Genomic DNA, 54,282 nt, shown 5'->3' on the forward strand with positions numbered 1-54,282 from the left:
CAGTCACAGGCAAAATGTTGTTAGCACACCCGGTTTTGCCACCAAATCCACGCCCAGCGATATCAGATACTTACCAGCTCACGTTCTCTGCGTGTTCCGCTGGCACTGTTCAACTTGGGCATGAAATTTCCATGCGCGACATGGGCGAAGTTAGCGAAGTTCCGCGCCCCCATTACATCTTGCGACAATTCCCGCTGGCCCTTGCCAATATTTTGCGACAACTGCCCGCTAGAGGGAGAGGCAAGAATTTTGTCCGGGGGTAAATGCGTGCGCCGATCCACTTCGTTCGTTCTGTTTTCGTTGATGCTGGGGGCCGCGCCCGGCGCATTGATGGCGCAAGTTGCGCCACAGGCTGCCCCGCAAATGGACGATGGCGAGGAAATAATCGTCACCGGCCAGCCGCAGCGCGGCGCGGTGCTGGGCAACATCGAGCCGGAACAGCAGCTAAGCGGCGCGGATGTGCGCGCGCTCGGCGTCACCTCCATCTCCGAACTGCTCACCGAATTGTCGCCCCAGACCAACGGATCGCCCGTCGTCCTACTCAATGGCAAGCGGATTTCCAGCTTCTCGGAAATTTCCGACCTCCCGTCCGAAGCCGTCGCGCGGGTCGATATATTGCCCGAACAGGTCGCGCTCTCCTATGGCTATGCGCCCACGCAAAAGGTCGTCAACATCGTCCTGCGCCAGCGTTTCCGCGCCGAAAGCATCGACCTGCGCGGCGGCACCACCACCGACGGCGGCCGCGACAATGGCCAGGCGGAGGGCGGTTTCCTGCGCATCCAGGGCGACAATCGCTTCACCCTGAACGTCAAATATAGCCGCGCCGCGCAATTGCTGGAGAGCGAGCGCGACATCGTCAACACCGGCACCTCCCGCGTCACCGCCACCACGCGCGGCGCGGAAATCGACCCGGCGCTCTCCGCGCTGGCAGGCGCGACTGTGACCCAGACCGGCATCCCCACCAGCGCCGCGACGGCCCTGCCGACCCTCGCCAGCTTCGTCCCCGGCGCAACGACAAGCGAAGCCATCGACCTCACCCCCTATCGCACGCTCAGCCCCGCAACCGAAAATTTCAGCGCCAACGCCACCCTCGCCCGCGCCCTGGGCGGCGTGTCGGCGACGATCAACGGGCGGCTGGAACTGTCCGACAGCGATTCGCTGCAAGGCCTCTCCCAAGCAGCACTGACACTGCCAGCGGCCAGCCCCTTCTCCCCCTTCGCCAATGACGTTGCCCTGTCCCGCTATCTGGTCCAGCCCGGCGCGCTGGGGCAGCAGGTGCGCGGTACGACGGCGCATATCGGCGTGACGCTGAACGGGCGGCTGGGGGGCAGCTGGCAATGGTCCTTCACCGGCAATGGCGACCTGTCGATCACCCGCACCCGCACCGACCGGGGCGTGGCGACCGGCGCGATCCAGGCGGCTCTCGATGCCGGTGACGCCAGCGTCAATCCCTATGCCAGCTTCGCTCCCGACCTGCTCGCCACCCGCCTGACCGATCGTGCGCGCGCCAAGTCGCAGGCGGTGCAGGGCGACCTGCTGGTCAGCGGCGCACTGTTCGACCTGCCCGCCGGGCAGGCGATGACCTCCGTGCGCATCGGCGCGTCGGCCAACGGCTTTGAAAGCCGCTCCACCCGCGCCGGGATCGAAAGCCGGTCCGACTATAGCCGGGAGATTGCCAGTGGTCAGGTAAGCCTCGACCTGCCGCTCACCAGCCGGTCGCGCGACGTGCTGGGCGCGGTCGGCGACATCGGCGTGAACCTGAACCTCGCCGCGCAGCAGCTTTCCGACTTCGGCACCCTCTCGACGCTCGGCTATGGTCTGCGCTGGCAGCCGATCAAGGTGGTCCAGCTTTTGATGTCCGCCAATCAGGATCGCGCGGCGCCGACCGGCACGCAGATCACCGATCCGCTGATCGCCACCCCCAATGTCACCATATTCGACTATGCGACCGGGCAGAGCGTGTTCGTCACTCAGCTGTCCGGCGGCAATGCGACCCTGCGCGAAAGCGTGCGCGACCAGTTCCGCCTCGGCGCGACGATCAAGCCGTTCGACAAGCCCAATCTGACGCTGACCGCCACCTATCTGAACAGCCGTACCAGCAACCCGATCGCGGCCTTCCCGTCACCCACCCCGGCGATCGAGGCGGCTTTCCCCCAGCGCTTCCTGCGCGATGCGGACGGCAATCTGCTCCAGATCGACACGCGCCCGACCAATTTCCTCCGCTCGCAAAGCGAACAGCTGCGCTGGGGCTTCGACCTGTCGATCCCGCTTAAATCGCACATCCAGAAAGTCATGGAGGCCTGGCGCGCGGCGGGCGGCAAGCCGGAGGATCGGCCGCCCGAATTGCAGGCTCTGTTCGGCAACCGCCAGCCCCGGCCCGAAGGCGCCCGCGCGCCCGGCGAAGGCGGTGACCGGCCGCGTGGCGAGGGTGGCATGGGCGCTGGCGGCGATCGACCGCGTGGCCCCGGCGGCGGCGGCTTTGGCGGCCCGCGTGGACCGGGCGGCGGTGGCGGGCGGCTGAGCTTCAGCCTCTATCACACCTGGCACCTGACCGAGAGCATCACGATCGCGCCGGGCGTGCCACAGCTCAACCTGCTGGATGGCGACGCGACCGGATCGTCAGGCGGCCAGCCGCGTCATGAGCTGGAGGGGCGGATCGGTTACATGAATAACGGCATCGGCGCGCGGCTGGGCGTCGACTGGGAAAGCGGCACCCATGTCGATGGCGCGCTTGGCGGGGCGTCCCGGCTCGACTTCGGCAGTCTGGCAACGGTCAATCTGCGCATCTTCGCCAATCTGGGGCAGATGCCGCAACTGGTGAAATCCGTTCCGTTCCTGCGCGGCGCGCGGCTGTCGATCGGCATCGACAATATCTTCAACCAGCGCCGTGATGTGACTGACGCAACCGGCATGACGCCGCTGCGTTACCAGCAGGATTATCTCGATCCGCTGGGTCGCGCAGTAACGATCAGCTTCCGCAAGCTCTTCTTCCCCAATTTTGCCGCCAATAATCGCCCGCGTAGTTAAATTGCTGTTAGCCACGCCTAAAGCATGGTCTCCCCCGGTCGTTATGATGTGCATAAACGGTTCGGGGAGACGGCAGATGAAGCCTATCAGAATTGTGGTGGTCGACGATTCGCTCACCATCCGTGCGATGATCGAAACCCTGCTCGAACGCGACCGCCGGGTCGAAGTGGTGGGCATCGCCCGCGACGGGGTGGAAGCGATCGAGATGATCCGGGCGGAAAAGCCCGACGTGGTGACGCTCGACATCGCCATGCCTGGTAAGGACGGCATGACGATATTGGACGAGATTATGGACATGGAACCATGCCCGGTGATCATGTTATCCAGCCTGATGCGTGACGGCGCGCCGATCGTCGCCGAAGCGATGGACCGGGGGGCAGCTGCCTGCTTCAACAAGGCGATGATAGTGCGCGAAGCGACCCGCTTTGTGAAGCTGATCAAGAGCGTGGCACGCGGCCTCATCGAGGCGGAAGCGGAACCGGTGGCGATCGCCGCCTGATCATAGTGCGACTAACGAATTAGGGGGCAGGGGCAATCGCTTCTGCCCCCTTTTTCATGTGTGCCGATCAATCAGGGGTCGATGCATTGGAACTGGCCAGCGCCATGGCCTGTGCTGTGCCTGTGGCAGGCTTCACCGTGGCGTCATTGCCCGACAACATATAGGCGCTCAGCGTCGCGATGCCCAGAACCAGCGCCACGCCGATGACGGCCAACCCGTTGCGACGCCCGCGTCCCTTCACATCACGATCATTTCTATCCTGCATCGGCTGTCTCCATCAAGGGTATGTGCCGATCATAATCACCGCGCAGACGAGCAGTTCCGGGACGATTTCGTGATATTTTATTGCTGGGAACGGTAATCCCGGCGACCCGTCATGACGCCAGCGCCCTCGGTGCATTACGCAGCGCAGCGATGTCCACGGTTCCGGCAAATTCCACGCCCATACGGTCGTCTTTGGACCAGCGGGCGGTGGCGTTGATGAACTGGCCTTCGCCCAGCTCGATCGCGAACAATGTGCCGAGCGGCACGTTCCACAATCCCTCGATCAGCGCACCGGTGGCGGATATGTTGCGGACCCGGCCAGTATAGACATGGCCATCATGATGCACGCCAATGGTGCGCAGCATCGTCTTGCGTTCCGGGCGGCTGGACTGGAAGCCGTCAGCCGATGCGGCGGAACCAGTGGCACGCTGGCCGGCCAGCACGTCGGCGGCGGGCATCGGGCGGCCATAGATATAGCCCTGGATATGACTGCATCCCAATTGCCGGATCAGCGCCAGTTCGTCCTGCGTCTCCGCGCCTTCGGCCGTCGTATCCATGCCCAGCGCCTCGGCCAGGCTGACGATCGCCTTGATGATCGCGCTGTTGCGGCTGCCCTTGGTCGCGGCGCCGCGTACGAAGCTCTGGTCGATCTTGATCTTGTCGAACGGCGCTTTTTTCAGATAGCCGAGCGAGGAATAACCAGTGCCGAAATCATCGAGCGCCAGCCGCACGCCCAGCGCTTTGAGCCGTGCGAACATCGCGTCGGTGCCGTCATCATCGTTCAGGAACACGCTCTCGGTGATTTCCAGTTCCAGCCGTTCGGGCGCAAGCTGCGCATTGGCCAGCGCGTTCATCACCGTGGACGGGAAACCCGGATTGGCAAATTGGGTCGGTGACACATTGACCGCGACGCGGATATCCTCCTGCCACTGGACGGCATCGCGGCAGGCGGTGCGCAGTACCCATTCGCCAATCTGTGCGATCAGCCCGGTATCCTCGGCGATCGGGATGAACAGGGCAGGGGAGATCGCTCCACGCACCGGATGGTTCCAGCGCAGCAGCGCTTCATAGCCGGTAATCCGCTCCGTCTTGGACGACACCACCGGCTGATAGACCAGGTGCAAACCATCGGCGGCTAGCGCATGGCGCAAATCCTCCTCGAGCGCGCGGCGATCTTCCGCATCGGCGTGCATGTCCGACGAATAGAAACGATGGACGCCCCGGCCATTGCCCTTGGCCGCGTAGAGCGCCAGATCGGCGTTGCGGATCAGCGCGTCGGCGGTCACGCCATCCTGCGGGCAGGAGGAGATGCCGATCGACACGCCGATGACGACGGCCGTTCCCTCAATCGAATAGGGTTGGGACACGGTGGCGATAATGTTCTGCGCCAGCTGCGCCAGCATTGTCTGGTCCTGACGCCCCGGCAGCAAAATCTTGAATTCGTCGCCGCCCTGCCGCCCGACTAGACCCCGGTCGCCGACCACCCGCTGCAATCGCTGGCTGACCTGCCGCAACAGCGCATCACCTGCGGGATGGCCCAGCGTGTCGTTGACGCTTTTGAACCGGTCAAGGTCCAGCATCATCAGCGCGCAATCGCCCGCCTTGCCATGCCGGTCGGCGACGGCCTGCTCCAGAGAGCGGAGCATCTGGATACGGTTGGCCAAGCCCGTGAGCGAATCGAACTGCGCCAGCCGTGTGACCTCTGCCTGGCTGCGGCGCATTTCGGTCAGGTCCGTGCCTGATCCGCGAAAGCCGTGAAACTGGCCATATTCGTTGAACACCGGCTGGCCGGAAATCGACCACCAGCGCTCCTCCTTCGCCATGGCGGCGCGGACGGATATGTCGGAAAAGCCGGTGCGCGCCGACAGGTGAAAGCCCAGCGTGCGTTCGCCATCACCCTGCTGCTTGTCGCCGGGCCGGATGATTTCGGTGATCGGGCGGCCGATCAGCCCGTCCTTGGGCGCATCGAGCGTATGGGCCAGCGTATCGGAAATATAGGTCAGGCATCCCTGCCGGTCGGTTTCCCAGAACCAGCCGCGCCCGGTTCGCTCATGTTCCTGCAACAGCCGGTCGGACCGTTGCGCGCGCAAATCCTGCCGGTGGCGCTCGATCGCGCGTTCCCGGTCCGCCGTTGCCTGCCGCAGCGTCGCGACCGCCATGACGATAATGCAGCTGACCAGCAGACCAACCTGCGCCAGACCTGCCTTTTCCGTGACAGACACCAGCAGCGCGCCCAGAAAATAGCTGATCCCCAGCAAGCGCCTGTCGCCAAAGATGCACACCGCCAGCAGCGCGACCGCCAGTTCCGGCACTGCGGCCAGGAACATCGAGTCGGACGCAGCCTTTGGCTCATGCCCCAGCCACAGGCTGAAAGTCAGGCCGGACAGGAACAGCATTGGCAGCATCAGCCAGTTCTGGATATGCGGCATCCGCTCTTGAAACAGCGACCAGCGCGGCACCACCATCAATGCGCCATCCACCAGCAGCATCGCGGTCATGATCGCCGCCTGCTCACTGTCACCGGGGCGATAGAAAGGGATGCCCAACAGGGCGATGACACACAGTTTGGCCAGCAAAATCAGCGGCCACAGTCGCGCGATCTGAACAAAAGCGCCCGAAATCCAGGACGCGGCAACCTCGGTCCCGCTTTCCGCCAGTCCCAGCGCCACGATGAGCGACATGGAACGGGAGGGGCTATCGGTAAGGGACGCGCGCGATGGAGACATGCGCTTTGTTTAACGTCCGTTCGTTTACGGAGGATTACTCAACACGACCAAACTGTTGTGTAATTAACGGAACAATAAGTACCGAAAATTACCGACCGCGATCTAAACTCGCATCGGCATCAATACATAGAGCGCCGGGCTGCGGTCATTTTCGCGAATCAACGTCGGTGCAGCGGCATCGGCCAGATGCAGTTCTACCGTTTCACTGTCGATCTGGCCCAATATGTCGAGCAGATAGCGAGCGTTGAAACCGATGTCGAAACCCTCGCCCTGAAAAACGCCCGACACTTCTTCGGCCGCCGTGCCATTTTCGGGGCTGGTCACCGACAGGGTGATCTTGTCGCGGTCCAGGCTCATTTTGACCGCGCGGGTCTTTTCGGTCGCGATGGTTGCGACGCGATCCACCCCTTCCTCGAAACTCCGTGGGTCGATCTTGAGCAGCTTGTCGTTCGCGGTCGGGATGACGCGGCTATAATCGGGGAACGTGCCGTCGATCAGCTTGCTGGTCAGGATCGCGCTGCCCAGGCCAAAGCGGATCTTGCTGGCGGACAGCGAAATCTGCACCGACCCCTCAACCTCGTCGAGCAATTTGCGCAATTCGCTGATACATTTGCGCGGGATGATGATGCCGGGCATCCCGTCCGCGCCATCGGGGCGGGGCACAGTGACGCGGGCGAGGCGATGGCCGTCGGTCGCGGCGGCTTTCAGCACCGGCTGGCCGTCATCCGACACATGGAAATAAATGCCGTTCAGATAATAGCGCGTCTCTTCGGTCGAGATCGCAAAGCGCGTCTTGTCGATGATCTGCTTCAATGTCTCGGCGGGCAGTTCGAAACTGGTCGGCAGGTCGCCCTCGGCGATGACCGGGAAATCGTCACGGGGCAGGGTGGACAGGTTGAAGCGCGCCCGCCCGGCCTGGATCAGCATCTTGCCATCGGCCGCAGCCAGCGACACCTGGCTGCCTTCGGGCAGCTTGCGCGCGATGTCGAACAGGGTGTGGGCCGAAATGGTGGTCGCGCCAGCCTGCTCCACCTGCGCGGAAATGCTTTCGACGACCTGAAGGTCCAGATCGGTCGCCATCAGCTTGATCGCGCCATCGGCCGACGCCTCGATCAGCACATTGGACAGGATCGGAATCGTATTGCGCCGCTCGACCACCGACTGGACGTGGCTCAGGCTCTTCAACAGCGTCGCGCGTTCGATGGTGGCCTTCATGTCCCTGTTCTGTCCGTTTCTTTTCTGCAAGTGGCCCGGATGCACTCGAATCCGGGTGACTATGATGGATGGTTCTTCATAACCGCTGTTGCGGCATGGGCAAGCACTCGCTCACGCTTTCCCACAGCAGGACGCTTGCAAAACGGGACAGGGTGCGCTCTGCCATGGCGCATGAGCCGCATCGCTGCCCTATTGATGATCCTGTTGCTGGCCGGAACCCCTGCCATTGCGCGGGATTCGCTGGGCATGTTCGACCGCTGGGGGGCGTTCCGCGATCCCGGAGATGGCCAGAATGGGCCGCGCTGCTATGCTATCGCTCGGCCAGCCAAACGGGATGGCCGGGCCAGCCCTGGCTTCGCTTCGGTCGGCACCTGGCCGCGGCAGAAGGTGCGGGGCCAGGTCCATTTCCGCTTGAGCCGCAGCCGCGCAGACAAGGCATTAGTGACGCTCAGCGTCGGCGAACGCCGCTTCACCCTGGTTGCGGGGCGGAGCGACGCCTGGGCCGCCGACCCTCGCGGTGACGCGGCGATCATCGCCGCCATGCGATCAGCCAGCAGCATGAGCGTCCAGACCAGCGACGCGCAGGGCCGCGCCTTTGCCGACAGCTACGCCCTGCGCGGCGCAGCGACGGCGATCGACGCAGCGGCGCTGAGGTGCGCGCGATTGCGGTGAAGCGGCAGCGCTTTAATAATCCGCGAAAATCGACTATGGGCGCGGTCATGCAATCAGCCGCCAACCCCATCATGCCGATTCCCGGCCTTATCGATCCTGTGCCCGTGCCGCGCGCCGTGACCCCGCGCACCGATGGCCGCACCGACCTGCTCGGCCTGTCGCGCCCGCAGATCAAGTCCGTGCTGGAGGAAGCCGGGCTGGACATGAAAGCGGCCAAGCTGCGCTCCAAGCAACTATTCCACTGGCTCTATCATCGCGGCGAAACCGATTTCGAGGCGATGACTGACCTGGCCAAGCCGATGCGCGGCTGGATGGCGGAGCGCTTCGTTGTCGGTCGCCCGCAGGTGGTCGAGGCGCAGGTGTCCACCGATGGTACCCGCAAATGGCTGCTCCGGTCGGACGACGGGCAGGATTATGAAATGGTGTTCATTCCCGATGCGGATCGCGGCACGCTCTGCGTGTCGAGTCAGGTCGGTTGCACGCTCAATTGCCGCTTCTGCCACACTGGCACGATGCGCCTGGTCCGCAATCTAACGCCCGGCGAAATCGTGGGTCAGGTGATGCTGGCGCGCGATGCGCTGGGCGAATGGCCCAAAGGCAATATGGGCAGCGCTGCCGCCATCCCGGACGATGAGGATGAGGACGCGCCGCAATATTCGCCCGACGGGCGGATGCTGACCAACATCGTGATGATGGGCATGGGCGAACCGCTCTATAATTTCGAGCATGTCCGCGATGCGCTGAAAGTCGTGATGGATGGCGATGGCCTGGCCCTCTCGCGCCGCCGCATCACACTGTCGACCAGCGGGGTCATCCCGATGATGGCCCGCGCCAGCGAGGAAATCGGCGTGAACCTGGCCGTTTCGCTCCATGCCGTGACCAAGGAAGTGCGCGACGAGCTGGTGCCGATCAACAAGAAATATGGGATAGAGGAGTTGCTCCAGGCCTGCGCCGACTATCCCAAGGCCAGCAATGCGCGCCGCATCACCTTTGAATATGTGATGATCAAGGACAAGAATGACAGCGACGATGATGCGCGCGAACTGGTCCGCCTGATCCGCAAATATAAGCTGCCGGCCAAGGTCAATCTGATCCCGTTCAACCCCTGGCCCGGCACCGACTATGAATGTTCGACGCCTGAGCGGATTCGATCGTTCAGTTCGATCGTATTCGAAGGTGGCATTTCCGCCCCCGTCCGCACCCCGCGCGGGCGCGACATCATGGCGGCCTGCGGGCAATTGAAATCGGCGAGTGAAAAGAAAAGCCGCGCCGAACTCGACCGGCTGGCGGAGGAAAAGCAGGCGGCGCTGGGCTGATCCTCTCCTGATGGAGACAGGATGCCATAAGCCCCGCCCGTCACGGCGGGGCTTTTTATGTGGGGGAATGATGATGACCGATGACGAGATTGAGCGGCTGGCCACCGGCTTTTGCGCCTGCACCCTGCCCAAGGCGCAATGGACCCATGGCGCGCACTTTGCGACCGCGCTGTGGCTGATTCTCCAACGTCCCGAAATCATAGCCGAACGCGACATGCCCGCCATGATCCGCCGCTATAATGAGAGTGTTGGCGGGGTGAACAGCGACACGGGCGGCTATCATGAAACCATCACCCAGGCGTCGTTGTATATGACCCGCGCGCTGCTGGCTGGTCTGCCGCCGGACGTGACGCCTGCATCGGCCTTCGCCACGCTGATGGCATCGCCATTGGGGGACAAGGACTGGCTGTTCACTTACTGGTCGCAGGACACCCTGATGTCCGTCGCGGCGCGCCGCAATTGGGTTGCGCCTGACCTGCAATCCCTGCCTGCATAGAAAAAGGGCGACCCGTTGCCGGACCGCCCTTTCCTTATTCCAAACTGGTCCTGAAAAGGATCAGAAGCGGAAACCGACGCCGACCATCGCGGTGTCACGGCCACCGATATTCTGCTCATATTCGGTGCGCTGATATTCAGCCGAGATATAGGTGTTGGGGGTCGCCGCGAATTCCAGACCGCCGCCGAAACGGACGCCCTCAAAACCGATGCCGTCGCCAGCGACTTCAAAACGGGTGGTGGCATAACCGACCTTGCCGAACGCCAGGACGCGCGGGGTGGCGACGAAGCCGACGCGCAGCGACGCGGCGAGATCACGGCTGAGTTCCACGCCGGAATCGCCGACAGTGGTGTCGCCCAGGCTGACTTCGACGCCGCCGGTGATGCGGGGGGCAAGCGCCAGGTCATAACCGGCGGTCACGCCATAGGCAAAGCCGTCCTCGTCGCCGGCATTGTCATAGCCCAGCGTTACGCCAGCGCGCGGCCCGGTGAAAGGCGCAGCATCCTGAGCGAAAGCAGGGGCCGAAACGCAGGCAGCAGCAATCGCTGCGAAAATCACAGTTTTCATAAAGTCCTCGATATTTATATTCATAGCCGAATAGAGAAATTCATCCGGCGTTCAGGTTCCGTGCCAAGAAATCATGGCTGAAATAACACAACTCCTCCTGCCCATATCTCCTCCTTGTCTGGAGATTATATGGACGCGATAGGCATCGGTATCGCGCAACCGCCATCTAGGTTCGCCCTTTTGGTTTGCAAAGGGGTCAGACCTTTATTTCAAATGATTTCAACCTTCTGTTGCAAAAGTGTAACAATGCCATGGGATGGCTGTGCGTGCATCATGGCGAACATTCGTGGACTGGGCGGCGTGATCAGTTAGGATAGCGACCATGAACAGTCAGACCCCAAATGAGACCGGCACGGTCAGGCGGCACCGCCTGTCGACGCGCCTATGGCACTGGCTGAATGCGGCATTGCTCTATGTGCTGTTCACCAGCGGGCTTGGCATCTTCAACGCCCATCCCCGCCTCTATTGGGGGCATTATGGCGCGAATCTGGATGCGGCCTGGCTGGAGATTGATCGCTTTCCCGGTTGGCTGACCCTGCCTGCGCTCTACAGCTTGGCCATGTCGCGCCACTGGCATCTGGCGGCCGCGCCGATCTTCGCCTTCGCGCTGCTTTTCTACATGCTCTGGAGCCTCGCCAATCGGCACATCGTCCGCGACCTCGCCTTCCGTAGCGATGATCTTGCCCCGCGCCATATCTGGCAGGATATCAAGGATCATGCCCGGCTGCGCTTTCCCACGGGCGACGCGGCGCTGCGCTATAATGTGCTGCAAAAGGCCAGCTATATCGGCGTCATCTTCATCCTGTTGCCGCTCATCATCCTGACCGGGCTGACCATGGCGCCGGGGATGAACGCGGCCTGGCCCTGGCTGGTCGATCCTTTCGGCGGGCGGCAATCGGCGCGCTCGCTCCACTTCATCGCCGCCTTCGCGCTGGTCGCCTTCTTCCTTGTCCATATCTTGATGGTGCTGCTGGCCGGGCCTGTGAACGAAGTGCGATCAATGATCACAGGCCGCTATCGCTTGCCGGAGGAGCGGCCATGATTCTCACCCGCCGCACCCTGCTGCTGGGAGCCACCGCCACGCTGGCGGGGTGCGACAGGCTGGGGCGGAATGAAAGCGTGCGCGAAGCCCTCTTTTCGGCTGAAAATTTCCACCGCTGGGCGCAACGCAGCCTGATGGCGCGCGACGCGCTGGCGCAGGAGTTTCGCCCCGACCAGATATCGCCAATCTTCCGCGCCAATGGCACCGCCAACCCCAATACGCCGGCCTATAAGGCGCTGTGGCGCGGTGGCTTTGCCGACTGGCGGCTGCCGGTGACGGGGCTGGTGACACGCCCGCTGTCCCTTTCTCTGGCGCAATTGCAGGCGATGCCCCACCGCACCCAGATCACCCGCCATGATTGTGTCGAAGGCTGGAGCGCGATCGGCAAATGGCGCGGCGTTCCGCTGAAAACCATCCTGGAAGCCGCCGGATTGCGCGACAGCGCCCGCTATCTCGTCTTTCGCTGCGCCGACGATATGGGCGGGGGACGGTCCTATTATGAGAGTATCGACCTGTTCGACGCCTTCCATCCCCAGACGATCTTGGCCTATGCGCTTAATGATCGCCCCTTGACCGTCGCCAATGGCGCGCCGCTGCGGCTGCGGGTCGAACGGCAATTGGGCTATAAACAGGCCAAATATCTGATGGGCATCGAAGCGGTCGCATCGCTCGACGGCATCGGCAAGGGGAAGGGCGGTTACTGGGAGGATTATGCCGGCTATGACTGGTATGCCGGGATTTGACCTGCGCCTTCGGGGGTGACAGATTATTGCCATGACACTGTTCGAGCGGATATTGCGGCGACTGGTCACCCACGGCCAGTTGACGATCTTCACCCCTGACGGCACCCATTTTACGGTCGGCAAGTCCGACCCCGCCTTTCCCGATCTGGCGCTGCGGTTGCAGGACAAGCGGGTCGCCTTCGACATTGTGCGCGATCCGCGGTTGGGCATGGCCGAAGCCTATATTGACGGGCGCGTGACGATAGAGGGTGGCGGCATCATGGAATTTCTCTCCATGATCCGCGCCAATAATCCGTGGGAAAGCGGCCGATCGATCGACGCGAAAAGCGCGCTGTCCCGTGGGTTTGGTAGCGCACGGCAAAAATTGTGGCGCGCCAATCACAAGGCGCGGGCCAGGGCCAATGTCGCCCATCATTACGACCTGTCTGCTGCGCTCTACGCCCTCTTCCTCGACCGCGACCGCCAATATAGCTGCGCCTACTGGCCCGACGCCGACAATGACGCGGGCATCAGCCTGGATCAGGCGCAGGAGGACAAGAAGGCCCACATCGCCGCCAAGCTGTTGCTGAAGCCGGGCATGAAGGTGCTGGATATCGGCTGCGGCTGGGGCGGCATGGCGCTCTATCTCCACCGCACCTGCGGCGTCGATGTGACCGGCATCACTTTGTCAGAAGAACAGCTCAAGATCGCCCGCCAGCGCGCCGCCGACGCGGGCGTGGCAGACCATGTCCGTTTCGAGTTGATCGACTATCGCGACATGAAGGGACCGTTCGACCGCATCGTATCGGTCGGCATGTTTGAGCATGTTGGCACCGCCCATTACCGCACCTTCTTCAACACATGCCATGACCTGCTAACGCCCGATGGGGTGATGCTGGTCCACACGATCGGCCGTATGGGTGGGCCGGGCATCACCGACGCCTTCACCCGGAAATATATCTTCCCCGGCGGCTATATCCCGGCCCTGTCGGAAATGGTGGCGGGCAGTGAGGGGACGCGGCTGATGGTGACCGATGTGGAGGTACTGCGCCTCCATTATGGCCTGACCATCCGTCACTGGTACAAGCGGGCAATGGCCCACCGCGCCGACATCATCGCCCTTTATGACGAGCGCTTCTTTCGCCTCTGGACCTTCTATCTGGCGGGCGCGGCGACGGTGTTCGAGCATGGCGGCATGGTCAATTACCAGGTCCAATATGCCCGCAACCGCCGCACTTTGCCGATCACTCGCGACTATATGCAAGAAGCGGAGGCCGCTCTCCAGGGGCGCTGACTGGCTGAACCGCCGCTAAATGGCGTGTTCGCGGACGGTTCAGTCGGCTTGGGCCATTGTCCCGCTCATGGTCCCGCCTCTGGAGCGGCGGGGCATGTGAGGAGAGAGCGACATGAACATCATCTGGAAAGGTGCCGCGGCACTCAGCCTGACTATTGCGGGCCTCAGCATGGCAGCCCCGGCACAGGCGCAATATTATGGCGGCTATCGCGATGGCTGGCGCGGCGACCGTGGCCATCACTGGAATAATGGCCGCTGGGACAACAGGCGCTGGGACAATCGCCGCCATTGGCGCGGCGACCGGCGCGACTGGCGTTATCGCAGCTATCGCCAGCGCTGCTGGACCGAATGGCGCTATGACCATTATCGCGACCGTGACGTGCGCGTGCGCATCTGTCGCTGATCGCATGACCAGCCAGCAACCCGCCACCGACCGGAGGCGGGTTGCAGCAGGACGGGCAAACGGCTAGGCGCGGGCGCAACCTTGCAGGAAATATCTGACCATGAGCGACACGCCCCCCGATCATCTGTCCACCAACCCGCGCAGCCCCCATTTCAACATGGATGTGCTTCAGCGCGGCATCGGCATCCGCTTCAAGGGGCGTGAGCGTAACGATGTCGAGGAATATTCGATTTCCGAAGGCTGGATCCGCGTCGCCGCCGGCAAGACCCGCGATCGCCATGGCAACCCGCTGACGATCAAGCTGAGCGGCCCGGTCGAAGCCTGGTTCCAGACTCCGGCGGCAGAGCCCGAAGAAAAGCCCGCCGACGCCGAATGACCGGCATCGGCGCTGCTGCGCCAATTAGTTCAGCATCGTTTCCCGCTTCACATCGGCGATGATCGCGCTCAGAGTCCGCTGCGACGGGGCGCTGTCAGCATATTCGACGATAAAGGGATCGGCCTCCAGTCGCGGCGTGGGCTTGCGTCCGTTCGCCTTAACCTGCGCCATTTGCGGCGCGGCACGTCGCGTCGTCATCGCGGCGGGCACTTGCACCTCGTCCCATTGATGGCGATCGACACGGGCAAAGCGCACGCTGCTGCCCAGCGCGGGGTCGGGCGTGAAGTCGTGCAGCTTCGCCTTGGCCGGATAGATGAAGCCGAAGGTCGGGTTGGTGCGCGCGCCCATCTGGCCTGTCGGGCTGTGCCACACCCGCACCTGGCTCCAGTCGCCTGCATCGGACACGTCGATCGCCAGCACATCTTCCTCGATCGCGCCGGGCACCGACCAGTTGGCATGACGGATCAGCACGCGCCGGTCATCCAGCACGCGGCTGACCACCGCGACATGGCCCAACGTCATGGGTCCAGCCGGACGAAAGGCCAGCACCGCGCCCTTTTTCGGCTTTGGCCCGCGCTTATACTGCGCCGCCGCCTGGTCCCACCAGGTCAGCGCATCGCCGCGAATCTCTACCCCCGACACGATGCGCGCATAGGGGACGCATTGCAGCGCGCTCGCACCCCATAGGGGTGCAGCGCTCAGACCGGACAGCAGGCACACCGCTGCCCAGCAAAACTGTCGAACCATATGCGATCTCGAAACCCTGAGAATCGCCCCACCGGGATCGATCCTAGTTCCTGACCTGTTATGAAGCGGTTAAGCCGTTCAAAAAGCAGAGCGGGCAGCGCCGGTAACGCTGGCATCGGCCATGGCGACCTGCACCGGCTGGTCGATCGTCTTGGGCTGGTCGGCATAGATGAAGCCGTTGGCCGGGTTGGAGCGCAGCCCCAGATTGCCGATCGGGCCGTACCAGACCCGGACATCGGACCAGTCGTTATTGGCCGACACGTCGACGGCGCGGACATTGCGCTCGATGCCGCCGCGATAGGACCAGTTGGCATGGGTCAGCAGCACTTCGCGCTGGCTCACCACCTTGCTGACCATGGCGACATGGCCAACCGGCATGGCGCGGCTGGAGGCGAAGGACAGGACAGCGCCGACGCGGGGCTCATGCCCACGATCATAACGGCCCTGGGCCTGATTCCACCAGGTGTTGGCGTTGCCGTGCAATTGGATGCCAGACACCTGACGGGCAAAGGGCGCGCATTGCAGCACGCCTGCGGTCGCAGGCGAAACGATCAGGAAAGAGAGCGCACAAAGAGCAGCGGCGATAAGCCGTTGAAAACCACTGATCATGCGAATGCGACCCCGACCTTGCTTCAGGCTTTTGCCCCGTTGAGGGGCTTTAGGGCAGAGCGAAGGCGCGTTGAAAAGCGCGGGGCGACGAGTCGTTGCGGGGGCGGGTTATGTCGCGGAACGAAAAACGTGGCCACCCGTTACCGTCAGCCGGGTTGCCGACGATAATTCGTTGAAAAGACTGGATTCCGTCCCGGTCATCCACACTTGCCCGCCCGTTTCCTCCAATCGGTCGAACAGGGCGGCCCGTCGCGACGGGTCGAGATGCGCCGCCACTTCGTCAAGCAACAGCACCGGCGGCTTGCCGCGATGCTCGGCCACCAGTGCAGCGTGAGCCAGCAGGATCGATAGCAGCAGCGCCTTCTGCTCGCCGGTCGAACAGAGCGCGGCGGGCTGCTTCTTGGCAATGTGGATCACCGACAGGTCATGCCGGTGCGGCCCGGACAGGGTGCGCCCCGCCGCCGCATCGCGCCGTCTTTCCCGCCCCAGCCGCTCGCCAAGCGGCAAGTCGCTATCATCCTCCTCGCTGTCTATCGTCACCAACGGTCGGGCAAAGGGCGCGTCAGGCTGCCCCGCCAGCGCCAGGTTCAGCCGCGTGACCAGATCGCGTCGCGCCGCCGCCAGTGTCGCGCCATGCTCGCCCATCTGCGCCTCCAGCGCGGACAGCCATGCCGGATCGGCCCGGCGCGGATCGGACAGCAGCCTGTTGCGCGCGCGCATCGCCGCATCATAACGCGCGCTGTGCGCGGCATGGGCCGGGTGCAGCGCCAGCGTCAGCCGATCCAGAAAGCGCCGCCGCCCGCCGGGGCTGTCGAGGAACAGCCGGTCCATCGCCGGGGTCAGCCAGACGATCGACAGATGATCGGCCAGCGCATTGGCGGACGATGCCACCCCGCCAATCCGCACCTGCCGTCGGTCGGGCGTGGCGGCGGCAACCCCGGTGCCCAGCACCGCGCCATCCACCTCCGCCGCGATGCCAAAGCCGCCCGGTCCGTCCTGCCGCGCCATCGCCCGCAACGCCGCGCCGCGCAGCCCGCGTCCGGGCGCCAGCATCGACACCGCCTCCAATATATTGGTCTTGCCTGCGCCATTGTCGCCGGTCAGCAGGATGAAGCCATGATCGGGCACGATCAGCGCGTCCGCATGATTGCGGAAATCGCTCAAGGTCAGGCGGCCGATCATCGCCCGGCTGTAGCGGCCAAGTGGCGGTGGGGGAAGCGGCAACCATCACACCGTTCGCTTCGAGCGAAGTCGAGAAGCCCGAACATTAGCGCAGGTTTCTCGACTACGCTCGAAACGAACGGATCGTTTCTAGCAGCGCTTGCGCGTCACTGCCGTCCCGTCATTGATAATCGTCAGCGTCGCGCCATCGGCTGCCGGGCGCAGCGCCAGCTTGCGCGTCCAGCTTTGGCCCTCGCCGGTGAAAGCGGCCTTAACCGACAATTGGCCATCATCCCCCGGCGTCACCGCCTCGACCATGCCGACGCTTTCGTGAAAGACAAGCTGGTCCGGAAGGATATACAGCTCCAGATCGGCCATCCGGTCTCCGCACTTGTCTGTCACGCCGGTCCAGCGGCCCAGCAATGCGGCGGGGATCATCCCGGATGCCCGCACATCCGGTACGGGCGACTGCGTTGGCACCGTGGCGTTAACTGGTGGCGGCACATCCAGCGTACGCTCCGTACGGTCACTAATATTCGTCACCACGCCGGGCTGCACCTCCGGCTTTTCGGCAGGCTTGTCGCAGGCGGCAAGGGCGATCAGCGGTAGCAGGGCAAGGGTATGGCGCATCATAACAGAACCGGCGAGCTGTCCCGCGGTTCCTGTCCCTGATCGTGACCGACGATCGTCGTCATGCTATTCTCCCCGCCGATGTGAAAGAGGGAGAGCATGTCATGCCGGTGCTGGGAATGGGCGGATTATTTTTTCGCGCGCGTGATCCCGACGCGCTGAACGCCTGGTATCGCACCCATCTGGGCGTAGGCGCGGGCTGCGTGTCCGATCCCGACGCAAAGCCCGACGAATGGACCTGGCGGACATTGGGCGGCCCGATGGTCTTTTCCGCGTTCAAGGCCGACAGCGATTATTTCGCTGCGGACAAGGCGTTCATGATCAATCTGCGCGTGTCCGATCTCGATTCCCTTCTGAACGGCTTGCGGGACGCTGACATTGTCGTCTTCACCAATCCCGAATGGGATCATCCCGATGTCGGGCGTTTTGCCCGTATTCATGATCCCGAAGGTAATGCCATCGAATTGTGGGAGCCGCCCGCGCCCGCCGCCTGACCGTGATTTTAAGGAGCCTGATGATGAAGCGCCTCTCCCTGTTGCTCGCCGCCGCTGCCACCCTGCTGGGATCGAGCGGGGCTATGGCTGCCCTTGCCATCGGGGCCAAGGCGCCCGATTTCACCACGCGCGGCGCGCAGGCGGGCAAGACTTTCACCCTGACCTTGTCGCATCAGTTGAAGCGCGGTCCGGTCGTCCTCTATTTCTTCCCCAAGGCGTTTACGCCCGGCTGCTCGGCCGAAGCGCGCGAATTTGCCGACAATATCGACAAGTTCAAGGCGGCTGGCGCCACTGTCATCGGCATGTCGGCCGACCCGGTCGATGATCTGGTCGCCTTTTCGACCAAGGAATGTGCGGGCAAATTCGCCGTCGCTTCCGCTGGGCCGGGCATCGTGTCGGGCTATGACGTCGCGCTCAAGATGCGCCCCGGCATGACCGACCGCACCTCCTACGTCATCGCCCCGTCAGGCCGCATCGCCTTCGTCCATTCCGAAATGAACTACGCCGAACATGTCAAAACCACGCTGGCGGCGGTGCAGGCGATGAAGCAGAAATAAAAAAAACGCCGTTCGTGCTGATTAGGGACTGAGCGAAGCCGAAGGCCCGTATCGAAGCATTATGCGCTGCGTGTGATCCTTCGATACGCCATTTCGACTTCGCTCAATGGCTACTCAGGGCGAACGACGAACGGGGTAGTTTGCCTCCAAGGCCATTTACTCACCAAAAAAATCCCCACCCGCAATCCGCTGCAGTCCCGCCACATCGCGCGCATAGATATAGGTCCAGGCCTCTACCGGCCCGTCGGCTCCCTGCACGGTCACCAATGCGCGCCGATATTCATGCGGCTCCGGGAAATGCGCGGCACATTCCTCATACTCGTCCAACTGCGCCAGCAGTGCGGCCGGATCGGCTAGGGCAAACAGATCGCCCGTAACCACCCCTTCATCACCCGGCACGAAGCCCGGATAAGTATCGCCCCGATACAGCGCACCACACGCCGTCGCCCGTCCCAAGACAGGCGCCACGCTGCGCAGCCATCGCGCCATCGGCCCATCGAAACCGGCCCGCAACGTGCCATAGACGAACAGCAAAGCGCTGCTCATGCCGCATCCATGGAAATTATCCCGATAAACGGTGAATTTTCCCAACACGCAGAAACTTCCACACGCATGTTTCTCCCTTTCGCCGCTGAAAGTCGCCAATTTCTGCGGAAAAACAAAATTGGCACGGCTCCTGCAAACCTGTTGGGCATCAAGGCCGGATCGCCCGGCCAGCCAAAAATCAGGGAGTTTCTACCATGTCCATCGCCAAGTTCCACAGTGCCGCTGTCGCCCTTGTTGGCGCTTTCATCGTCGCCAGCCTGTTCGTCGGTGCCGCCGTGCCGGTCCTGCCGATCGCCTGATCGACCCGCATTTTTTCCCAAAATCCCAAAATCAGAAGGCCAGACTCATGAACAACAGCTTCACCCTCGACCGTCGCCACGGCAAGATCATGGGCGTGTGCGCGGGCTTGTCCAACCGCACCGGGCTGGACGTCACGCTGATCCGCGTCGCCACCGTCCTGCTGACGCTGTGCGCACTCGGCCCGGTCGGCGTTGTGGCCTATTTGCTCGCAGGCTGGCTGGCGGAAGGGTAAGTCGACGGCAAGATCGGACAAAGTCAGCTTATAATAAAAGAGCCGCCCCGGCATAGGCCATGGGCGGCTTTTTAATATCCCGACGATTCGGGGTAGAGATGAGCGCGGATCGCGCTCAGGCGTAAAGCACCGAATAGAAGGTCAGCATCTGCACGCCGACCGCAACCACCAGCGCAGCGCCCTGAAAAGCCTGTCGCATATATAACTCCAATATGGTCATTCATTGCCGCCCCATCCGGGCGGATCGGGCCTATGCGCCCGTCATGCTATTGTAACAATCGCAAAGCGCGGCGCACCGATTGCAACAAATGCAACAGACTGTGACTATGTGGTCGCACTCAATGCCAGCGCCGCGGCTGGGTTGCGCACCTTCGCGCCACTGATGAAGAAGGCATAGGCATCGCCCGCTGCCGCCTGCGTCCGCAGCCGTGCTGCCCAGTCCGCCAGCGCCGCCGCGCCATAGCCGGTCGCCTCATCCTCCAGCGTCCGCATCAGCCGCATGTAGGAAAACCCGACGTCCGCGCCCTGAATTGCGGGATAGGTGTCATGATCGGCCAGCACGACCGCAGCACCAGCCTCCCGCGCCATCCCCAGAAAGACGGGATCGTCGAAACTGGCGTGCCGCACCTCCAGCGCATGGCGCAGCGGCACACCATCGACACTGGCCGGCAACAGCTTCAGGAACGCGCCGAAATCGTCGGGATCGAACGCCTTGGTCGGCATGAATTGCCACAATATCGGCCCCAGCCGGTCGCCCAGTTCGGCAATCCCTTGTCCGACAAATTTGGCGACCGACTCGCCCGCTTCCCCCAGCACCCTGCGGTTGGTGCAATAGCGCGACGCCTTGACCGCAAACTGGAAGCCGTCCGGCACCGCCTTCGCCCAGCCTGCAAATGTCGCGGGTTTCTGCGTGCTATAATAGGTCGCGTTGATCTCGGTCGCGGTCAGATGTTGCCCGACATAGGCCAGTTCATCCTTCTGCCGCAGCCCGGCCGGATAGAAAGTCCCGCGCCAGGGCTCAAACACCCAGCCGCCAATGCCGATCCTGATCCGCCCCGCCATCCCGACCTCCCGCGCAACATCGCGTTACCTATGTCTATCTCATTGTCGGCCTTTTCAAGCCGATCAGCCATGGCTTGACCCCGCGCGTCGGTTTCGCCGTCCCATCCATCCGCCGCGCCCGCAGGATCTGGACGGGTTTGACGATCATCTGCCCCCGCATCGGACCCGTTCCGCAACAGGTCGGCACTGCCAGAATCGCTTTCACCACGCTCATCCCGCCCACGACATGGCCGAACGCGGCATAGCCGATGGACCCTTCGCGCGCGTCCATCGTCGGGGTCGCGCCGATCGTGATGAAGAAATTGCCCATCGCCGAATTGGTCCGGTTGGGCCGCGCCATGGACAGGGTGGCGTCGAGATGGCGGATGCCGGTCTGGCTGGTCGGTTCATGCACCACCGGCGGCAGCGATCGCCGCACATCCATATCGATCCCGCCCTGGATCAGCCCTTGTTTCGGATCGCTCTTGCGCCGCGCCGCGCGATAGAAGGTCACGCCATCGAACCGCCCGTCATCCACATAGGTCAGGAAATTGGCCGATGTCCGCGGCGCGCGCCTGGTGTCGAGCGCCACGATGATCGTCCCCACCGACGTTTCGATCGCCACCCGGATATAGCCGGGCGTCGGTCGGTTCGCAGGCGCTGCATGGGCAAAGCTGGACGAAAGCAGGGCTGACAGGATGGCAAGGCAACGGACAAACAGACGCATCGACAGACGAACACTCACGGCGAGTATGGGAACAGGCCCAAGGCTAAAGCCCCCGCAGGCGCGGCGCAATCGCCCGCTGCCAGATTGACTGTGGGTGACATGATCTGAAAGAGGAAAAAATGGTGCCCGGAGACGGATTCGAACCGCCGACACAGCGATTTTCAATCGCTTGCTCTACCAACTGAGCTATCCAGGCACAGCCAACTGCGGATGGCTCCGCCCGATGGAAGCGTGCCTATAGTCGTCAATCCGCGTCGCTGTCTAGCCCATAATCGCGGCTTTTTTGCATCCCTTCTTCCGCTGGCGGACCGGGTACGCGATAGCCCTCGCCCAGCCATTGCAACAGGTCGCGGTCGCGACAGGCGGGGCTGCAAAAGGGGCGTGTTTCGGGCTTTGCGGGCTGGCGGCAGACCGGGCAGGCAGCGGCTTTAGGCGACATGGCCCGCCCCCAGCGCCAGCGTCGCGTCGGCCGTCAGGGTGATCGCGCCGCCGCGCCGCTTGGCCAGTTGTTCGATCCAGTCACTCTTGCGATAGAGCAGGTCGATGATCGCCGGTGCGGCCGTCAGCGTCGCCGAGCCGCCATTGCCGTGCCGCTCCGCCCGGCGCAGCAACGCCAGCGCTGCCGTTTCGACCGGATCGGCGCGCAGCAATTCGATGAGGTTGGCCCGCTCACGCTTGCGGATGATCTGGAGGAAGCCGAAGCCGTTGACCGCAGTGCGCTCGAAGGGAAGCGGCAGATATTTGTCGATCTGGGCCGCCGCGATCATCCGCTCATCCTTGTTATTCATAGTCGGCAGGTCGATGCCAATGGACCCTGACAGCCCCATGCGGCGTATCGTCTGCGCCGCGATCTTGGCGCCCTTCGGCCCCAACTGCGCAGGTGGTAGCGATCCGTCGACGTCGATCAGCAGCATGGCGGGGGTCACATAGAGGCGCAGCGCGGCGGCTTCGGTGCCGACATCGCCGCTGATCGCCTCTTCCATCAATTCGGTCCAGCCGACCGCCTCCAGCCGATCCTCCTCATGCGCGGGGCAGGGGACGACCGGGGTGCCGGTGGCGCGCAGCCGCTGCAGCAGGCTTGGCCCGGCATGGGGCTTGCTGCCGGGCTGGGCGATGCGACCCTTGGCGCGTTTGGGGCGGCCCTCTTCGGGAATCGCTTCGCGCAATATTTCGACCAGCACGGTCGATCCTTCGGACGTGCGCGGGGGCAGTGGCTCGATCAGCACTTCTTCCTGGCTGATCAACCGCACGACGCCGCGCTTCTTGGGGATCAGCGTCTGGGTCAGGCGACCCTGCGCGACGGCGCCTGCGCGCACCCCGCCGGTTTCGCGCTCGATCAGCGCCTCGACCAGACGGCCCTTTTCCACCAGCGCGGCGCGGGCCTCGCCAACGCCTTCTTCATAAAGCCATTCGGCCATGTCAGTTCCTAATCGATTGCATAGCCCGCCGCCTTCAACAGCGTGCGGGTTTCATAAAGCGGCAGGCCCATGATCGCGCTGTGGCTGCCCTGAATCGCGCGGATCAGGCCAGCGGCCCGCCCCTGGATCGCATAGCCGCCCGCCTTGCCCCGCCATTCGTCGCTGGCAATATAGCGGTCGATCTCGCTGCGCTCCAGCGGCTTGAAGGTGACGATGTTGGTGGACAGGCGATGCCGTGCCTGACCTCCGGCGTCGATCAGCGTGATCGCGCTCAGCACGCGATGCCGCCGCCCCGACAGCAAAGTGAGGCAGGCGCGCGCCTCCTCCTCCGTCTCCGCCTTGGGCAAGATGCGCCGACCCGCCGCAACGACCGTGTCGCCCGACAGGATCAGCGCGCCCGGATGCCGCGCGGCGACGATTGCGGCCTTGTCCGCCGCGACCCGCGCGGCATAGACGGACGGCAATTCGCCCTTGCGCGGGGTTTCGTCGCAATCGGCCGGGTCCACGGCATCGGGCGCAACGCCGATCTGCCCCAGCAGCGCCAGGCGCCGGGGGGAAGCGGAAGCAAGAATGAGCCGCATCGGGCCTGACACCCGTTGGCTTATTTGAAGCGGTAGGTGATCCGACCCTTGGTCAGGTCGTAGGGCGTCAGTTCGACCAGCACCTCGTCCCCCACGAGGACGCGGATGCGATTCTTGCGCATTTTACCAGCGGTATGGCCGAGGATCTCATGATCATTCTCAAGCCGGACGCGGAACATGGCGTTGGGGAGAAGCTCCACAACCTGTCCGCGCATTTCAAGCAGTTCTTCTTTGGCCATAATATCCCGAATTCAAAAAATCGCGCCGCCATAGCGCCAATTCATCCAAAATGAAAGGCGGCTTCATGCGCTGAAATGATCGCCCGCTGCGAGGAGTGTGGCAAAGACGCCATCAAGCTGCTGCGCGTCGATGCAATAGGGCGGCATAAGATAGATGGTGTTGCCCAATGGCCGCAGCAAGAGGCCATGTTGCAGGAAGAAAGCGCGCAGCCGCGGAGCGAGATCGGACAGATAGCCTGCGTCCGGCGTGACGATGTCGATCGCCGCGATCGTGCCTAACTGTCGCGGATGGACGAAGGCCGGGTGCTGCGCCAGCTTTGCGAGTCGCGTGGCAATCCCATCGGCCAATGCTGCGATTCGCCCGCAGACATCCTCCTCGCGCCAGATGGCGAGATTGGCGACGGCAGCAGCGCAGGCAATTGCGTTGGCGGTATAGCTGGACGAATGGTAAAAGAGTCGGGCGCGGTCGGTCGACCGGTGCGCCTCGAAAATGCGCGCGGTTGCCAGAGTTGCAGCCAGCGGGATCGCGCCGCCGGTAATGCCCTTGGCCACGGCCATGATGTCCGGCACGACGCCTGCCTGTTCGCAGGCGAACAGCGTGCCGGTGCGGCCCCATCCGGTCATCACTTCGTCGGCGATGAACAACACGTCATGGCGACGGCAGATCGCCGCCATCTCGCGCAGAACATGCGGCGGATAGAGCAGCATCCCGCCCGCGCCCAGGATCAGCGGCTCGACGATGAAGGCCGCTGGTTTCCCGTGACAGGCCGCGTCCAGCGCGTCGAGGCAGGCCTGTTCCTTGCCCGGCGCTGGAAAGGGGATGGTGCCGACATCGAACAGGAGCGGCACCCAGGCGGCATTATAGACGCCGCGCTCCCCCACCGACATCGTGCCGATCGTATCGCCATGATAGCCATGTTCCAGCACCAGTATGCGACTACGTGCCTCCGCCAGCCCGTCCAGCGCCAGATTGTGCCAGTAACCCAGCGCCATTTTGAGAGCGACCTCGACCGCCGTCGATCCGCTGTCGGAGAAAAAGACATGGGCCAGCGGGTCGCAACCCGGCGCATGGTGGGCGATCTCGATCAGCCGACGCGCCACCGTTTCGGCCGGTTCATGGGTGTAACCGGCAAAGATCAGCTGATCGAGCTGCCCCGCCTGCTGCGCGATGGCGGCGGCGATGCGCGGATGGCAATGGCCATGCGTCGTCACCCACCAGCTGGAAATCCCGTCGATCAATGTGCTGCCATCAGCCAGATGCAGCAACGCCCCCTCCGCGCGCACGACATGGGGGATCGGCTCGTTCAGGCCATGCTGGGTGAAGGGGTGCCAAACGGGGGAGGTCATGGGGCGGCTTTATCGGGTTGGCGGCAATTGACAAGGCAAGGCTGAAACCGCCATGATTCCGCCAAGGGGAGTCAAGCCGGGGGGCATATGCGAGTATTTTTCAAGAGCTTGGTGGCAGTCGCGTTGCTGGCGGCGGCCTTGCCGACAGCGGCGCAGGAAAAGACAGGCAACAAGCCCGGCTTTACCCTGACCCCCGGCACGGCACGGATCGTGCTAATGCGCCCGTCGATCCGGGTCGGCGAACAATCGACCGGTGGCATGTTCGAGCCGAACGCGGACTGGACGCTTCAGGCGCGCGATATGCTGGGCCGCGCGATCGGGTCGGTGCAGGGGCAGTTGGGCAACAGCGTCGTCGATCTGGTCGAGCCTGTCGGCGCGGACGCCAGCGCGCTTGCAGAATATCAGGCACTGTTCACGACGCTGGCGGATAGCGTCATCGTCTATCAATTCTTCCCCGGCAACCGCCTGCCCACCAAGAAGCGCAAGGGCCAGTTTAGCTGGACGCTGGGACCGGGCGTCGCCAGCCTGCCGGGGCTGAAGGGGGCCGACTATGCATTGTTTGTGACGACGGATGATCAGTTTGGATCGGCCGGCCGGAAAGCTGTGCAACTGCTGGCGGCCTTGGGCGGCGTTGGCATAACCTCGGGCGTGCATAAGGGTTTCGCCGGACTGGTCGATATCAGGACCGGCGACCTGGTGTGGCTGAACGCGGACCTGCAAATGGGCGGTGACGTGCGGACGGAAGAAGGCGCGCAAAAACGGGTGGCGCAGTTGTTCGAGGGCTTTCCGGGGCGGCCCGTCCCCTCGGCGACTGGGCAATGAGGCGGCCCGCCGCCCTGTCTGGGATAGCCTTTGCGCTGATCGCTGCTGCGCCACTTCCGCCCTATACGCCCGCCTATGAACCGACCGGCGTGGATGAGCGCGGCATGTGGATGCAGGCGGACGAAGCCGAACGGCAGATGCGTGATTCGCCCTTTGTCCTGCGCGACCCGGCGCTCAACGCCTATGTGCGGGGGATATTGTGCCGGACGGTGGGGCAGGACCGCTGCCAGTCGACCCGGCTCTATATCCAGCGTCTGCCCATCTTCAACGCCACCATGTACCCCAACGGGATGATGACGGTCTGGTCTGGCCTGTTGCTGCGTGTGCGCAATGAGGCGGAACTGGGGGCGGTGTTGGGCCATGAATTTGGCCATTTCGAGCAACGCCATTCGCTGGAAGGGTTCAAGCGGGCGCGGGGTCTGGGTGATTTATTGACCTGGACGGCTTTGTTGTCACCCACGCTCTATTCGTCGATGGCGACCAGCGCGATCGGCGGCTTCTATTCATTCAGTCGCGGGCAGGAAACCGAAGCCGACCTGCTTGGCCTTGCCTATCTGGCGCAGTCACCCTATCCCGCCGCCAGCGCTGCGCCGGTCTGGGAACGGCTGATGGCGGAGGCGGACGCGACCGCCGCCGGGCGCAAGCGCAAGGTCAAGGCGCATCGCTACAGCGCCGGTTTCTTCGCCAGCCACCCGACCGAACTGACCCGCGCCACCTATTTGCGCGACGCGGCGGCCAAGGCGAATGATCCGGGGTATCCGGCCGCTGCGGCCTACCGCGCGGCGCTGGCTCCGTTCATCGGGGATTTTCTGACCGACCAGATCAAGCTCAATGATTTTGGCGGCACGGACTATCTGCTGGGCCAACTGGCGGCGGATGGCTGGACGCCGGACCTGCTCTATGCCCGCGCCGAACTCTATCGCCAGCGGGGCAATCCGCGTGATCTGGTGAGCGCGGCGCAATTTTACCAGCAGGCGATTGATGGCGGTTTTGCCGGGGCGGAGGCGCAACGCGGGCTGGGCCTGTCGCTGCTGCGCAGCCAGCAACTGGACGCAGGCAAGGAGGCGTTGCGGCGCTATCTCGATGCTACGCCCGCTGCGCCGGATGCCGCGATGATTGGGGCGTTGGTCGGGCAATGAAAGGGGTGGGGATGGTCAGGATCATGGGCGCGATGATCGCGCTGCTGATGACGGCATTGCCGGTGCAGGCGGGCAACAGCCTGATCGCGCCGGGTGCGAAAATATTGGTGGCGAAATCGACGCTGGCGGTTACGCCAGCGAGCGAATGGAACAAGCTCGGCGCGCGGCCGGGGCGCAATTCGGAAAGCTGGACGCTGGATGGTGACGGCCTGAATGAGATCACCTTTTATGGCGGTATTCCCGACGGTCGCACGCTGTTCCGCGAGGTGGACAAGCGCAACCGGCCGCTGCCCAAAGTGTCGGGGACGATGCTGATCACCGACATTCCGGCGCTGTTGGAAAGCAGCTACCGGATCGCACTCAACACCCCGCTGATGAGTATCGAAAGTGTCGAACCGGCGCGCTTTGCGGGCGCGGCTGGAGTGCGCTTCACCTACAGCTATACACGGCCCGACAGTGAAGTCCGGCGGCTGGGCGAGGCACGTGCGGCGATGATTGGCGGGCTGCTCTACATGACCACCTATGAAGCGCCTGCGCTCTATTATTTCGCGCGTGACCTGACCGCCTTCCGCCAGATCGCGGACAGCGCGGCGCTGTAAGTTAAGGGGCGCGTCCGGCAACGCGCCCCGTTTTGTCCCTACCAGATCTTCACCCGCTCGTCCGGCTTCAGGCTCAGCTTGCCGTCGGGCGCTGGCTTGAAGGCGTCATACCAGGCGTCGAAATTGCGCACGATGTCGGCGCGATATTGTGACGGGGCGTGGGGATCGGTGACCAATCGCTGGCGCAGGTTCGCCTCGCGATAATTGCGCCGCCATACCTGCGCCCAGCCCAGGAAGAAGCGCTGGTCGCCGGTCATGCCGTCGATCACCGGGGCAGGCTTGCCGCCGAGCGAGGCATGATAGGCGTCGAGCGCCACCGCGAGGCCACCCAGGTCGCCGATATTCTCGCCCAGCGTGAAGGCGCCCTTCACATGCGCGCCGGGGAAGGGTTCATAGGCGTCATATTGCTTGACCAGCTTGTCGGTCAGCCCCTTGAAATTGGCGACGTCGGCATCAGTCCACCATTGGTTGAGCTTGCCGGTTTCGTCATATTTCGCGCCCTGATCGTCGAAATGATGGCTCAGTTCATGGCCGATCACCGCGCCGATGCCACCATAATTGACTGCCGGATCGGCATGGGGATCAAAGAAGGGCGGTTGCAGGATGGCGACGGGGAAAACGATCTCGACCATACCGAAATTGGCATAGGCGTTGATCTCCATCGGGGTCATGCCCCATTCCCAGCGATAGATGGGCTTGCCGAGCTTCCCGATATTATAGTCGAAATCAAACTGGCTGGCGCGCATCGCATTGCCCAGCAGGTCGTCGCGCTGGATGGTCAGGCCCGCATAATCGCGCCACTTGTCGGGATAGCCGATCTTGGGGGTGAAGGCAGCCAGCTTCTTGTGCGCGCGCGCCTTGGCGGTGTCGCTCATCCACGGCAGGCCGTCGATGCGGCGGCCCATGGCGGCGATCACATTTTTGACCAGCACGTCCATCGCCGCCTTGGTCTCCGGCGGGAAATATTGCGCGACATAGGCTTTGCCGACTTCTTCGCCGAGCGAATCCTTGAGGAAATCGACGCCGCGCTTCCAGCGCGCCTCGCGCTGCGGTGTGCCGGACAGGGTAGTGCCGTAAAAGGCGAAGTCGGCGTTCGCGATGCTGTCGGGCAGCTTGTCGGCATAGGCGTGCAGGCTGCGCAGCAACAGCGCGTCCTTCAGTACGCCGATCGGTGCCTTGGCGATCAGGGCGGCTTCGCCGGTGATGGCGGACGGCTGGGCGACGAGCAGGTCGGTGGGGGTCAGGCCGTTGGCCTTGAAATAGGCTGCGAAATCGAAGCCGGGCGCGGCCTTTTGCAGGGCGGCCAGCGTCAGCTTGTTATAGGTCTTGTCAGCGTCGCGACTGTCAATCTGGGTCCAGTGGACCTTGGCGATTTCCGTTTCGAACGCCATCAGCGCGGCGGCGCGGGCCTTGGCATCGCTTTCGCCTGCCAGCGTCAGCATGGTCTCCAGATGCGCGACATAGGCGACGCGGATCTTGGCCATTTCCGGCTTTTCATCCAGATAATAGTCGCGGTCGGGGAGGCCGAGACCGCTTTGGCTCATCGAGAGGATGTAGGTTTCGGGGTCTTTATCATCCTGTCCGACATAGAAGCGGAACGGGCCGCTGATTCCGGTGCGGGCGGCCTTGGCGGCGACAAGCGCGTAGCCGGCCTTGTCCTTCACGCCCTTGATCTCGGCCAGCCAGGGCTTGATCGGGGCCAGCCCCTTTGCCTCGACCGCTGCGGTGTCGAGATAGCTGGCATAGGCCGCGCCGATCTTGCTGTTGGCGTCGCCCTTGGCCGCGTCCAGGATCGCGCGGGTGCGGGTGCGTGACAGTTCGTCCAGCGTGTTGAACGCGCCATAGTTGGACTTGTCGGCGGGGATCGGCGTGTTCTTCGCCCATGTGCCGTTGGCATGGAGGTAGAAATCATCGCCGGGCTTGACCGACGGGTCCATGCCAGCGGCATCGAAGCCATAGCTGCCATAGGTCGGCTTGGCAGGCGCGGTGGCGGTTGGCGTGGCAGGCTGTTGCGCGTGCGCGATGCCGGCGGTCAGCGCGAGCGCGGAGGCGGCAGCGCGCAGGAGGAGGTGGTTCATCAAAGCATCCCTTGCTTGAGTGGGCGCGGCGAACCGCACCCGGCATGACGGAACTTGAACGCCTGTCCAACTATCCTGTCCATGTCGTTGGTCGAATATTATCAGCCGTTGAAAGGATCGGAAAGCCGGATATGCGCGGCGAAGGCGGCAGCCAGCGCGGCGGGATGGAGCGGATCGAGCAGTGGCAGGCGGCCAAGGCTGGGGACTTTCGCCAGTTGCGGGATGATCCGCTCATTCTCTTCATGGCGTTCGCCGATGAAGGCGATGCCCGCGATCGGCACATTGCGGGCGCGCAGGCCTTCGATGCTGAGGAGGCTGTGGTTGATCGTGCCGAGCGCGGTGCGGGCGCACATTATGACGGGTTGGCCCCAATGGGCAAACAGGTCCGCCATCAGCAGCGTTTCGCTGACCGGCACCAGCACGCCGCCTGCCCCTTCGACCACCAGCGGGCCATCGACCTGCGGCAGCGCCAGCCGGTCGAGGCTGATCTCTACCCCGTCGATCCGCGCGGCGAGATGGGGGGAGGCGGGGGTGGTCAGGCGATAGGCTTCAGGCAGGATATGGCTGGCGGGCAGGCCGGAGAGGCGGGCGACCTCCTCCTTGTCACCATCTGGATCGATGCCGGCCTGGATCGGCTTCCAGTAATAAGCGCGCAGTGCGGCGGCCAGGCCAGCGGCGAACACCGTCTTGCCGATGCCGGTGTCGGTGCCGGTGACGACGAGGATGGTCATTTGACGATCCGTTGCAACTCGCGGCCCAGCGCGGCGATGTCGGCGCGGCTGACGTTCAGCGTCAGCGAGATGCGCAAGCGGCTGGTGCCGGGCGGGACGGTGGGCGGACGGATACCGCGCACGTCGAAGCCTGCTTCCTGCAAGGCGGCGGCGGCGGCCATGGTGCGGGCGTCCTCGCCCAATATGACTGGCACGATCTGGCTGCGCGGGGCAGGCAGGCCGAGCGGGCCGCAGATCGATTCGGCCGCGTCCTGCCGCAAAGTCGTCAGCCGGTCACGCAGGTCGCTCGCTTCCTCGATCCGGTCGAGCGCGGCGGAGACGGCGACCGCCATCAGCGGCGAGGGCGCGGTGGAGAAGATGAAGGCGCGGGCGCGGTTGATGAGATAGTCGATATGGATGCGCTGACCACAGATCAGCGCGCCTTCGACCCCCATCGCCTTGCCGCAGGTGTGCAGGGTGATGACATTGTGCAGGCCATCAAGCCCAGCGGAAAGTCCGCGCCCGCCCGGACCGAATACGCCGGTGCCATGGGCTTCGTCCAGGATCAGCATCCCGTGATGCTTTGCCGCGAGGCGGGCGAGATCGGTGAGCGGGGCGATGTCGCCGTCCATCGAATATAGCGTCTCGACCGCGATCCAGATGCGGCCCTTGCCCCCTTCGGCGCGGAACGCGGCGATCAGGTCGGCGAAGCTCTGCACGTCGTTGTGGCGGGCGAACACGGCGGCGGCCTTGCTCATGCGGATGCCGTCATGGGCGCTGGCATGGATCAGTTCATCGGCGACGATCAGGTCGCCGCGCTGGGGCAGGGTGGCGAACAAGGCAAGGTTGCCGGCATAGCCATTGGCGACGAACAAAGCGGCCTGAGTGCGGAAGAAATCGGCGGCCTTCGCCTCCAGCCCTTCATGTTCGGGCGCATTGCCGCGCAGCAGGCGCGATCCGCCCGACCCGACCGGCACGCCGCGCCCGATCGCGTCGGCGACAGCGCCCGCAATGATCGGATCGCCCGACAGGCCGAGATAGTCGTTGGAGGCAAAATCACGGCCCGACCGGGGGATCAGGCGGCGCAACCGGCCGCGTGATTCCAGCGCGGCCAGCTGTCTGGCAAAGGGTTCGGCGGTCATGGCCGGGGCTATAGGCGCGGGGGCGGAGGGGAGCAAGCTGGCGCTTAACTTCGCATATTTCCCGGTAAATGCGACATATTCGGACAAATGTTGGAAATAATATTAGCGCGTGATGCCGGGCGGACAGGAACAGGCATCACGCGCAAAGCTGTAGCAGCAAGACCCCCGATAGGACAGTCAGTTAAACAGGCCGCCCTGCGCGCCGGGCTGGTGCGATTTGCGGGTTTCGACGCGCGACGCTTTTTTGACCGGGCTGATCAGCGGGGGCAGTTTGGGTTTCAGCCCCTGGAACAGTTCGGCCAGCGTGACAAATTGCAGCGCGGGGAAGCGGCCAAATTCGGTTTCGATGATCGGCTGGGACGCCGCTTCGTCGCGCATCCCCTTGGTCGGCATCCCCTTCATCACGAACAGGCCGAAACTATGTTTGTCGCGTTCCATCACGCGGCCAAGGTTGCGGACCATATTGGGGTTCACATTGTCGCCCGCCTTGACCGATATGACCCCGGTCTCGATCTTGCCGCCAGCGGCGAGATAGTTGAACCAGCCATCGACCCCCTTGTCCCCGCCCTTCTTTTCGCGGGGGAAGCCGCCGACCTGCCAGCATATTCATTGCTGGAACTTGGACAATGGACGGAGGAAATTGACATGCCCTTGACCAATACATATATTTGTTGGGCCGGGAGTGCGTCACCTAGCACGTTGGGGCTATGGCCTCACCCGGCGTCTAATCTAATATCGTTCCACGCCACCCCGCCTTTGGAAAACGGGCGATTCCATAACCGTCAATTTTTCCAGTTGGCGATGCGCGGAAAGATGGACGGATTCTGTCATACCATGTTCGATCGTTGTGACTTTGTGCGCGCCAAATTGCGCCTGCAATCATATCCACAAGTTGAATTCCGACGCTCATGTGACTGGGTGAGAAAAACAGGCCTTCAATAAAATTGGCGTAATTTGACGTATGTTGCCCAGACTCTCGTACCAGACGTTCATGTTGCTGACGCATTTGTTCGTCGTCACCTCGTCCACGGTGGTCGGCAACGATAAGTCCATAACTATCTCGCCCGCTGGTCCGCGTAATGTCCTGTAAAAGATACTGAAATCGCTCCGTAACGGGCTTGTATGTGCGGAAATAGAGGTCGCTTTGAGATTTCACCGGGCCAATACCATAAGCGGTTGGGGCCTCGCTCACGCAAGCGATTATCTTGCAGGATTTGATTTCCGTTATGATCGCAAAAACGGCAATTCTGAACGCATTGCGCCTTTCTACGTCCCAATCTGCCATTGGGTTATCTCGGTCATTGTTATTTGGAGCGAAATATCGCCATTTCACCTCTCCGAAATAGGCTGATGCGCGCTTGAGTCCGGAAAGTTTGTCATTCAGGCCAACCCAACGATCTTCAGGGACAACCAAGCCAGCGATAACAAAGTAATTTTGCCCAGGGCTATCAGGCTTTGGCGGAGTGCCGCTCTCATCTACGAACAACAGATACATAGCTACTATGCAGCATTTTTACCGCTGAAAAGTCAATCGCTCCGATCCTTCGACCAGCCGCACTGCCATCAACGCCAGATAGGCCATCAGCGGATTTTCGCCGATGGCGCTGTGCATAGCGTTCATCATCACGGTCAGCGGGCGGTTGGTGCCGCTGGCAATGTCCATCAGCGCATTCTGACTGGCTTCGCCCCAGGTCCAAGTATCTTCAAATTCTACAATTTGCGCTTGTTTATCAGATGTTTGTTGGTCGTTGCGGGGGGGGTGGGGATTTGAATAGCAAATTATAGCTGGCGTTGGAGTTGAACGGCGGGTCGAGATAGATGATGTCGACGCTTTCGTCGGGGATGTGCGTGCGCAACACGTCCAGATTGTCGCCATAATAAAGCCGGTTGGTCATGTGCTGGTTTCGATCCGGGAGATGAAGGAGGGCAGGGCGGCTTTGACGGCGTGCCAGTCCGGTTCGCTCAACCGGCCCAGATAGTGCGCGGTGTGCGCTTCCAGTGTGGCGACCTTCGCCGTCCTGACTTTTGAGGGGACGGGCAGGCCGACCGCAGCATGATCGGCGATCAGGACATCGCCCGGCCAGCTTTCCCGTTTGGCGTTGGTAATCATCAGCGCCCAGCATAGAGCACCCGCCGGTCCCAGACCGGTGGCGACGATCAGCGCGGGGCGAGGATGAAGGCTGGCATCTTCCACATGGGGGAACGGCACCCAGACGACATCACCGGGACTGATCCGTTCAGGATCGACCAAGGACGTCATAGACGCTGTCCGCCTCATCAGCCCATTCGGTGAAGGTCGAGAAATTGTTGACGAACATATCTGGCGGTTCAGCACGGGTCAGGACGACCCGATCGCCGTCAATCTGATACAGGACGGTGTCGCCTTCATGCAGGCCCAGCGCCGTGCGGACTGCGCGCGGAATAGTGGTCTGCGCCTTGCTGCTGATACGCGACTGGATCATGGACGCAGGGTAAGGAAATTCCTTACCCTGCGCAATATGGATTTGATGCCTACACCCCCCCATGCGCCAGCGCGGCCAGCAGCAGCAGCGCGACGATGTTGGTGATCTTGATCATCGGGTTGACCGCTGGCCCGGCGGTGTCCTTGTAGGGATCACCCACCGTGTCGCCGGTGACGGCGGCCTTATGGGCTTCGCTGCCCTTGCCGCCATGATGGCCATCCTCGATATATTTCTTCGCATTGTCCCATGCGCCGCCGCCACTGGTCATGGAGATGGCGACGAACAGGCCGGAGACGATGACGCCCAGCAGCAGCGCGCCAAGGGCGGCAAAGCCGTTGGAGACGCCAGCAACGGCGGCAATGACGAAATAGACGATGATGGGTGCCAGGACGGGCAACAGAGACGGGACGATCATTTCCTTGATCGCCGCCTTCGTCACCAGATCGACCGTGCGGGCATAGTCGGGCTTGCTGGTGCCGTCCATGATGCCCTTATTTTCCGCAAACTGCGCGCGGACATCCTTCACCACGTCACCCGCCGCTCGGCCCACGGCGGTCATGCCCATCGCCCCGAACAGATAGGGGAGCAGTGCGCCCAGCAGCAGCCCGACGATGACATAGGGGTTGGAGAGGCTGAAATCGACCGGGGCGGTAAGGCCCAGCGCCGAATTGTAGAATTTCAGATCCTCCGTATAGGCGCCAAACAGCACCAGCGCGGCAAGGCCCGCCGAACCGATGGCATAGCCCTTCGTCACCGCCTTGGTCGTGTTGCCGACCGCGTCGAGCGCGTCGGTCTTGACCCGGACGCTGTCATCCAGATGCGCCATTTCGGCGATCCCGCCGGCATTGTCGGTGACAGGGCCATAGGCGTCGAGCGCCACGACCATCCCGGCAAGCGCCAGCATGGCGGTGGCGGCAAAGGCGATGCCGATCAGGCCCGCCAGCTGGTGCGCGACGATGATGCCCGCGACGATCACCAGCGTGGGCAAAGCGGTCGATTCCAGGCTGACGGCCAGCCCCTGAATGACGTTGGTGCCGTGGCCGGTTTCCGATGCCTTGGCGATGGAGCGGACCGGGCGATAATTGGTGCCGGTATAATATTCGGTGATGACGACCAGCAGCCCGGTGACGGCCAGGCCGACCATCATCGACCAGAACAGGTCCATGCCGGTATAGCCGCCGACCCCGTCCAGATCCGCGCCGAACACGGCGTGCATGTCGCCCAGCGTGCGCCAGGTGACATAATAGATGGCGGGGATGGAGAGGATCGCTGTGACCCAGAAGCCCTTGTAGAGCGCGCCCATGATCGACTGGCTGGCCCCCAGCCGCACGAAATAGGTGCCGATGATGGAGGTGATGATGCACACGCCGCCCACGATCAGCGGGAGCGACATCAGGTTCATCTTGAAGGCATTGTCGACGCCCGCGACCAGCAGCGCGATCAGCACCATGGTCGCGCCGACGGTGACGACATAGGTTTCAAACAGGTCAGCGGCCATGCCCGCACAGTCGCCGACATTGTCGCCGACATTGTCGGCGATGACGGCGGGGTTGCGTGGGTCATCCTCCGGTATGCCGGCCTCGACCTTGCCCACCAGATCCGCGCCGACGTCTGCGGCCTTGGTAAAGATGCCGCCGCCAAGGCGCGCGAAGATGGAGATGAGCGATGCGCCGAAGGCCAGCGCGACGAGGCTGTCGATGACGAGGCGGTCGTCAGGCGCATGGCCTGCCGGGCCGGTCAGATACCAGAAGAACAGGCTGATCGCGAGCAGGGCCAGGCCCGCCACGAGCATCCCGGTGATCGCCCCCGCCCGGAAAGCGACCGTCAGCCCGCTTTGCAGCGTGCCGCGACAGGCTTCGGCGGTGCGGACATTGGCGCGCACCGAAATATTCATGCCGATAAAGCCCGCCGCGCCCGACAGGATCGCGCCGATCAGAAAGCCGACCGCCGAAGTCAGCCCCAGAAAATAGAATGCCAGCAGCGCGACGACCGCGCCGACAATGGCGATGGTGGTATATTGGCGGCCGAGATAAGCCTTGGCCCCTTCCTGAATGGCGTCTGCGATGGATTGCATGGTGGCGTTGCCCGCAGGGGCGCTTAGCACCTGGCGGCTGGTGAACAGGCCGTAGAGCACGGCCAGCAGGCCGCACCCTATGGCGATGGTGACGATTGGCATAGATGTTCCTCTCCCCCAATTATGAATTTCATCGGCCGCTCCGCAGGGAATGACGGGCGGACGAAGGGCGCATCGGCGGGCGGCCGGACGGGTGGGGTCCGGCATCTAGCACCGCGTCAATCAGCATCAGGCACACGCACATAAGCGGTCCAACCGGGCTGAGAATAGGGTGAGATGAAGCTACAGGCCAGACAGCGCGCGTCAAGCGGGTTGGGGGCCTATCCGTGTTCCCAGCCAAGTATGGCCGGTAATGGCACGGTTGCGCCGTCGATCATCAGGGTAAGGCCCGCGCCGGTGCCGACATGGCCAATGCGGATCGCGCGGACCGGGGGCGTGTTGCCGCGCGGCAGGGTGAAGAGCAGTTCATAGTCATCGCCTGCCTGTGCCGCAGCGATCTGAACGGCGATGCTGGCCCCGCGCACGCTTTCCAGCGCGGGGGAGAGCGGGATATGGTCGATGGTGACGGCGACGCCGCTGGCCTGCGCCATGCGCTGCGTGTCGATCAACAGCCCGTCCGACAGGTCCATCATCGCGGTGGCCAGCGGGGCGATCAGCGCCCCTTCCGAAAGCCGGGGCCGGGGGCGGCGATAGGCGTCGACCAGCGGGCCGGCCGCGGCGGGATCGGCGCGGGCTAGGGAGAGGCCTAAGCCCGCGTCCCCCACCGGGCCGGTGATATAGAGCATGTCGCCCGGCTGCGCGCCCGATCGCGTGGGGATGGGGCCGCTTGCCTCGCCGATCGCGGTCAGGCTGTAGCTGCGCGGGGCGGCGTCGGGCATCTTGACCGTGTCGCCGCCCAGCAGCGGCAGGCCATGATGGTCAAGCGCCTCGCCCAGCCCGACGAGAAAGGCGGCGTCCCAGCTTTCGTCCCCCGACAGCGCATAGTTGAGCAGGCAACCGACGGGGCGCGCGCCCTTGGCCGCGAGGTCCGACAGGTTCACGGCGGCGAGTTTCCAGCCAATGTCGGCGGGCGGATCGGTGGGGAGATAATGGACCCCTTCCACCATCGTGTCGCTGGTGAGGATCAGGTGAGTGTCGCCGACGGGCAGCACCGCGACATCATCCATCAACCCCTGCGCGGCGGGGTGGTTGGCCAGCAGGCGCAGCAGGGTGAGGAAGCGGGATTCCTGGCTCATACTCCATCCTCCGTTCGCCCTGAGCTTGTCGAAGGGCCGTTCTTCTTTGAAGAAAGTGCGGGGCTTCGACAGGCTCAGCCCGAACGGATTTTAGTGTTTATGACCCCCGAGCGTCCTTGGCCACCGCATCCAGCAAGCCGTTGACGAAGCCGGATTCGCGCTTGTCGTAGAAGGCGTGGGCGACGTCGACATATTCGCTGATGATCGTCGCGGTCGCGATGTCGGCGCGGGCGAGCAGTTCATAGGTGCCTGCGCGCAATATCTGGCGCATCGGCTTGTCGAGCCGGTCGAGGCTCCAGCCGCTCGACAGGCGGGCGACGATCAGCGCGTCAATCTCGTCGCGGCGCTTGTCCACGCCGGACACGACATCGTCGAAAAACGGCTCCTCCGCCGGGGCGTAGGTCACGTCCTCGATGGTGGCGCCCAGGCGATGGGCATGAAATTCGTGCAGCAGGACATGGACGGGGGTTCCCTCCATTTCGAGCTGATACAGCGCCTGCACCGCGGCAAGGCGCGCGGCGGAGCGGGATTTGGAGCGTGCGTTCATAAATAGTCCAATAGCCGTTCGGGCTGAGCTTGTCGAAGCCCAGTCCTTCTTAAGGAAAAGTGCGGCCCTTCGACAGGCTCAGGGCGAACGGAAATTACTGCAATCTTAGTGCCACTGACGCAGCGTGCGCAGGCAGGCCTTCGGCTTCGGCCAGCGCCACAGCCGCCGGGCCGATCGCGCGGATCGCGGCATCGTCGAGGCTGAGGAAGCTGGTGCGCTTCATGAAATCCAGTACGGAAAGACCCGACGAGAAGCGCGCACGGCGGCCGGTGGGCAGGACGTGGTTGGGACCGGCGACATAATCGCCGACCGCTTCGGGGGTCATGCGACCGAGGAATACCGAACCCGCATGGCGCACTTTGGCGAACAGCGCGTCGGGATCATCCACCGCCAGTTCGAGATGTTCGGCGGCGAGGCGGTTGACCAGCGGCATCGCTTCCTCAAAATCGCGCACGACGACGATCGCGCCATTGGCGGTCCAGCTGGCGCGGGCGACCTTCTTCGTGGCGAGCTGGCCAAGCCGTCCCTCGACCGCGCGTTCGACCGCATCGGCAAAGGCCGCGTCATCGGTGAACAGGATCGACTGGCTGGTCGGGTCATGCTCGGATTGGCTCAAAAGGTCGGCGGCGATCCAGTCGGGGTCGTTCTTTGCGTCCGCTACGACGACGATTTCGGATGGGCCAGCGACCATATCGATGCCGACCACGCCGTATAGCTGCCGCTTGGCTTCGGCGACCCAGGCGTTGCCGGGACCGGTGATGACGTCAACCGGCGCGATCCGGTCGGTGCCATAGGCGAGCGCGGCGACGGCCTGCGCCCCGCCGACGCGCCAAATTTCCTCGATCCCCGCAATGTGTGCGGCGGCCAGCACCAGCGGGTTGATCTCCCCATTGGGGGTGGGCGTGACCATCGCGATGCGCTGCACGCCCGCGACCTTGGCGGGGATGACGTTCATCAGCAGTGAGCTGGGATAGGCGGCGCGACCGCCCGGCACATAGAGGCCCGCGGCGTCCACCGCGCTCCAGCGCGCGCCCAGCCGCACGCCCGCGCTGTCCACGCCGTCGCTGTCCACGGGACGCTGCTTTTCATGATAGGCGGTGATCCGCGCGGCCGCGAGTTCGAGTGCGTCGCGCAGCGTGCTGGAAATGCCGTCGAGCGCGGCGCGGGTTTCCACCGCTGTCACGGCCCATCCGGTGACGTTCAGGTCATGATGGTCGAAACGCTGCGTGTAATCGGCCAGCGCTGCGTCGCCGCCAGCGCGCACGGCTTTCAGGATCGCGGTGACATCGCGCGAGACATCCTCATCGGCCTCACGGCGCGCATCGACCAGCGTAGTGAAGGCGGCGGCGAAATCGGGGGCGGTGGTGGTGAGGCGCTGGGTCATTACATTATACTCGTCATCCCAGCGAAGGCTGGGATCTCACTTTTCTTGGACCAAGCGCAGAAAAGGAAGCGGGATCCCAGCCTTCGCTGGGATGACGGTGTAGGTTCACGCCGCATCCTTGACCCCCACGGCCTTGCGAAACGCTTCCACCATCGGCGCGAGTTCGGCCGAGCGCATTTTGAAGGCGGCGCGGTTGACGATCAGGCGGGCAGAAATGGGCATGATGATGTCGGTTTCGACGAGGCCATTGGCTTTCAGCGTCGCGCCCGACGAGACGAGATCGACGATCCGCCGCGACAGGCCGAGCGACGGGGCCAACTCCATTGCGCCGTTCAGCTTGACGCATTCGGCCTGAAGCCCGCGCGCTTCATAATATTTGCGCGTTAGGTGCGGATATTTGGTGGCGACGCGGACATGGCTGATCGCGGCTTCATCCTCGTCGGCCAGGTCTGCGGGCTGGGCGACCGACAGGCGGCAATGACCGATGTCGAGGTCCACGGGCGCGTAGAGTTCGGAATAGTCGAATTCCTCGACCACGTCGGAGCCGACAATGCCGATCTGGGCCGCGCCATGGGCGACGAACGTCGCGACGTCGAACGCGCGCACGCGGATGATCGACACGTCGGGGCGATTGGTGGCGAAGCGCAGCGCGCGGCTTTTCTTGTCATGAAACTCCGCCTCCGGCTCGATACCGGCTTTGGCGAGCAAAGGCAGCGCCTCATCGAGGATGCGGCCCTTGGGAATGGCGAAGGTGAGGGTGCGAGTCATGACGCGCGGGCCTTAGCGGGGCCGGGGGGGGAGGGCAAGGATTTGGGGGGATCTAATCCTCCTTGCGCCGCAGGCGTGGGGAGGGGGACCGCTCGCAAAGCGAGTGGTGGAGGGGCAATGCGCAGGTCGTGCCGTTTCCCCTCCACCACGCTTCGCGCGGTCCCCCTCCCCAAGCAAGCTTGGGGAGGATTAGGCGTCCACCATCGCGCTTTGCGTGCTGGCGATCCAGCCGCCGCCCAACACATGATCGCCATCATAGAGCACCGCCGCCTGCCCCGGCGCGACGCCATATTCGGGGGCGTCGAACAGCAATTGTCCGTCCACCAGACGCGCGGGGGTGGGCTTAGCCATCGACCGCACTTTCGCCGTCAGCGGTCCGGCAAAGTCGCGGCCCAGCCAGTTGATGTCGGTGAGTGTCGCGCCCGATACCGCCAGTGCCGCCTTTGGTCCCACGATCACGCGCTTGGCCGGAGCGTCCAGGCGGATGACGTAGAGCGGATCGGGCTGGCCGCCAATCTCCAGCCCCTTGCGCTGGCCGACGGTGAAATGGATCATCCCCTTGTGCCGGCCCAGCACTCGGCCATCGACATGGACGATATCGCCGCCTTCATCCGCGTCGGGGCGCAGTTTGCGCACGATTTTCGCATAATCGCCGTCGGGGACGAAGCAGATGTCCTGGCTGTCGGGCTTCAAGGCTACGGCCAGCCCCAGTTCGGCGGCGATTTCGCGCACCATCGGTTTCGGTAACCCGCCGAGCGGAAAGCGCAGATAATTAAGCTGCGCCTGGGTGGTGGCGAACAGGAAATAGCTCTGGTCGCGCGCGGGATCGGCGGCGCGATGCAGTTCCGCGCCTTGAGCACCCTCGACCCGGCGGACATAATGGCCGGTGGCTAGGCAGTCGGCCCCCAGATCGCGCGCAATCTGGAACAGGTCGGTGAATTTCACCCCCATATTGCATTTGACGCAGGGGATGGGGGTGCGCCCGGCCATATATTCGTCGGCAAAGTCGGCAATCACCGAATCGCGGAAGCGGCTTTCATAGTCGAACACATAATGGGCGATGCCGATGCGGTCGGCGACCGCGCGCGCGTCGCGTATGTCCTGCCCTGCGCAACAGCTGCCGGTGCGGCCGACCGCCGCGCCATGATCATAAAGCTGGAGCGTGACGCCGATCACTTCCGCGCCGGTTTTGGCGGCAAGCGCGGCGACGACGGAGGAATCGACCCCGCCGGACATGGCAACGACAATGCGCCGCGCATCGAGCGGCTGGGTTAGCTGAAACTCTGGCTGCATGGCTGTGCCTATAGGGATGATGGGCGTCGGGTGCCAGTGTTTCAGCTTTGCGACAAAGCGAGCGCCCATTTACCGACCCTTATCCATTGCCGCGTAGAAGCAGCGTCATGGATTTGAGTTTTCTTCGGACAGGCGGGCTTACCCCCGCCAATGCCAGACCCCTAGGCCGCACGCGCGTGCCGGTCTGGCCGTTCCTGCGGGCTGCCTGTGCAGCACAGCAGGCGGCCAGCCCGACTGCGCTGGCGGTTGCGGGCGTCCTGCGGGGGCAGGATGGAACGGAGGACTGGATCCAGGAACTGGCGGGAATTTTCGCGCCACGTTCCGGCGGCATGATCGAAGCCGTTCGGCTCGCAGGAAGCTTTAATCCGCTGATCGCGAACCGTTTAGCTGTGGGGAAAGGATGATGAAGGTGGCGTTTACCTTGGCGCTTTAGCCGTTCTTCAGGGCTGATGTGGATAAGGGGTTCGCTGCTGGATTTGACAACGCCAGCGCCGCTTTTGAGGGTAGTAATGATCGAAAACCAGAAAATACGGCCAGCCCAGGTCGTCGGGCCGCTCGGAGAACCGCTGACGCTGGACAGCCTCCCGCCACCGGACACGACCCGCTGGGTCGTGCGGCGCAAGGCGGAAGTCGTGTCGGCCGTCAATGGCGGTTTGCTGACCGTGGACGAAGCGTGCGCGCGCTATAATCTGACGCTGGAAGAATTTGCCGGCTGGCAGCGGGCGGTCGACCGGTCGGGGATGCACGGCCTGCGCGTGACGCGCATCCAATATTATAAATCCCTCTACGAACGGCAGCAGAAATACTGATCCGCACAGGCGGAGATATATTCAGGCCAAGCAAAAAGGGGTCGCCGGGCAAGGCTCGGCGGCCCCTTTTGCTTACGGATCAGGAAAAACCGCCTGTAACGACGCGGGACGGGGATGGTTTCCCGGCCGGAATCATTTTTCACCCATGGAACAGGCTGCCCCTTGCACCGTTAATCCCTCAGCACCCAACCCGCTGGGGGCGTGGTCAAGGAGAGTATCATGGGCATCATTATGTGGCTTGTCGTTGGTGGCATTATTGGCTGGCTTGCCAGCATGGTCATGCGGACTGACGCGCAGCAGGGCATCCTGCTCAACATCGTCGTCGGCATCGTCGGTGCGTTCATCGGCGGCATGATTTTCAGCGGCGGTTCGATCAACAATGCGGGCCTGACGCTGTACAGCTTCCTCGTTTCGCTGGTCGGCGCGATCATCCTGCTGGCGATCGTCAATCTGGTCCGTCGCGGGTCGGTGCGCTAACCACACCTGTCACGACTGACCGCCCAAAAGGCCGCGCTCCTCACCGGGCGCGGTCTTTTTTGTTGGTCCAAAATTCGCTCTTCCGAGGATTCTGAAAAACTATCTCCGCGCGGCGAACCAGCGGTATAGGGCCAGCACGGCGATCGATCCCAGGATCGCGGCGATGAAGCCTGCGCTCTGGCCCGGTGCATAGAAGCCGGCGAGTCGCCCGACAAAGCCCGCCAACAGCGCGCCGGCAATGCCCAGCAACATGGTGACGATACAGCCGCCAGGGTCGCGTCCCGGCATGATCAGCTTTGCGATTGCCCCGGCCAGCAGGCCGATCATGATCCAACCCAGCAAATCCATGGCGCGCTCCTCTCCCTCGATGTTTCGCACCCGGCACATATAGCGCCATAATCGGGGGCTTTTGGCAAATGAATCCCGTTCCGGGCCGCCGCCCGTCCCGTTCGCGCCCAACGAACCACCGTGCCATTTCCGCCGCTTTGGCTTATACTGCCGCGCAATATCGCTTTGCCCTCCCCCTTTGACCCATGATATTGGGGCTTGAGGGCGGTGCTATATTCATATAACACAGCTGCTGGATGGCGAAGCGCCGGAGAGACAGAATCGCATGAATTACGAAACCCAGGTCATGGCCGACTCAGCGGTCGTCATCGACGACGAGGATGCGCGCACGCGCAAGCGGCGGCTGTGGCTGGTCGCGGCGGTGATCGTCGTGGCGCTGGTCGGCAGTGCCGTGTGGATTTCGATGCGGGGCGGCGGCGCGGCAGCGCCTGCCGTTACGGCGCAGGTGCCGGTCGTCACGGTCAGCAGTCCGGGCCAGTCGACCGTTGCGCGCACGGTGACCGCCACCGGATCGCTTGGTGCGCGGATCGACATGCCGGTCGGCGTCGTGGGTGAAGGCGGCATGGTCAGCAGGGTGCTGGTGCAGCCGGGCGACTGGGTCCGCGCCGGACAGGTGCTCGCAGTGATCGAACGGTCGGTGCAGGTGCAGCAGGTCAATTCGCTCGCCGCGCAGGTCGAGGTTGCCCGCGCCGACGCCAAGCTGGCGCAGGCGCAGCTGGATCGCGCCAAGGCGCTGGTCGGGCGCGGCTTCATCAGCGCGGCGGACATAGACCAGCGCACCGCGACCCGTGACGCGGCCAATGCGCGCGTCAATGTCGCCGTCGCCCAGCTGGCCGAACAGCGTGCCCGCACCGGGCGGCTGGACATTCGTGCGCCTGCCAACGGGCTGGTGCTGACCCGCGTGGTTGAGCCGGGGCAGATTGTGGGGTCTGGCAGCGGCGTGCTGTTCCGCATGGCCAAGGATGGCGAGATGGAATTGCTGGCGCAGGTGGCCGAGGGTGACCTGGCGGTGCTGCGTCCGGGCAATAGCGCCATTGTGACTCCGGTGGGTGGCAAGGATAAGTTTGCCGGACGGGTATGGCAGGTGTCGCCCGTGGTTGATCCGCAGACGCGGCAGGGCATTGCCCGCATTGCGCTGCCCTATCAGGCGGCGATCCGGCCGGGCGGCTTTGCTGCCGTGACTATCACCAGCGGGTCGGGCAGCGCGCCCTTGCTGCCGGAATCGGCGGTGCAGAGCGATCCCAAGGGCAATTATGTCTATGTCGTCAACGGCAAGAATGAAGTCGAACGGCGCGCCGTGACCGTAGGTCAGGTGTCGGAGGCGGGGGTTGCCGTGACCAGCGGCATCACTGGCAATGAAAAGATTGTGACGTCGGCAGGCGCTTTCCTGACGCCGGGACAGAAGGTCAAGCCGGAGCGCCTCAAGGCTTCGTAAAATATAGGTTGCGCCCTAGTGTCAGGGTGGCTGTGCGACGGGATGAAGGGACGGATTGCGTCCGGCGAAGGAAGCTGTAGCCCATGAATTTTCGGAATATATCGGCTTGGGCCATTCGCAATCCGGTGACGCCGCTCGTCATGTTCGCGGCGCTGTTGCTGGCTGGTCTGGTCAGTTTCAGCCGCATGGACATCAACAATAATCCCGACATCAGCTTTCCGATGGTCAGCGTCGTCGTCAGCCAGCCGGGCGCTGCCCCGACCGAGCTGGAAACCCAGGTCACCCAGCGGGTCGAGGCGGCGGTGCGCGGCATCAGCGGCGTGGATGAAATCACGTCCTTCGTGTCCGAAGGCCGGTCGCTGAGCAACGTCCAGTTCGTGATCGGCACGCCGGTCGACCGGGCCGTCAACGACGTCAAAAACGCGGTCGACCAGATTCGCAGCGACCTGCCCGACGGCATTTTGGAACCGCAGGTCACCCGCATCGACATTGATGGCGGGCCGATCGCCTATTTCAGCGCCGAAGCGACCGACATGACGCTGGAAGAGTTGTCCTGGTATGTCGACAATACCGTGGCCAAGCGGTTGCGGTCGATCAGCGGCATGGCGGCGGTCAATCGCGGTGGCGGCGTCAGCCGGGAAATCCGCGTCATTCTGGACCCCGCCAAATTGCAGGCGTTCGGCATCACCGCCGCGCAGGTCAACCAGCAGTTGCAGCAGGTCAACATCAACGCGGCGGGCGGGCGTACCGAAATTGCCGGGGCCGAACAGTCGATCCGCGTGCTGGGCAACGCCGCCAATGCGCGCGATCTGGGCGCGACCCAGATCGCCATCAGCGGCGGTCGCACGGTCAAGCTGGCCGACATCGCCGATGTGCGCGACATGTATGCCGAACAGCGCAACCTGTCGCTGATGAACGGGCGTCAGGTCACCAGTTTCAGCATGGAAAAGGCCAAGGGCGCGTCCGACGTCACCGTCTATGACGAGGCGATGAAGGAGCTGGACAAGCTGCGCAAGGAAAACCCCAAGGTCACCTTCAAGCAGCTCTATACCAGCGTCGATTACACCAAGGACCAATATCATTCGGCGATGGCCGCGATGATCGAAGGCGCAGTGCTGGCGGTCGTGATCGTGTTCCTGTTCCTGCGCGACTGGCGATCAACGATGATTTCGGCGCTGGCCATCCCGCTGTCGGCTATTCCGGCCTTCTGGTTCATGGACATGATGGGCTTCACGCTCAACTTCATCTCGCTGCTGGCGTTGAGCCTGGTGGCAGGTGTGCTGGTCGATGACGCTATCGTGGAGATTGAGAATATCGTGCGCCATATGCGCATGGGCAAAAGCGCCTATCAGGCGTCGATCGACGCGGCCGACGAAATCGGTCTGGCGGTGCTGGCGACGACCATGGCGATCGTCGCGGTGTTCCTGCCCGTCGCGCTGATGCCGGGTATTTCCGGGCAGTTCTTCATCCAGTTCGGCATGACCGTGGTCGTGTCCGTCCTCATGAGCCTGGCGGTGGCCCGGCTGATCACGCCGATGCTGGCGGCCTATTTCCTCAAGGCCCATGGTGCCCAGAGCCATGGCGAGGGGTGGATGATGGACCGCTATATGGACGTGCTGCGCTGGTCGCTCGATGAGCGCCGTGCCATCGCCCATCGAGCGCGGGGCGGGTGGCGGCGTTTTACCGCGATTTTCCTGGATCACCGGATGTGGACGGTCGGCTTTGGCTTTCTGGCCTTTGTCGCGACGATCATTGCCTTTGCGACCTTGCCCATGACCTTCCAGCCGGTCACCAATACCGATTTCAGCCAGGTGAAGATCGAGACTGTGCCGGGCAGCACATTGGCGCAGACGACCGCGATTACCCGCCGGGTCGCCGATATGCTGGCCGCCGACACCGAAGTGGTCGATGCGGCTTTTGCCGACATCGAAACCACTAACGCCGACATTTTCCTGACGCTCAAGAAGGATCGCCCGATCTCGTCAGTGGACTGGGAGCGCAAGATTGCGCCGAAATTCCAGACGATCGCCGACGCGCGGGTGAATTTCCAGTCGCAATCGGGTGGTGGCTTTGGCCGCGATATCATCCTGATGTTTGGGTCTGACGATCCGGTGAAGCTGGATGCAGCCGCCAACGAACTGGTCGCCGAAATGGCCAAGATCCGTGAGTTGCGCGCTCCGCGTGTTCAGGGCGACATGCAGCGGCCGGAGATTATCATCAAGCCGCGGCTGGACCTGGCCGCCAGTATGGGCGTGACTACCGCTGCATTGAGCCAGACCATCCGCATCGCGACGATTGGCGATATCGACCAGAACAGCGCCAAATTCTCGCTGTCCGATCGCCAGATTCCGATCCGCGTGTCGATTGCCGAAGATAGCCGCAAGGATATCGGCACCATCGAAAATATGCCGGTGCCGACAATTAATGGTGGATCGGTGCCGTTGAAGGTTGTCGCCGATATCAGCTTTGGCGCAGGGCCGACGCAGATTCGCCGCTACAACCAGATCCGCCGCATTGTCGTCGGAGCCGACCTGGCACCGGGCATCGTCACCAGCCAGGCCAATGCCAAGATCAATGCCATTCCGATCATGAAGCAGATCAAGGAAGGCAAGTTGCAGGGCGTGCAGCAGATTACTGCAGGCGATGCGAAGTGGCAGGGCGAGATGATCGAAAATTTCATCATCGCCGTCATTTCCGGCATTCTGCTGGTGTTGGCGGTGCTGGTGTTGCTCTACAAGCGGATCATGCCGCCCTTCGTCAACTTGGGGTCGCTGGTGCTGGCTCCGCTGGGCGGTGCGCTGGCGCTGCATATCGCTGGCCAGCCGGTATCGATGCCGGTGCTGATCGGCCTGCTGATGCTGCTCGGCATCGTTGCTAAAAACTCGATCCTCGTCATCGACTTCGCACTGGAGGAGATGGAGAAGGGCGTGCCCAAGTTCGAGGCGATCATGGATGCGGGGCATAAGCGTGCCCAGCCGATCGTCATGACCACGGTGGCGATGGTCGCGGGCATGGTGCCGACGGCCCTGTCGCTGTCGGGCGATGGTGCCTGGCGCGCGCCGATGGGCATCACGGTGATCGGCGGACTGATCCTGTCGACCGTGCTGACGCTAGTGATCGTGCCGGCGACCTTCAGTCTGGCGATCGCAATCGAAAGCTGGGTCGGGCCGCGCCTGGGCCGGGGTCTGCTGACCTACAAGCCGGGCGACGACAAGGATGCGCCGGGGCATGTTCAACCGGCGGAATGATCGGGTAGCAAAACAACGCTTTGCCTGAACGAAACGGCGGCGTAACCGTTGGGGAGCCATGAAGTTGCTCCGCGTCCCCCGGCCGATCGGCGAAAGCCTGCCCAATCCCTCGCGACGGATGCGGTTGCTGGCGACGGGCATGTTGCTGGCGATGGCGGCGCTGTTCATCGCTGCGCGCAGCACCGCGCATCTGCACCCGGCCATCGGCTTCGTGCAGGCCTTTGCCGAAGCGGCGATGGTTGGCGGGCTGGCCGACTGGTTTGCGGTCACGGCCCTGTTCCGCCATCCGCTCGGCCTGCCCATTCCGCACACCGCGATCATCCCGCGCAACAAGGACCGTATCGGCGAGACGCTGGCCATCTTCCTGCGCGACAATTTCCTGACCCCTGCCGTGGTCGCGCGGCGGATGCGCGGCATGGATGTCGCCGCCGCTGCCGGGCGTTTCCTCGCCAGCCCCTCGGCGGGCGACGGACGGTTGCGCGAGGGGGCGTCGCGGCTGATCGCCGATATGCTGGAGGCGCTCGACCAGGAACGGCTGGGCGGCATGGTGAAGGGCGCGATCGGCCAGCGGCTGCGCGGCATCAATATCGGCCCGCTGGTAGGACAAGCGATCGAGGCGGCGATGCGCGACGGGCGCCATGCCCCGGTAATGGACGGCATCATCCACTGGGCGGACCGCACGCTGGAGGCGAATGATCACATGATCCGCCAGATGGTGCATGACAAGGCGGGCAAGGTGCTGCGCTGGACGGGGCTGGACGAAAATCTGGCCAATGCGATCATCGACGGGCTGCGCAAGATGCTGGCGGAAATGGCCGCCGATCCGGGTCACAGCCTGCGGCTGAAGGCCGAGGAGGGGATGGCGAAGCTCGCCTTCGACCTCCAGTTCGATATCGAGATGCAGGCGAAGGCAGCGCAAATCCGCGACGAGATTCTCGACAATCCGGCGATGCAGCGCTGGATTGACGGCCTGTGGGAACAGGCGCGCAGCGGGTTGTTGCGCGCAGTGCGCGATCCGGGCAAGGCGATGGCCGGGCGACTGGGCGAGGCGTTGCGCCAGTTGGGTGGCACGTTGCAGGAGGATGCGCGGCTGCGCCATGTCATCAACCGCTTCGTGCGCCGCGCGGCGGTGGGGGCGACCGCCACCTATGGCGACGCGATCGTCCGGTTGGTCAGTGACACGGTGCGCGGCTGGGACGCGGGCACTATCACCAATCGGCTTGAGGGCGCGGTTGGCCGCGACCTGCAATATATCCGCATCAACGGCACGCTGGTCGGCGGGCTGGTAGGGTTGATCATCCACGCCATCGACACGCTGTTCTAGGCTCAATCGACATTCAGCCCTGACGGCCTGCAAATGGCGGTTTCCCGTGCTTCCGGTGCTCACCTACTTTTAGTAGGCTGCGTTGAAACGAGGCACGTGACTCGTTTCAAGGGTCACGACAAACCACCATTTTACCTGCGATGGCCTGCGGCTCGGCTCGTCATCATCTGAATGTTGACCGGCTCTAACTGGTAAAAGCATAGCATCTGCGCGGCCTTAAAAAATGATGTTGCAACATATCATAGAAATATGATGTAACATGTCATGTGCCGTCCAACAGCGGGCGGGCAGGAGAGGAGTCGGGCGATGCGGATGAGCATGATGCAGGCAGCCATCGGGCATGGGAGAATAGCAGGTGCAGGCGAGAGGCCGACACCGTCGGGCTATCGCAGCGGCACCGGGTCGCCGGTTGGTATTGGCGGGGCGATCGCCGTCCATGCGCTGGTGATAGGGGCGTGGCTGCTGATCCCCAAGGAGGTGATCGACACGGTGTTCACCCCGCCGCCGATTGAAACCTATCCGGTGGAAGCCGACAAGACACCCCCGCCTGAACCCATCGAGCCGACGGTCGAGAAACCGATAAAGACTCGCCCGACCGAGCAGCAACCCACCGCTATGGACCCGATCGTGCCTGGCGCGCAGGGCGATCCGGTCATCACCGGCGGCGCCGGGACGGGAGACGGGATTGATCCTGGCCCCACCATCATCTTGCCGCCCATCGATCCGCCCCATGTGCCTGTGCTGGTCGATGCCGGCATCGATCCGCGCGCGCTGTCGCAGTTTCAGCCCGACTATCCCGGTGCGATGATCCGTCAGGGACTGGAAGGGGCGGTGACGGTGCGGGTCACAATCAATGCCGCAGGGCGCGTCACTGACATTGCAAGAATTTCGGCGACCGATGAGAGTTTCTGGATCGCCACCCAGCGCCACGCCCTGCGCAAATGGCGCTTCCGCCCCGCCACGCGCGATGGCGTACCAGTGGCGACGACGAAAACGCTGACAGTGCGCTTCACCCTGACGGACCGGTGACGCGCGACGCCCATCTTCCCCCAAAAGGGGAGGATGGGCGTTGCATCACCCCTTTTGCATCCGGGCGCGGCCTGCACTATATGGACGACATGGCGATTTTTCCCCGTCCCGTTTCCCCCAAGAGCGCGCTTGGCGATCTGTGGGGCTATTTCCGCCAGCCGCGCCAGCATAAATGGCCGCTGCTGGGCGTTTCCATGGCGTTCACCTGGGTGATCGTCTGGACCTTCATCACCGACGCCAACACCAACACCATGCCGACGCGCAACAAGATCATCTATGTCCAGAGCTGGGACGCGAATCGCAGCGATGCGGCGATCATCCTGCAACAGAAAATGGACCTGGCCCGGCGCGACGCCATATTGCAGAAAAATCAGGTGGAGATGCAGAAGATCGCCGATGCGTTCGGCATCGACTGGCGCAAGGATGAGGCGCGCAATACCGCCCGGCGCAAGGAAGCGGTCAAGCAGATCAACGCCATGCTCGACCAGCGACTGGTGAAGGCGGAGGCTGAGAGCAAGCCGGGCGCGCAACCGGAAGTCGCCAAGCCCTGAGCCAGACGTCGACGCCCGCCGCCGACCGGCGTTTCATGGCCGCTGCCATCGCGCTGTCGGCGCGCGGGCGCGGGCTTTCTACTCCCAATCCCAATGTCGGCTGCCTGATCGTCAAGGACGGCCATGTCGTCGGGCGTGGCTGGACGCAAAAGGGTGGCCGCCCTCATGCCGAAGCGCAGGCGCTGGGGCAGGCGATGGAGCAGGCCCGTGGAGCGACGGCCTATGTGACGCTGGAACCCTGTTTCCATCTGTCGCCGCGCGGGCCGCGCTGTGCCGACCTGATGGCGCGTGCCGGGGTGGCGCGGGTAGCGATCGCGCTGCGCGATCCTGATCCGCGCACCGACGGGCAGGGCGCGGCCTGGCTGCGCGAACGCGGCATCACGGTGGAAATGGGGCTGCTGGCGGAGGAAGCTGCGCGCGCCATGGCGGGCTTTGTGCTGCGCCAGACGCGCGGGCGGCCGCATGTGACGCTGAAACTCGGCCTCTCGCTCGACGGGCGAATCGCGCTGGCCGATGGCTCCAGCCGCTGGATCACCGGCCCGGATGCGCGCGCCCATGCCCATGTAGAGCGGGCGCGGCACGACGCGATAGTGGTGGGCGGCGGTACGCTGCGCGCCGATGCGCCGGGGCTGGATGTGCGGCTGGCTGGGCTGGAGGATCGGTCGCCGCGCCGGATATTGCTCAGCCGGGGCGATGCGCCCGATGGCTGGGAACGGATCCGCGCGCCCGACGAGATTGCGGCGCTCGACCGGGTCGATCATCTGCTGGTGGAGGGGGGCGCGGAAACGGCAGCTGCATTTCTGCGCGCGGGGCTGGTCGACCGGCTGCTGCTTTATCGCGCACCAATCATCATCGGCGCGGGGCTGGCGGGGATCGGCGACATTGGCCTGATGGACCTGGCCGATGCACATGGCCGCTGGCGGCTGACTGACCAGCGACGGCTGGGGGTCGATCGTCTGGAGGTTTACGAGGCGGTGTCGAGCGCTTAGAGCCACTTAACAATTTCCGTTCGGTTCGAGCTTGTCGAGAACAGTGCGCGTCGTTCTCGACAAGCTCGAACCGAACGGATGTGGTTTATAAGGGCCTTTGCGTTTCATGTTCACCGGCATCATCACCGACATCGGCACCATCCGCCAGGCGGAGCAACGCGGCGACCTGCGGCTGGTCATCGGCAGCGGCTATGACATGGCGTCGGTCGCGATCGGCGCGTCGATCGCCTGTTCGGGGGCGTGCCTGACCGTGGTGGAAAAGGGCGCGGACTGGTTCGCGGTCGATTTGTCGGCCGAAACCGTCGCGCGCACCGCGCCGGGCCTGTGGGCGCAGGGCGGCCGGCTCAATCTAGAACGCGCGCTCAAGGTCGGCGATGAACTGGGTGGGCATATCGTCACTGGCCATGTCGATGGCGTGGGCCATCTGGTGTCGGCCACGCCGCAAGGCGATTCGATCCGGCTGGTCGTTGCCGCGCCTGCCGCGCTGGCCGCGGCGCTTGCGGCCAAGGGGTCGATCACGCTGGACGGTATTTCGCTGACCGTGAACAGCGTCGAGGATCAACCCGATGGCAGCGTCCATTTCTGCCTGAACATCATCCCGCATACGGCGGCTGAAACGACGCTGGACGCGCTACCGCAAGGGCGGACCTTCAATCTGGAGATTGATGTCCTCGCGCGCTATCTTGACCGGATGATGAGTGTTCGCAACCACACAATGTGATTCCCTCTTGATATAATCACACTATAATGTGATATACGGCCCATCCCGGCGATCGGGAAGGAGTCGTTTGCCATGTCCTCTGCCCTTATAGATACCGTCCGCAGCCTCATCACCGATGGCGGCATGTCGCGATCCGGCCTGGCCCGTGCGGCGGGTCTGCACGCCAATTCGCTGCGCAAGCTGGGCGAGGGGGACTGGAACCCGACCGCCGACACGCTGGGCAAGCTGGAAGCCTATCTGCTCAAGCGCGAGGGCGGCACTGCGCTCGCCAGCCCCGAAGAAATTATCAACGAAGCCCGCAACGGCCGCATGTTCATCCTGGTCGATGATGAAGATCGCGAGAATGAAGGCGATCTGGTCATCCCGGCGCAGATGGCGACCCCCGACGCGATCAATTTCATGGCCACCCATGGCCGGGGCCTCATCTGCCTGGCGCTGACCAAGGACCGGGTCGATAAGTTGGGCCTGGGCCTGATGAGCCGCAATAACGGCACCCGGCATGAAACCGCTTTCACCGTGTCGATCGAGGCGCGCGAGGGGGTGACCACCGGCATCAGCGCGGCTGACCGCGCCCGCACCATTTCCGTCGCGATCGACGGGTCGAAGGGCAAGGCGGATATCGTGACGCCCGGCCATGTCTTTCCGCTGGTGGCCAAGGATGGCGGCGTGCTGGTGCGCACGGGCCATACCGAAGCGGCCGTGGACGTGGCGCGGCTTGCCGGGCTCAACCCGTCTGGCGTCATCTGCGAAGTGATGAAGGATGACGGCACGATGGCGCGCCTTGACGACCTCATCCCCTTTGCCGCCAAGCACAAGATGAAGATCGGCACGATCCGCGACCTGATCGCCTATCGCCGCCGCCATGACCATATCGTCGAACGCCGCGCGGAATCGGTGTTTCAAAGCCAGTGGGGCGGCGACTGGAAGGCGATGAGTTTCTACAACAAGGCGACCCAGACCGAGCAGCTTGTGTTGCAGAAGGGGCATGTGACATCCGACCAGCCGACACTGGTTCGGATGCATCAACTATCGTTGCTGGATGATGTTTATGGCGCGATGGGCAAGCGTTCGGGCCTGTTATCCAAATCTATGGAGATTATTGCGCAGGAAGGAGCGGGCTTGATTGTTGTCCTGACAGTTCCAACGCCCGAAAACTTCGTTACCCGCATTCTGGAACATCATGCCGGACGCCCAGGCAGTGGCATGGATGAATTGCGCGACTATGGCGTGGGCGCACAAATCCTTGCCGAACTGGGCGTGCATGACATGGTCCTGCTGACCAACAGCCATCACAGTCTGATCGCGCTTGACGGCTATGACCTGGCCGTGGTTGGGCAGCGTCCGATCGAGCTGTAAAGGATTTATCATGGCCAAATTCCTGATCGTCGAAGCGCGTTTCTACGACCATCTCAACGACCTGCTGATCGAGGGCGCGAAAGCCGCGCTCGATGACGCCGGGCATAAATATGAGGTGGTGACGGTGCCGGGCGCACTGGAAATCCCCGGCGCCATAGCTCTGGCGGCCGAAAGCGGCCGCTATGACGGCTTCATCGCCATCGGCGTGGTGATCCGCGGCGAAACCTATCATTTCGAAGTCGTGTCGAACGAAAGCGCGCGCGGCCTGATGGCGCTCAGCATGGACGCGATCGCGATCGGCAACGGCATTTTGACGGTGGAGAATGAAGCGCAGGCGCTGACTCGCGCCAAGCCGACAGAAAAGGACAAGGGCGGCGAAGCGGCCAAGGCGGCCATCGCCATGCTGGCCCTGCGCGAAAGGTTCGGGGCGTAAGAGACGAACAATCCTCCCCTGCAAGGGGAGGATTTTAAGTAGAGCGCCGGAAAACTCGGAA

Annotated in this window: 61 protein-coding genes and 1 tRNA gene; 29 read left to right on the top strand and 33 right to left on the bottom strand. The window is 63.5% G+C overall.

The genetic code is table 11. The features are described 5' to 3' along the window. The 3 genes from Q0D44_RS13130 to Q0D44_RS13140 form a co-directional block, all read left to right on the top strand. A partial coding sequence (locus Q0D44_RS13130) for a hypothetical protein (protein WP_294137038.1) occupies positions 1–263 on the top strand: 263 nt, incomplete at its 5' end. A gap of 4 nt (positions 264–267) precedes the next feature. After that, complete coding sequence (locus Q0D44_RS13135; RefSeq protein WP_294137039.1) at positions 268–3,027, top strand: TonB-dependent receptor; 2,760 nt, start codon at positions 268–270, stop codon at positions 3,025–3,027. A gap of 76 nt (positions 3,028–3,103) precedes the next feature. Beyond that, entirely contained in the window at positions 3,104–3,526 is a 423-nt protein-coding gene (locus Q0D44_RS13140; RefSeq protein ID WP_294137040.1) for a response regulator, read from the top strand. A gap of 67 nt (positions 3,527–3,593) precedes the next feature. On the opposite strand, the gene Q0D44_RS13145 is transcribed toward Q0D44_RS13140, so the two are convergent. The 3 genes from Q0D44_RS13145 to dnaN all read right to left on the bottom strand — a co-directional run bounded on the left by Q0D44_RS13145 (position 3,594) and on the right by dnaN (position 7,731). Next, positions 3,594–3,791 carry a hypothetical protein gene (locus Q0D44_RS13145; protein ID WP_294137041.1) on the bottom strand — a complete coding sequence of 66 codons (198 nt, stop codon included), beginning with the start codon at positions 3,789–3,791 and terminating at the stop codon, positions 3,594–3,596. A 109-nt stretch (positions 3,792–3,900) separates the two neighbouring features. Further along, the gene (locus Q0D44_RS13150) at positions 3,901–6,516 is read right to left on the bottom strand and encodes an EAL domain-containing protein (protein WP_294137042.1); all 2,616 of its coding nucleotides are present in this window, start codon (positions 6,514–6,516) and stop codon (positions 3,901–3,903) included. Positions 6,517–6,618: 102 nt separating this feature from the next. Continuing rightward, positions 6,619–7,731, bottom strand: coding sequence for a DNA polymerase III subunit beta (dnaN, locus tag Q0D44_RS13155; protein ID WP_294137043.1), 1,113 nt, complete (start codon positions 7,729–7,731; stop codon positions 6,619–6,621). A gap of 171 nt (positions 7,732–7,902) precedes the next feature. On the opposite strand from dnaN, the gene Q0D44_RS13160 reads away from it, so the two are divergent. The 3 genes from Q0D44_RS13160 (at position 7,903) to Q0D44_RS13170 (ending at position 10,215) form a co-directional block, all read left to right on the top strand. Beyond that, positions 7,903–8,403 carry a hypothetical protein gene (locus tag Q0D44_RS13160; RefSeq protein WP_294137044.1) on the top strand — a complete coding sequence of 167 codons (501 nt, stop codon included), beginning with the start codon at positions 7,903–7,905 and terminating at the stop codon, positions 8,401–8,403. Between the two features lie 47 nt (positions 8,404–8,450). Continuing rightward, positions 8,451–9,719: a 23S rRNA (adenine(2503)-C(2))-methyltransferase RlmN gene (gene rlmN / locus Q0D44_RS13165; RefSeq protein ID WP_294137045.1), complete on the top strand. Its 1,269-nt coding sequence runs from the start codon at positions 8,451–8,453 to the stop codon at positions 9,717–9,719. Between the two features lie 73 nt (positions 9,720–9,792). After that, positions 9,793–10,215, top strand: coding sequence for a hypothetical protein (locus Q0D44_RS13170; RefSeq protein ID WP_294137144.1), 423 nt, complete (start codon positions 9,793–9,795; stop codon positions 10,213–10,215). A 60-nt stretch (positions 10,216–10,275) separates the two neighbouring features. On the opposite strand, the gene Q0D44_RS13175 is transcribed toward Q0D44_RS13170, so the two are convergent. Then, positions 10,276–10,782, bottom strand: a complete 507-nt coding sequence (locus tag Q0D44_RS13175) for a porin family protein (protein WP_294137046.1) — start codon at positions 10,780–10,782, stop codon at positions 10,276–10,278. A gap of 322 nt (positions 10,783–11,104) precedes the next feature. Here Q0D44_RS13175 and Q0D44_RS13180 point away from each other — a divergent pair, with 322 nt between their 5' ends. From Q0D44_RS13180 to Q0D44_RS13200, 5 genes are all read left to right on the top strand, one after another. Beyond that, complete coding sequence (locus tag Q0D44_RS13180) at positions 11,105–11,824, top strand: cytochrome b/b6 domain-containing protein (RefSeq protein WP_294137047.1); 720 nt, start codon at positions 11,105–11,107, stop codon at positions 11,822–11,824. Then, positions 11,821–12,567 carry a molybdopterin-binding protein gene (locus Q0D44_RS13185; protein ID WP_294137048.1) on the top strand — a complete coding sequence of 249 codons (747 nt, stop codon included), beginning with the start codon at positions 11,821–11,823 and terminating at the stop codon, positions 12,565–12,567. Before Q0D44_RS13180 ends, Q0D44_RS13185 begins: the two co-directional genes overlap by 4 nt. Before the next feature lie 31 nt (positions 12,568–12,598). Continuing rightward, positions 12,599–13,840, top strand: coding sequence for a cyclopropane-fatty-acyl-phospholipid synthase family protein (locus Q0D44_RS13190; protein WP_294137049.1), 1,242 nt, complete (start codon positions 12,599–12,601; stop codon positions 13,838–13,840). Positions 13,841–13,952: 112 nt separating this feature from the next. Further along, positions 13,953–14,243, top strand: coding sequence for a hypothetical protein (locus Q0D44_RS13195; RefSeq protein WP_294137050.1), 291 nt, complete (start codon positions 13,953–13,955; stop codon positions 14,241–14,243). 100 nt (positions 14,244–14,343) lie between these two features. After that, positions 14,344–14,619, top strand: a complete 276-nt coding sequence (locus Q0D44_RS13200; RefSeq protein WP_294137051.1) for a DUF3297 family protein — start codon at positions 14,344–14,346, stop codon at positions 14,617–14,619. A 24-nt stretch (positions 14,620–14,643) separates the two neighbouring features. Here Q0D44_RS13200 and Q0D44_RS13205 read toward each other — a convergent pair whose 3' ends face one another. The 4 genes from Q0D44_RS13205 to Q0D44_RS13220 form a co-directional block, all read right to left on the bottom strand. After that, positions 14,644–15,366: a CHAP domain-containing protein gene (locus Q0D44_RS13205; RefSeq protein WP_294137052.1), complete on the bottom strand. Its 723-nt coding sequence runs from the start codon at positions 15,364–15,366 to the stop codon at positions 14,644–14,646. Between the two features lie 78 nt (positions 15,367–15,444). After that, positions 15,445–15,975 carry a CHAP domain-containing protein gene (locus Q0D44_RS13210; RefSeq protein ID WP_294137053.1) on the bottom strand — a complete coding sequence of 177 codons (531 nt, stop codon included), beginning with the start codon at positions 15,973–15,975 and terminating at the stop codon, positions 15,445–15,447. Between the two features lie 108 nt (positions 15,976–16,083). Beyond that, positions 16,084–17,157: a DNA replication/repair protein RecF gene (gene recF, locus Q0D44_RS13215; RefSeq protein ID WP_294137145.1), complete on the bottom strand. Its 1,074-nt coding sequence runs from the start codon at positions 17,155–17,157 to the stop codon at positions 16,084–16,086. Between the two features lie 129 nt (positions 17,158–17,286). Further along, positions 17,287–17,769 (bottom strand): hypothetical protein, encoded by a 483-nt coding sequence (locus Q0D44_RS13220; RefSeq protein ID WP_366009531.1) that lies wholly within the window; start codon positions 17,767–17,769, stop codon positions 17,287–17,289. Positions 17,770–17,870: 101 nt separating this feature from the next. Between Q0D44_RS13220 and Q0D44_RS13225 the strand changes: the two genes are divergently transcribed. Next, entirely contained in the window at positions 17,871–18,260 is a 390-nt protein-coding gene (locus Q0D44_RS13225) for a VOC family protein (protein WP_294137054.1), read from the top strand. A 23-nt stretch (positions 18,261–18,283) separates the two neighbouring features. After that, positions 18,284–18,817 (top strand): peroxiredoxin, encoded by a 534-nt coding sequence (locus Q0D44_RS13230; protein ID WP_119750065.1) that lies wholly within the window; start codon positions 18,284–18,286, stop codon positions 18,815–18,817. Positions 18,818–18,973: 156 nt separating this feature from the next. Here Q0D44_RS13230 and Q0D44_RS13235 read toward each other — a convergent pair whose 3' ends face one another. Next, positions 18,974–19,363, bottom strand: a complete 390-nt coding sequence (locus tag Q0D44_RS13235; protein ID WP_294137055.1) for a gamma-glutamylcyclotransferase family protein — start codon at positions 19,361–19,363, stop codon at positions 18,974–18,976. A gap of 346 nt (positions 19,364–19,709) precedes the next feature. On the opposite strand from Q0D44_RS13235, the gene Q0D44_RS13240 reads away from it, so the two are divergent. Further along, on the top strand, positions 19,710–19,895 hold the full coding sequence (locus Q0D44_RS13240) for a PspC domain-containing protein (protein WP_217674220.1): 186 nt from the start codon (positions 19,710–19,712) through the stop codon (positions 19,893–19,895). A 324-nt stretch (positions 19,896–20,219) separates the two neighbouring features. On the opposite strand, the gene Q0D44_RS13245 is transcribed toward Q0D44_RS13240, so the two are convergent. From Q0D44_RS13245 to Q0D44_RS13280, 8 genes are all read right to left on the bottom strand, one after another. Next, the gene (locus Q0D44_RS13245; protein WP_294137056.1) at positions 20,220–20,957 is read right to left on the bottom strand and encodes a DUF72 domain-containing protein; all 738 of its coding nucleotides are present in this window, start codon (positions 20,955–20,957) and stop codon (positions 20,220–20,222) included. 34 nt (positions 20,958–20,991) lie between these two features. Beyond that, complete coding sequence (locus Q0D44_RS13250) at positions 20,992–21,663, bottom strand: peptidylprolyl isomerase (protein WP_294137057.1); 672 nt, start codon at positions 21,661–21,663, stop codon at positions 20,992–20,994. 120 nt (positions 21,664–21,783) lie between these two features. Then, positions 21,784–21,859, bottom strand: a tRNA-Phe gene (locus Q0D44_RS13255). A gap of 48 nt (positions 21,860–21,907) precedes the next feature. Then, positions 21,908–22,102 (bottom strand): DNA gyrase inhibitor YacG, encoded by a 195-nt coding sequence (yacG, locus tag Q0D44_RS13260; protein WP_291547661.1) that lies wholly within the window; start codon positions 22,100–22,102, stop codon positions 21,908–21,910. After that, positions 22,092–23,081, bottom strand: coding sequence for a ribonuclease (locus Q0D44_RS13265; RefSeq protein WP_294137058.1), 990 nt, complete (start codon positions 23,079–23,081; stop codon positions 22,092–22,094). Before Q0D44_RS13265 ends, yacG begins: the two co-directional genes overlap by 11 nt. An 8-nt stretch (positions 23,082–23,089) precedes the next feature. Next, a complete protein-coding gene (locus Q0D44_RS13270; RefSeq protein ID WP_291547667.1) occupies positions 23,090–23,662 on the bottom strand; it encodes a nucleoside triphosphate pyrophosphatase in 573 nt (190 codons plus the stop codon). A 20-nt stretch (positions 23,663–23,682) separates the two neighbouring features. Then, positions 23,683–23,901 carry a translation initiation factor IF-1 gene (infA, locus tag Q0D44_RS13275; protein WP_003049127.1) on the bottom strand — a complete coding sequence of 73 codons (219 nt, stop codon included), beginning with the start codon at positions 23,899–23,901 and terminating at the stop codon, positions 23,683–23,685. Between the two features lie 63 nt (positions 23,902–23,964). Continuing rightward, a complete protein-coding gene (locus Q0D44_RS13280; protein ID WP_294137059.1) occupies positions 23,965–25,248 on the bottom strand; it encodes an adenosylmethionine--8-amino-7-oxononanoate transaminase in 1,284 nt (427 codons plus the stop codon). An 87-nt stretch (positions 25,249–25,335) separates the two neighbouring features. Between Q0D44_RS13280 and Q0D44_RS13285 the strand changes: the two genes are divergently transcribed. The 3 genes from Q0D44_RS13285 to Q0D44_RS13295 are packed head-to-tail and all read left to right on the top strand — an operon-like array spanning position 25,336 to position 27,808. Then, on the top strand, positions 25,336–26,070 hold the full coding sequence (locus Q0D44_RS13285) for a hypothetical protein (protein ID WP_294137060.1): 735 nt from the start codon (positions 25,336–25,338) through the stop codon (positions 26,068–26,070). Then, the gene (locus Q0D44_RS13290) at positions 26,067–27,209 is read left to right on the top strand and encodes a M48 family metallopeptidase (RefSeq protein WP_294137061.1); all 1,143 of its coding nucleotides are present in this window, start codon (positions 26,067–26,069) and stop codon (positions 27,207–27,209) included. Before Q0D44_RS13285 ends, Q0D44_RS13290 begins: the two co-directional genes overlap by 4 nt. Before the next feature lie 11 nt (positions 27,210–27,220). Next, positions 27,221–27,808, top strand: a complete 588-nt coding sequence (locus Q0D44_RS13295; protein WP_294137062.1) for a hypothetical protein — start codon at positions 27,221–27,223, stop codon at positions 27,806–27,808. Positions 27,809–27,846: 38 nt separating this feature from the next. On the opposite strand, the gene Q0D44_RS13300 is transcribed toward Q0D44_RS13295, so the two are convergent. From Q0D44_RS13300 to mnmA, 15 genes are all read right to left on the bottom strand, one after another. After that, positions 27,847–29,886: a M13-type metalloendopeptidase gene (locus Q0D44_RS13300; RefSeq protein WP_294137063.1), complete on the bottom strand. Its 2,040-nt coding sequence runs from the start codon at positions 29,884–29,886 to the stop codon at positions 27,847–27,849. A gap of 101 nt (positions 29,887–29,987) precedes the next feature. Further along, positions 29,988–30,617: a dethiobiotin synthase gene (bioD, locus tag Q0D44_RS13305; RefSeq protein WP_294137064.1), complete on the bottom strand. Its 630-nt coding sequence runs from the start codon at positions 30,615–30,617 to the stop codon at positions 29,988–29,990. Then, positions 30,614–31,738, bottom strand: a complete 1,125-nt coding sequence (locus Q0D44_RS13310) for an 8-amino-7-oxononanoate synthase (protein ID WP_294137065.1) — start codon at positions 31,736–31,738, stop codon at positions 30,614–30,616. Before Q0D44_RS13310 ends, bioD begins: the two co-directional genes overlap by 4 nt. Positions 31,739–31,915: 177 nt before the next feature. Continuing rightward, the gene (locus Q0D44_RS13315) at positions 31,916–32,344 is read right to left on the bottom strand and encodes a restriction endonuclease (protein ID WP_294137147.1); all 429 of its coding nucleotides are present in this window, start codon (positions 32,342–32,344) and stop codon (positions 31,916–31,918) included. 118 nt (positions 32,345–32,462) lie between these two features. Beyond that, positions 32,463–33,233, bottom strand: coding sequence for a DUF3800 domain-containing protein (locus tag Q0D44_RS13320; RefSeq protein ID WP_294137066.1), 771 nt, complete (start codon positions 33,231–33,233; stop codon positions 32,463–32,465). 18 nt (positions 33,234–33,251) lie between these two features. Continuing rightward, positions 33,252–33,401, bottom strand: a complete 150-nt coding sequence (locus Q0D44_RS13325; RefSeq protein WP_294137067.1) for a hypothetical protein — start codon at positions 33,399–33,401, stop codon at positions 33,252–33,254. Positions 33,402–33,468: 67 nt separating this feature from the next. Next, positions 33,469–33,633: a hypothetical protein gene (locus tag Q0D44_RS13330; protein ID WP_294137068.1), complete on the bottom strand. Its 165-nt coding sequence runs from the start codon at positions 33,631–33,633 to the stop codon at positions 33,469–33,471. Then, a complete protein-coding gene (locus Q0D44_RS13335) occupies positions 33,630–33,998 on the bottom strand; it encodes a type II toxin-antitoxin system PemK/MazF family toxin (RefSeq protein ID WP_294137069.1) in 369 nt (122 codons plus the stop codon). Before Q0D44_RS13335 ends, Q0D44_RS13330 begins: the two co-directional genes overlap by 4 nt. Continuing rightward, positions 33,976–34,200, bottom strand: coding sequence for an AbrB/MazE/SpoVT family DNA-binding domain-containing protein (locus Q0D44_RS13340; RefSeq protein WP_294137070.1), 225 nt, complete (start codon positions 34,198–34,200; stop codon positions 33,976–33,978). The genes Q0D44_RS13335 and Q0D44_RS13340 overlap by 23 nt, the downstream gene beginning before the upstream one ends. Positions 34,201–34,249: 49 nt before the next feature. Then, positions 34,250–36,376, bottom strand: coding sequence for a sodium-translocating pyrophosphatase (locus Q0D44_RS13345; protein WP_294137071.1), 2,127 nt, complete (start codon positions 36,374–36,376; stop codon positions 34,250–34,252). 218 nt (positions 36,377–36,594) lie between these two features. After that, a complete protein-coding gene (gene thiL / locus Q0D44_RS13350) occupies positions 36,595–37,509 on the bottom strand; it encodes a thiamine-phosphate kinase (RefSeq protein WP_294137072.1) in 915 nt (304 codons plus the stop codon). Positions 37,510–37,606: 97 nt separating this feature from the next. After that, positions 37,607–38,056 (bottom strand): transcription antitermination factor NusB, encoded by a 450-nt coding sequence (gene nusB, locus Q0D44_RS13355; RefSeq protein ID WP_294137073.1) that lies wholly within the window; start codon positions 38,054–38,056, stop codon positions 37,607–37,609. Between the two features lie 94 nt (positions 38,057–38,150). Continuing rightward, positions 38,151–39,440 (bottom strand): histidinol dehydrogenase, encoded by a 1,290-nt coding sequence (hisD, locus tag Q0D44_RS13360; RefSeq protein WP_294137074.1) that lies wholly within the window; start codon positions 39,438–39,440, stop codon positions 38,151–38,153. Positions 39,441–39,545: 105 nt separating this feature from the next. Beyond that, a complete protein-coding gene (gene hisG, locus Q0D44_RS13365; RefSeq protein ID WP_294137075.1) occupies positions 39,546–40,208 on the bottom strand; it encodes an ATP phosphoribosyltransferase in 663 nt (220 codons plus the stop codon). A 189-nt stretch (positions 40,209–40,397) separates the two neighbouring features. Then, complete coding sequence (gene mnmA, locus Q0D44_RS13370; RefSeq protein ID WP_294137076.1) at positions 40,398–41,501, bottom strand: tRNA 2-thiouridine(34) synthase MnmA; 1,104 nt, start codon at positions 41,499–41,501, stop codon at positions 40,398–40,400. 107 nt (positions 41,502–41,608) lie between these two features. Here mnmA and Q0D44_RS13375 point away from each other — a divergent pair, with 107 nt between their 5' ends. From Q0D44_RS13375 to Q0D44_RS13385, 3 genes are all read left to right on the top strand, one after another. Beyond that, a complete protein-coding gene (locus Q0D44_RS13375) occupies positions 41,609–41,905 on the top strand; it encodes a hypothetical protein (protein ID WP_294137077.1) in 297 nt (98 codons plus the stop codon). A gap of 105 nt (positions 41,906–42,010) precedes the next feature. Beyond that, positions 42,011–42,310: a DUF1153 domain-containing protein gene (locus tag Q0D44_RS13380; protein WP_006952381.1), complete on the top strand. Its 300-nt coding sequence runs from the start codon at positions 42,011–42,013 to the stop codon at positions 42,308–42,310. Between the two features lie 219 nt (positions 42,311–42,529). Beyond that, a complete protein-coding gene (locus tag Q0D44_RS13385; RefSeq protein ID WP_217674270.1) occupies positions 42,530–42,787 on the top strand; it encodes a GlsB/YeaQ/YmgE family stress response membrane protein in 258 nt (85 codons plus the stop codon). Positions 42,788–42,886: 99 nt separating this feature from the next. On the opposite strand, the gene Q0D44_RS13390 is transcribed toward Q0D44_RS13385, so the two are convergent. Continuing rightward, positions 42,887–43,135, bottom strand: coding sequence for a GlsB/YeaQ/YmgE family stress response membrane protein (locus Q0D44_RS13390; protein WP_294137078.1), 249 nt, complete (start codon positions 43,133–43,135; stop codon positions 42,887–42,889). A 265-nt stretch (positions 43,136–43,400) separates the two neighbouring features. Here Q0D44_RS13390 and Q0D44_RS13395 point away from each other — a divergent pair, with 265 nt between their 5' ends. From Q0D44_RS13395 to ribH, 9 genes are all read left to right on the top strand, one after another. Next, entirely contained in the window at positions 43,401–44,570 is a 1,170-nt protein-coding gene (locus Q0D44_RS13395) for an efflux RND transporter periplasmic adaptor subunit (protein ID WP_294137079.1), read from the top strand. A gap of 83 nt (positions 44,571–44,653) precedes the next feature. Next, a complete protein-coding gene (locus tag Q0D44_RS13400) occupies positions 44,654–47,818 on the top strand; it encodes an efflux RND transporter permease subunit (RefSeq protein ID WP_294137080.1) in 3,165 nt (1,054 codons plus the stop codon). A gap of 58 nt (positions 47,819–47,876) precedes the next feature. Beyond that, positions 47,877–49,142, top strand: coding sequence for a DUF445 domain-containing protein (locus Q0D44_RS13405; protein ID WP_294137081.1), 1,266 nt, complete (start codon positions 47,877–47,879; stop codon positions 49,140–49,142). A gap of 306 nt (positions 49,143–49,448) precedes the next feature. Next, positions 49,449–50,171 carry an energy transducer TonB gene (locus Q0D44_RS13410; protein ID WP_294137082.1) on the top strand — a complete coding sequence of 241 codons (723 nt, stop codon included), beginning with the start codon at positions 49,449–49,451 and terminating at the stop codon, positions 50,169–50,171. Between the two features lie 80 nt (positions 50,172–50,251). Continuing rightward, entirely contained in the window at positions 50,252–50,722 is a 471-nt protein-coding gene (locus Q0D44_RS13415) for a hypothetical protein (protein WP_294137083.1), read from the top strand. Positions 50,723–50,757: 35 nt separating this feature from the next. Next, positions 50,758–51,711: a bifunctional diaminohydroxyphosphoribosylaminopyrimidine deaminase/5-amino-6-(5-phosphoribosylamino)uracil reductase RibD gene (gene ribD, locus Q0D44_RS13420; protein ID WP_294137084.1), complete on the top strand. Its 954-nt coding sequence runs from the start codon at positions 50,758–50,760 to the stop codon at positions 51,709–51,711. Positions 51,712–51,817: 106 nt separating this feature from the next. Next, positions 51,818–52,432 (top strand): riboflavin synthase, encoded by a 615-nt coding sequence (locus tag Q0D44_RS13425; RefSeq protein ID WP_294137148.1) that lies wholly within the window; start codon positions 51,818–51,820, stop codon positions 52,430–52,432. 72 nt (positions 52,433–52,504) lie between these two features. Continuing rightward, positions 52,505–53,788, top strand: a complete 1,284-nt coding sequence (ribB, locus tag Q0D44_RS13430) for a 3,4-dihydroxy-2-butanone-4-phosphate synthase (protein ID WP_294137085.1) — start codon at positions 52,505–52,507, stop codon at positions 53,786–53,788. Positions 53,789–53,798: 10 nt separating this feature from the next. Continuing rightward, positions 53,799–54,221, top strand: coding sequence for a 6,7-dimethyl-8-ribityllumazine synthase (ribH, locus tag Q0D44_RS13435; protein ID WP_294137086.1), 423 nt, complete (start codon positions 53,799–53,801; stop codon positions 54,219–54,221). Positions 54,222–54,282: the final 61 nt, after the last annotated feature.

Origin of the sequence: Sphingobium sp. (assembly GCA_023266575.1) — a bacterium.
Taxonomy (GTDB): domain Bacteria; phylum Pseudomonadota; class Alphaproteobacteria; order Sphingomonadales; family Sphingomonadaceae; genus Sphingobium.

Bases quoted from the DNA above. Each gene is read 5' to 3' on its own strand.
- Q0D44_RS13140 (WP_294137040.1), top strand. From the start codon at position 3,104: ATGAAGCCTATCAGAATTGTGGTGGTCGACGATTCGCTCACCATCCGT.
- Q0D44_RS13145 (WP_294137041.1), bottom strand. From the start codon at position 3,791: ATGCAGGATAGAAATGATCGTGATGTGAAGGGACGCGGGCGTCGCAAC.
- Q0D44_RS13150 (WP_294137042.1), bottom strand. From the start codon at position 6,516: ATGTCTCCATCGCGCGCGTCCCTTACCGATAGCCCCTCCCGTTCCATG.
- dnaN (WP_294137043.1), bottom strand. From the start codon at position 7,731: ATGAAGGCCACCATCGAACGCGCGACGCTGTTGAAGAGCCTGAGCCAC.
- Q0D44_RS13160 (WP_294137044.1), top strand. From the start codon at position 7,903: ATGAGCCGCATCGCTGCCCTATTGATGATCCTGTTGCTGGCCGGAACC.
- rlmN (WP_294137045.1), top strand. From the start codon at position 8,451: ATGCAATCAGCCGCCAACCCCATCATGCCGATTCCCGGCCTTATCGAT.
- Q0D44_RS13170 (WP_294137144.1), top strand. From the start codon at position 9,793: ATGACCGATGACGAGATTGAGCGGCTGGCCACCGGCTTTTGCGCCTGC.
- Q0D44_RS13175 (WP_294137046.1), bottom strand. From the start codon at position 10,782: ATGAAAACTGTGATTTTCGCAGCGATTGCTGCTGCCTGCGTTTCGGCC.
- Q0D44_RS13180 (WP_294137047.1), top strand. From the start codon at position 11,105: ATGAACAGTCAGACCCCAAATGAGACCGGCACGGTCAGGCGGCACCGC.
- Q0D44_RS13185 (WP_294137048.1), top strand. From the start codon at position 11,821: ATGATTCTCACCCGCCGCACCCTGCTGCTGGGAGCCACCGCCACGCTG.
- Q0D44_RS13190 (WP_294137049.1), top strand. From the start codon at position 12,599: ATGACACTGTTCGAGCGGATATTGCGGCGACTGGTCACCCACGGCCAG.
- Q0D44_RS13195 (WP_294137050.1), top strand. From the start codon at position 13,953: ATGAACATCATCTGGAAAGGTGCCGCGGCACTCAGCCTGACTATTGCG.
- Q0D44_RS13200 (WP_294137051.1), top strand. From the start codon at position 14,344: ATGAGCGACACGCCCCCCGATCATCTGTCCACCAACCCGCGCAGCCCC.
- Q0D44_RS13205 (WP_294137052.1), bottom strand. From the start codon at position 15,366: ATGGTTCGACAGTTTTGCTGGGCAGCGGTGTGCCTGCTGTCCGGTCTG.
- Q0D44_RS13210 (WP_294137053.1), bottom strand. From the start codon at position 15,975: ATGATCAGTGGTTTTCAACGGCTTATCGCCGCTGCTCTTTGTGCGCTC.
- recF (WP_294137145.1), bottom strand. From the start codon at position 17,157: ATGATCGGCCGCCTGACCTTGAGCGATTTCCGCAATCATGCGGACGCG.
- Q0D44_RS13220 (WP_366009531.1), bottom strand. From the start codon at position 17,769: ATGATGCGCCATACCCTTGCCCTGCTACCGCTGATCGCCCTTGCCGCC.
- Q0D44_RS13225 (WP_294137054.1), top strand. From the start codon at position 17,871: ATGCCGGTGCTGGGAATGGGCGGATTATTTTTTCGCGCGCGTGATCCC.
- Q0D44_RS13230 (WP_119750065.1), top strand. From the start codon at position 18,284: ATGAAGCGCCTCTCCCTGTTGCTCGCCGCCGCTGCCACCCTGCTGGGA.
- Q0D44_RS13235 (WP_294137055.1), bottom strand. From the start codon at position 19,363: ATGAGCAGCGCTTTGCTGTTCGTCTATGGCACGTTGCGGGCCGGTTTC.
- Q0D44_RS13240 (WP_217674220.1), top strand. From the start codon at position 19,710: ATGAACAACAGCTTCACCCTCGACCGTCGCCACGGCAAGATCATGGGC.
- Q0D44_RS13245 (WP_294137056.1), bottom strand. From the start codon at position 20,957: ATGGCGGGGCGGATCAGGATCGGCATTGGCGGCTGGGTGTTTGAGCCC.
- Q0D44_RS13250 (WP_294137057.1), bottom strand. From the start codon at position 21,663: ATGCGTCTGTTTGTCCGTTGCCTTGCCATCCTGTCAGCCCTGCTTTCG.
- yacG (WP_291547661.1), bottom strand. From the start codon at position 22,102: ATGTCGCCTAAAGCCGCTGCCTGCCCGGTCTGCCGCCAGCCCGCAAAG.
- Q0D44_RS13265 (WP_294137058.1), bottom strand. From the start codon at position 23,081: ATGGCCGAATGGCTTTATGAAGAAGGCGTTGGCGAGGCCCGCGCCGCG.
- Q0D44_RS13270 (WP_291547667.1), bottom strand. From the start codon at position 23,662: ATGCGGCTCATTCTTGCTTCCGCTTCCCCCCGGCGCCTGGCGCTGCTG.
- infA (WP_003049127.1), bottom strand. From the start codon at position 23,901: ATGGCCAAAGAAGAACTGCTTGAAATGCGCGGACAGGTTGTGGAGCTT.
- Q0D44_RS13280 (WP_294137059.1), bottom strand. From the start codon at position 25,248: ATGACCTCCCCCGTTTGGCACCCCTTCACCCAGCATGGCCTGAACGAG.
- Q0D44_RS13285 (WP_294137060.1), top strand. From the start codon at position 25,336: ATGCGAGTATTTTTCAAGAGCTTGGTGGCAGTCGCGTTGCTGGCGGCG.
- Q0D44_RS13290 (WP_294137061.1), top strand. From the start codon at position 26,067: ATGAGGCGGCCCGCCGCCCTGTCTGGGATAGCCTTTGCGCTGATCGCT.
- Q0D44_RS13295 (WP_294137062.1), top strand. From the start codon at position 27,221: ATGGTCAGGATCATGGGCGCGATGATCGCGCTGCTGATGACGGCATTG.
- Q0D44_RS13300 (WP_294137063.1), bottom strand. From the start codon at position 29,886: ATGAACCACCTCCTCCTGCGCGCTGCCGCCTCCGCGCTCGCGCTGACC.
- bioD (WP_294137064.1), bottom strand. From the start codon at position 30,617: ATGACCATCCTCGTCGTCACCGGCACCGACACCGGCATCGGCAAGACG.
- Q0D44_RS13310 (WP_294137065.1), bottom strand. From the start codon at position 31,738: ATGACCGCCGAACCCTTTGCCAGACAGCTGGCCGCGCTGGAATCACGC.
- Q0D44_RS13320 (WP_294137066.1), bottom strand. From the start codon at position 33,233: ATGTATCTGTTGTTCGTAGATGAGAGCGGCACTCCGCCAAAGCCTGAT.
- Q0D44_RS13325 (WP_294137067.1), bottom strand. From the start codon at position 33,401: ATGGACATTGCCAGCGGCACCAACCGCCCGCTGACCGTGATGATGAAC.
- Q0D44_RS13330 (WP_294137068.1), bottom strand. From the start codon at position 33,633: ATGACCAACCGGCTTTATTATGGCGACAATCTGGACGTGTTGCGCACG.
- Q0D44_RS13335 (WP_294137069.1), bottom strand. From the start codon at position 33,998: ATGACGTCCTTGGTCGATCCTGAACGGATCAGTCCCGGTGATGTCGTC.
- Q0D44_RS13340 (WP_294137070.1), bottom strand. From the start codon at position 34,200: ATGATCCAGTCGCGTATCAGCAGCAAGGCGCAGACCACTATTCCGCGC.
- Q0D44_RS13345 (WP_294137071.1), bottom strand. From the start codon at position 36,376: ATGCCAATCGTCACCATCGCCATAGGGTGCGGCCTGCTGGCCGTGCTC.
- thiL (WP_294137072.1), bottom strand. From the start codon at position 37,509: ATGAGCCAGGAATCCCGCTTCCTCACCCTGCTGCGCCTGCTGGCCAAC.
- nusB (WP_294137073.1), bottom strand. From the start codon at position 38,056: ATGAACGCACGCTCCAAATCCCGCTCCGCCGCGCGCCTTGCCGCGGTG.
- hisD (WP_294137074.1), bottom strand. From the start codon at position 39,440: ATGACCCAGCGCCTCACCACCACCGCCCCCGATTTCGCCGCCGCCTTC.
- hisG (WP_294137075.1), bottom strand. From the start codon at position 40,208: ATGACTCGCACCCTCACCTTCGCCATTCCCAAGGGCCGCATCCTCGAT.
- mnmA (WP_294137076.1), bottom strand. From the start codon at position 41,501: ATGCAGCCAGAGTTTCAGCTAACCCAGCCGCTCGATGCGCGGCGCATT.
- Q0D44_RS13375 (WP_294137077.1), top strand. From the start codon at position 41,609: ATGGATTTGAGTTTTCTTCGGACAGGCGGGCTTACCCCCGCCAATGCC.
- Q0D44_RS13380 (WP_006952381.1), top strand. From the start codon at position 42,011: ATGATCGAAAACCAGAAAATACGGCCAGCCCAGGTCGTCGGGCCGCTC.
- Q0D44_RS13385 (WP_217674270.1), top strand. From the start codon at position 42,530: ATGGGCATCATTATGTGGCTTGTCGTTGGTGGCATTATTGGCTGGCTT.
- Q0D44_RS13390 (WP_294137078.1), bottom strand. From the start codon at position 43,135: ATGGATTTGCTGGGTTGGATCATGATCGGCCTGCTGGCCGGGGCAATC.
- Q0D44_RS13395 (WP_294137079.1), top strand. From the start codon at position 43,401: ATGAATTACGAAACCCAGGTCATGGCCGACTCAGCGGTCGTCATCGAC.
- Q0D44_RS13400 (WP_294137080.1), top strand. From the start codon at position 44,654: ATGAATTTTCGGAATATATCGGCTTGGGCCATTCGCAATCCGGTGACG.
- Q0D44_RS13405 (WP_294137081.1), top strand. From the start codon at position 47,877: ATGAAGTTGCTCCGCGTCCCCCGGCCGATCGGCGAAAGCCTGCCCAAT.
- Q0D44_RS13410 (WP_294137082.1), top strand. From the start codon at position 49,449: ATGCGGATGAGCATGATGCAGGCAGCCATCGGGCATGGGAGAATAGCA.
- Q0D44_RS13415 (WP_294137083.1), top strand. From the start codon at position 50,252: ATGGACGACATGGCGATTTTTCCCCGTCCCGTTTCCCCCAAGAGCGCG.
- ribD (WP_294137084.1), top strand. From the start codon at position 50,758: ATGGCCGCTGCCATCGCGCTGTCGGCGCGCGGGCGCGGGCTTTCTACT.
- Q0D44_RS13425 (WP_294137148.1), top strand. From the start codon at position 51,818: ATGTTCACCGGCATCATCACCGACATCGGCACCATCCGCCAGGCGGAG.
- ribB (WP_294137085.1), top strand. From the start codon at position 52,505: ATGTCCTCTGCCCTTATAGATACCGTCCGCAGCCTCATCACCGATGGC.
- ribH (WP_294137086.1), top strand. From the start codon at position 53,799: ATGGCCAAATTCCTGATCGTCGAAGCGCGTTTCTACGACCATCTCAAC.